Origin of the sequence: Modestobacter italicus (assembly GCF_000306785.1) — a bacterium.
GTDB lineage: Bacteria > Actinomycetota > Actinomycetes > Mycobacteriales > Geodermatophilaceae > Modestobacter > Modestobacter italicus.
Genome location: NC_017955.1, coordinates 4,320,435 through 4,377,661, shown reverse-complemented (window position 1 = coordinate 4,377,661; position 57,227 = coordinate 4,320,435). Strand labels below are relative to the sequence as shown.

Sequence of the window (57,227 nt, the reverse complement as noted above, 5' to 3'; positions counted from 1 at the left end):
CTACCGTCCCCGGCCCGCTGCCGGGCTCCCCGCAGCCGGTCGTCGCCCCGGACGTCGTCCCGCCCGCCGAGGCGCCCGGCGCCGGAGAGCCCGCGCCGACCGCCGTCCTGCCGACGCCGGCGGGCAGCCGGGCGACCACCCGCGCGACCACCCCGGCCACCACGCCGGCCGAGGCCCCGGTGCTGCCGCCCGCGCCCGCGGCCACGGCCCCGGCCGTCCCGCCGGCGAGCACCCCCGCGCGGGTCACCGTCGCGCGCCCTCGGCCGGTGAGCGGCCCCCGGCCGGCGCCCCCGGCGCCGACGACGACCCCGGCGCCGACCAGCACCCCGACCACCGCGCCCCCGACCCAGCCCACCCCGACACCCACCCCGACGCCGACACCGACCCCGACCGAGACCGCCACGCCGACGCCCACCGAGACCCCGGTCCCGACCGACGAACCGGGCTGCCCGACCCCCGACGCGGGCAGCACCCCGGAGAGCTGCGACGAGGGCACCGGCGATCCCGGTGCGCCGGTCGTCACCGCGGACCCGTCGACCACGCTGCTGAGCGCCGGGGTCGGCTGACCCCCGCCGCGGGAGGCAGGTCACTCCCCGCGACCCGGCCGCGGGCCGCCGGGAGTGGGACCATGGACGACGCCATGACTGCCCTGCCCCTCGTCTTCGACGCCCCGCGCCGCACCAAGCCGCCCCGCCACCTCGCCGACCTCACCCGGGACGAGGCGCGTGCGGCGGTCACCGAGCTCGGCCAGCCGGCGTTCCGCGCCGACCAGCTCGCCCGGCACTTCTACGCCGGCGTCACCGACCCGGCGCAGATGACCGACGTCCCGGCTGCCGTCCGGGAGGACCTCGCGGCCGCGCTGCTGCCCGGCCTGCTGACCCCGGTGCGGCACCAGTCCGCCGACGGGGGGCGCACCCGCAAGACGCTGTGGCGGCTGCACGACGGTGCCCTGGTCGAGAGCGTGCTGATGCGCTACCCCGAGCGCGCCACGGTCTGCATCTCCAGCCAGGCCGGCTGCGGCATGGCCTGCCCGTTCTGCGCGACCGGGCAGAGCGGGCTGACCCGCAACCTGTCCGCCGCCGAGATCATCGGCCAGGCGGTCGCGGCCGCCGCCGCGATGGCGAACGGCGAGATCCCCGGCGGTCCGGGCCGGTTGTCCAACGTCGTCTTCATGGGCATGGGCGAGCCGCTGGCGAACTACGCCCGGGTCCGCAAGACGCTCGACGCGCTGCTCACCCCCGCCCCGCACGGGCTGGGGCTGGCGCAGCGGTCGGTCACGGTGTCGACCGTCGGGTTGGTCCCGGCCATCCGCAAGCTCACCGAGGAGGGGCTCAACGTCACCCTCGCGGTGAGCCTGCACGCCCCCGACGACGAGCTGCGCGACACCCTGGTGCCGATCAACACCCGCTGGAACGTCGGTGAGGTTCTCGAGGCGGCCGACGCCTACGCCCGCCGGACCGGCCGGCGGTACTCCATCGAGTACGCGCTGATCCGCGACGTCAACGACCAGCCGTTCCGCGCCGACCTGCTGGGCCGGCTGCTGGCCAAGCGGCTGGCGCACGTCAACCTCATCCCGCTCAACCCGACCCCGGGCAGCCAGTGGGACGCCAGCCCGCTGCCCGCGCAGCGGGAGTTCGTCGCCCGGCTGCGGGCGGCCGGGGTGCCGACCACGGTGCGCGACACCCGCGGCTCGGACATCGACGGCGCCTGCGGGCAGCTCGCCGCCGCCGACCAGGTCGACGGCGTGCCCAGCGTCGCCGTCCCGGTGCCGGCCGTCGAGGAGGGTGTGGCCCTCGGCGCCGAGTCGGACCAGGGATGACCGGCCCCGGCGAGCAGCTGGAACGGGCCGAGGCCCATCCGCACACGCACTCCGACGTGGCCGGCGGCTGGCTGCGCGCCGCGGTCTTCGGGGCGATGGACGGGCTGGTCACCAACACGGCGCTGGTCGCCGGGGTCGGTGGCGCCGGGGCCGGCTCGCACGCGGTCGTCCTCTCCGGCGTCGCCGGGCTCGCCGCCGGTGCCATCTCGATGGCGCTGGGCGAGTACACCTCGGTGAGCACCCAGAACGAGCAGCTGGACCTCGAGGTCGCCAAGGAGCGCCGCGAGCTGGCCGTGAACCCGGTGGGGGAGCAGGCCGAGCTCGCCCAGCTGTGGCGGGACCGCGGGCTGGACCCGCAGCTGGCCGACGCGGTGGCCGAGCAGCTGTCCCGCGACCCGGAGCAGGCGCTGCGGGTGCACGCGCTCAACGAGCTGGGGCTCGACCCCGAGGACAAGCCCTCGCCGATGACGGCGGCGGTCTCCTCGTTCCTGTGCTTCGCGGTGGGGGCGCTGATCCCGCTGCTGCCCTACCTCCTCGGTGCCCCGCAGCTGTGGCTGGCGTTGCTCTGCGGTGGCGCCGGGCTGGTCGCGGCCGGTGCGCTCTCGGCCCGGTTCACCCCGCGGCCGTGGTGGTCGGCGGGCCTGCGGCAGCTGCTGTTCGGCGCGATCGCCGCCGGGGCGACCTACCTCATCGGCGCCGCGATCGGCAGCGGCGCCGGCTAACGGCTGCAGGACAGCCCGGCTGCCTCGACCGCCGATGCGGTCTCGGCGGTCGGGGAGCGGACGACGGTGCCGCCGCGCGGCGGGCCGACGGGGAGCACCTCCACCGGGCCGACGTGCTCGGTGGCGAGCGCGGCCAGTTCGCGGGAGGACGTGCCGCTGTCGACGGTCAGCGCCCCCGAGGCCGCCCAGGCGACGTGCTGGGCCCGCCACGGCCGCCACGCCGCGGACCGGGCGGCGGAGGCCAGCGCGGACAGCACGGTGCCCGCCGCCGTCGCGCGGCCGTCCGGGTCCACCGGCGCCGGCGTCCAGGCGCCGTCGACCAGGGCCTCGGGGTGGCGGGAACGCACCATCGCCAGCGCCGTCGCGCCGTCCACGTGCTGCCGGCCGGCCGTGTCGAGCAGGAGCCCGGCCGCCGGGTCGCGCACGGGGGCCGGCACGTCGACGGTCAGGCCACCGGCGGCGTCCACGACCGCCGCGAAGCCGGCCAGGTCCACCGTGACCAGGTGGTCGGTGGGGATGCCGAGGGTGCACAGGGCGTCGACGGTCGTCTGGGGGCCGCTCAGCCAGGTGAGGGCCAGCCGGTCGGGCCGGCCCCCGGTCCGGACCGCGACGTCGCGCGGGACGGAGAGGACCTGCAGCCCCTGGTCGGTCTCGCGCAGCACCAGCACGACGTCCGCCCGGCTGCCCGGGACGAGGTCCGCGGTGCCGAAGTCGCTCGCCGAGGCGCCGGCGGGCAGGTCGGCGCGGGAGTCCAGCCCGAGCACCACCCAGGTCGACCCGGTGCCGGCCGGCAGGTCGACGTCGAGCCGGTCGATGCGGTGGGTCAGCACCGTGAGGTCGGCGCCCAGCAGGAGGGCCAGGGAGACCAGCAGGCCGGCGCCCGCACGCAGCAGGCGCCGGCGGGTGACCGATGCAGGACGCGGCGAACGCCGGTCAGGGGGTCCCTGACCGGCGTCCGCCGTGCTGCTGGAGGTCATGCTCAGGCCTGCGCCGCCTCCGGGCTGCGGCGACGGCGGGTGACCAGCAGGGCGCCGGCGCCGGCCGCCACCAGGACGCTGCCGCCGATGAGCGGCATCGCGATGCTGGCACCGGTGTAGGCCAGGGCCTTGCCGTCGGCGGTGAGGACCAGGGCCTCCTCGAAGTAGGTGCCGGCGTTGCCCTCGAAGACCAGGGTGTGGGTGCCCAGCGGGGTGCCCGCGGGGACCGTGAACTCGACCGTCACGACACCGTTGGCGTCGGCGGTGAAGACACCCAGCTCGACCGGGGCCGAGTGCAGGACGACGGTGACCTTCTCGCCGGGCTTGAAGCCCTTGAGGACCTTGACGACCTTCTGGCCGGGCGCTGCGGCGCTGCCGGTGGTCGTGCCGGTGGAGGTGTTGGACACGCCCGGCGTGTTCGGCTTGGCGCCCGGGGTGAAGACGGGGGCGGGGGTGCTGGTCGCGACCGGGGTGGTGGTCGGCGCGGCCGGGGTGCCGGCCGGCGCCGGGGCCGTCACGTCGGTGAACAGCTCGTCGTACTCGAAGTCGGCCGAGCCGTCGTAGGAGACGCAGTCGGCCCAGACGGGGTAGGTGTCCGGCTGCGCGGTCGCGGCGAACTGCACCTGCACCGACCAGGAGCCGTCGGGGGCGGTCTCGACGACCCCGTCCACGGCCTCCTCCACGTCGTTGCTGTAGACCCAGACCTGGGTCGGGTTGAGCTCGGTGCCGACGCAGCCGGTGCCGGAGACGGTGAAGGGGGTGCCGGCGACGACCGTGCCGGGCGCGGTCACGGTCGGCACGACGGCGGCGGAGGCGACCGGGGCGAGGAACAGGCCGGCGGCGGCCGTGCCGAGGGTGAGGCCGGTCGCGACGACGGCGCGAGGGCGGGACATGCGGCTCATCTGGTCCTCCGTGGAGTGGGCGGCTCGGGCGTCCCGGCCTGCTGTGCGATGTCTATCGGCTCAGCACCGTCCGTCCTCAACTGCTGCACAGCGACACGGCAGAAGATGACCACAGGACTGCACACTCGCCTCATCCGTCACACCGCGCCCACGGGCACCTTGGCGAGATTCGTCGAGATCGGGGGGAAAGCTGGCAGATCTGGGGCCGGCCCCGCGCGGCACGGCCGACGGGCGTCGTGCAGATCTGTCCAGCGACCTCGGACCTCAGCTGCGCTGCCGACCCGGGAACGCGACGAGGCCCGCTCCCCGGCTGGGGAGCGGGCCTCGTCGAAGGTCGGTGGACCGGTTACCGCGAACGCCAGGCGTTCTTCCGGCGGAAGTGGTCCCGGATGAGCGCGATGACGATGATCAGCGCGGCCCCGACCAGGTACAGGTCCTCGATCCGGCCCTCGTGGTTGCCGAAGAGCATGACCAGCAGCAGGGCGATCATCACGACGCCGGCGATCCGGCCGGCCTTGCCGGTCTCGCCGTGCCAGCCCCAGTCCTCGGGGCGCTCGTGGGTGATGGGCGTCTCGCCCGCCCGGACGATGCCCTCCTCACGGTTGGACTGCTCGATCACCCTGGCGCTGGTCTGGTTGCCCTGGCCGCGGCCGCTCGCGTCGCTCACCGGCCCATGATGACAGGCCCGCGCGCACGGCACAGCGCGACCCGGCCGTCCGCCCCCCGGTGGTCGCCTGGGAGAGGATGTGCCGGTGAGCGAGCCGCGCGAGGTCACCGTGCTGGGGTCGACCGGGTCCATCGGGCGGCAGGCGATCGCCGTCGCCCGGCAGAACCCGGGGCGGCTGCAGGTCACCGGGCTGGCGGCCGGGGGCGGTGACGTCGCGCTGCTGGCCGAGCAGGCGCTGAGCCTCGGCGTCCGGACGGTCGCGGTCGCCCGCGCCACCGCCGCGCAGGACCTGCAGCTGGCGTTCTACGCCGCCGCCCAGCAGCGCGGCTGGGCGCAGGGCCACTACACGCTCCCGGAGATCCTGGCCGGCCCGCGGGCCGCCGAGGAGCTCGCCGCCCGGCCGGCCGACGTCGTGCTCAACGGGATCACCGGCTCGATCGGGCTGGGGCCGACCCTCTCGGCGCTGCGCGCCGGGCGCACCGTCGCGCTGGCCAACAAGGAGTCCCTGGTCGCCGGCGGTGAGCTGGTGAAGCAGGCCGCCGCGCCCGGCCAGCTGGTCCCGGTCGACTCCGAGCACTCCGCGCTGGCCCAGTGCCTGCGCGGCGGCGCGCGCGGCGAGGTCGCCCGGCTGGTGCTCACCGCCAGCGGCGGACCGTTCCGCGGCCGCTCCGCCGCCGAGCTGGCCGGGGTCACCCGCGAGCAGGCGCTGGCCCACCCCACCTGGGACATGGGACCGGTGGTCACCATCAACTCCGCGACCCTGGTCAACAAGGGCCTGGAGCTGATCGAGGCCCACCTGCTCTTCGACGTCCCCTACGCCGACATCGACGTGGTGGTGCACCCGCAGTCGATCGTGCACTCCATGGTGACCTTCGCCGACGGCGCCACCATCGCCCAGGCCAGCCCGCCGGACATGCGGCTGCCCATCGCGCTGGCGCTGGCCTGGCCCGACCGCCTGCCGGACGTGCAGCCGGCGCTGGACTGGTCGCAGGCGAGCACCTGGGAGTTCATGCCGCTGGACTCCGAGGTGTTCCCCGCGGTGCGGCTCGCCCGGCAGGCGGGTGAGGCGGGCGGCGTCGTCCCGGCCCTGTTCAACGCGGCCAACGAGGAGGCGGTCGCCGCATTCGCCGCCGGACACCTCGCGTTCACAGCCATCGTGCAGGTCATCGCGCGTACCTTGGACGCCGCGCCGGACCTCGGCGCACCCACCTGCGTCGAGGACGTGCTGGCCGCTGAGAAGTGGGCCCGGGAGCACGCCCGCGTCGCCATCGCCGGAGGCTGAGCTGAGCGGGTTCCTCCTGACGGTCCTCGGGATCGTCGCCTTCGCCGTCGGACTGCTGTTCAGCATCGGCTTCCACGAGTTCGGCCACTTCTTCTGGGCCCGCAGGTTCGGGATGCGGGTGCCGCAGTTCTTCGTCGGCTTCGGGCCGACGGTGTTCTCCCGTCGTTCCGGGGAGACCGAGTTCGGCATCAAGGCCGTGCCGCTGGGCGGCTACATCCGGATCGTCGGGATGATCCCGCCGGCGGAGGAGGGCGAGAGCAAGCGCGCCACCCGGATGCGCAGCTTCATCGCCGAGGTCCGCGGTCAGGCCCTCAACGACGTGCTGCCCACCGACGGCGACCGGGTCTTCTACCGCAAGCCCTGGTGGCAGCGGGTCATCGTGATGTTCGCCGGGCCCTTCCACAACCTGGTCCTCGCGGTCGTGTTCTTCGGCATCGTCCTGGTCGGCTTCGGCATCCCGGGGACGACGACGACGATCGCGTCGATCCCCGAGTGCGTGCTGCCGGCCACCTCGAGCTCCACGACCTGCCCCGCCGACGCGGCTCCCTCACCCGCGGCCGCAGCCGGGCTGCGGGCCGGCGACACGATCGTCGCGGTCGACGGCCGACCGGTGCCCCAGGTCGCCGACACCGGCCGGGGCGACGAGGTGACCGGGTGGTCGCAGGTGCAGAGCGCGATTCGGGCCAGCACCGGCACCCCGGTCGTGCTCACCGTCGAGCGGGACTCCGACGGCGCCGGCCAGCGGGTCGACCTGACCGTCACCCCGATCGCCAACCCGGTCCGGGTCGACTCCGACGGCGACGGGGAGGCCGACGGCGTCGAGACGGTCGGCTTCATCGGGGTCAGCCCCGCCCAGACCTACGTGCAGCAGCCGGTCACCGCCGTCCCCGGTTTCCTGGGCGACATGCTCGTCCGGTCGGTGGACAAGCTGGTGGAGATCCCGGAGCGGGTGCCCCAGCTGTTCCGGGCGACGTTCATGGGCGAGGAGCGCGACCCGCTGGGGCCGATCGGCGTGGTCGGCGTGAGCCGCATCTCCGGTGAGGTGTTCGCCCTCGACGACTTCACCACCACGGAGAAGATCAGCACCTTCTTCTCGCTGCTGGCCGGGATGAACCTGGTGCTCTTCCTGTTCAACCTCCTGCCGATCTACCCGCTGGACGGCGGGCACGTCGCCGGGGCGCTGTACGAGAAGGCGCGGTCGGTCGTGGCCCGGCTCCGCGGCCGGCCCGACCCCGGCCCGTTCGACATCGCCCGGCTGATGCCGGTCGCCTACGTCGTCGCCGGGTTGTTCCTGGTGCTCAGCGGCATGCTGTTCATCGCCGACATCGTCAACCCGATCACCCTGCAGTAGTGGGAGACTGATCCATCGTGACCGTCGCTCTCGGTATGCCCGCCTCTCCGCCGCCCGTCCTCGCCCCCCGCCGCAAGACCCGCCAGCTGGACGTCGGTGGGGTCGGGGTCGGCAGCGACTCCCCGGTGAGCGTGCAGTCGATGTGCACCACCAAGACCGCCGACATCAACGCCACGCTGCAGCAGATCGCCGAGCTGACCGCGTCCGGCTGCCAGATCGTGCGGGTCGCGGTGCCCGACACCGACGACGCCGAGGCGCTGCCGATCATCGCGAAGAAGTCGCAGATCCCGGTGATCGCCGACATCCACTTCCAGCCGCGCTACGTCTTCGCCGCCATCGACGCCGGCTGCGCCGCCGTCCGGGTCAACCCGGGCAACATCAAGAAGTTCGACGACAAGGTCGGCGAGATCGCCAAGGCCGCCAAGGACGCCGGCACGCCCATCCGGATCGGCGTCAACGCCGGCTCCCTGGACCGCCGGCTGCTCGCCAAGTACGGCAAGGCCACCCCCGAGGCGCTGGTCGAGTCCGCGCTGTGGGAGTGCTCGCTGTTCGAGGAGCACGACTTCCGCGACATCAAGATCTCGGTCAAGCACAACGACCCGGTGGTCATGGTGCGGGCCTACGAGCTGCTCGCCGAGCAGTGCGACTACCCGCTGCACCTCGGCGTCACCGAGGCCGGGCCCTCCTTCCAGGGCACCATCAAGTCCGCCGTCGCCTTCGGCGCGCTGCTGTCCCGCGGCATCGGAGACACCATCCGGGTGTCGCTGTCCGCGCCGCCGGTGGAGGAGGTGAAGGTCGGCAACCAGATCCTCGAGTCGCTGAACCTCCGCCAGCGCGGCCTGGAGATCGTCAGCTGCCCCTCGTGCGGCCGCGCCCAGGTCGACGTCTACAAGCTGGCGAACGAGGTGACCGCCGGCCTGGAGGGCATGGAGGTCCCGCTGCGGGTGGCCGTCATGGGCTGCGTCGTCAACGGCCCCGGCGAGGCCCGGGAGGCCGACCTCGGGGTCGCCTCCGGCAACGGCAAGGGGCAGATCTTCGTCAAGGGCGAGGTCGTCAAGACCGTCCCCGAGTCGCTGATCGTCGAGACGCTGATCGAGGAGGCCATGCGCATCGCGGCCGACCAGGTCGCCGCCGGCACGCCCTCGGGCGCCCCGGTCGTCACCGTCTCCTGACCCGGCCCGGACAGGTCGAGGCGACTCGGGAGCAGGCGTGCTGCGATCGGTCCAGGCCCGGGTCCTGGACGCCGACGACGAGGCGGCGGTCCGGGACCTGCTGGCGCTCGACCCGGTGGGCACCTGCATGCTCGCCGGCCGCATCGAGACCCACGGCACCGCCGTGGCGACCCTGGGTGCACCGCTGTGGGGCCTGTGGTCCGGGAGCCGGCTGGACGCCGTCTGCCTGGCCGGCGCCAACCTGATCCCGTTCGCCCGGCCCGGCGCCGAGCGGGCGGCCGCCGGGGCCTTCGCCGACCGGGCCCGCCGGGCCGGGCGCCGCTGCTCGACGATCGTCGGGCCGGCGGCCGCGGTGCTGCCGCTGTGGGAGCTGCTCGCCCCGGTGTGGGGCCCGGCCCGGGAGGTGCGCGCCCGCCAGCCGCTGCTGGCGATCGAGGGGCCACCCGCCGTGCCGGTCGAGCCGCGGGTCCGGCCGGTGGTGCCCGGCGAGCTGGACACCCTGCTGCCGGCCGCGGTCGCGATGTTCACCGAGGAGGTCGGCGTCAGCCCCACCCGGGTCGACGGCGGTGCGGCCTACCGGGCGCGGGTCGCGGAGCTGGTGCGGGCCGGTCAGTCGCTGGCCTGGATCGAGGACGGTCAGGTGCTGTTCAAGGCCGACGTCGGGGCGGTCTCCCGCGCGGCGTGCCAGCTGCAGGGCGTCTGGGTGGCGCCGCAGTTCCGCGGCCAGGGGATCGGCCAGCGGGGGACGGCGGCGGTGGTCGAGTACGCCCGGACGGCGATCGCGCCGGTCGTGAGCCTGTACGTCAACGACTACAACCGCGCCGCCCGGGCCGCCTACGACCGGGTCGGCTTCCGCCAGGTCGGCACGTACTCCTCGGTGTTGTTCTGAACCTGTGAGCCGTGGGGCTGCTGCGGCGCGGAGTTCCGGATCGCCGTCGGGCATCTGCGAGGGTGGCAGGGTGCGCAGCAACGCGGGGTCGCAGGGGTGGGGCAGGGTCGTCCGCCGGGGGACGACGGTGGGCGGGATCGCGGTGCTGCTGCTCGCGCCGGTGCTGGCCGGCTGCTCCTCGGACCCGACCGACGACGTCCGTGCCGCCGCCGAGGCCTTCCTCGACGACTGGACCGCCGGCAAGACGGACGCGGCGGCCGCGCTGACCACCGACGCGGCGGCCACGACGACGCTGCTCGAGCAGACCGCCACCGACCTCCCGGACGCCACCCTCGCCGCCGACCTGGGCGACGTCACGGTGGACGACGACACCGCCACCGTCGCCTGGCGCGCCACCTGGGACCTCGCCGCGTCCCCGGACTGGAGCTACCCGGCCAGCCTGTCCCTGACCGAGGCCGACGACGGCTGGCAGGTCGTCGCGGCGCCCACCCTCGTGCACCCGGAGCTGGGGGAGGGGCAGCACCTGGTGCTGAGCCGGTCGCTGGCCGAGCGGGCGCCGATCACCGACGCCACCGGGGCACCGCTGTTCACCGAGACCGAGGTGGTCAACGTCGGGGTGGACAAGGCCCAGGTCACCGACCTGCCCGCGCTGGCCGCCGGCCTGGCCGCGGCGACCGGCGTCTCCGCCGAGGAGATCACCGCCGACGTCACCGCCGCCCCGGAGGGCCAGTTCGTCCCGGTCATCACGCTGCGCCGGCCGGACTTCGAGGCGATCCGGGCCCAGGTGTTCGACCTGCCCGGCGCGGTCTTCCCGTCCAGCACCCGGCTGCTGGCGCCCAGCTCCCGCTTCGGGCTCGCGCTGCTCGGCCGGGTCGGCGACGCCACCCAGGAGGTCATCGACGAGACCACCGGCGAGGACGGGCAGCCGCTGTACGCCGCCGGGGACGACCTCGGGCTCTCCGGGCTGCAGCGCGCCTACCAGGCCCAGCTCGCCGGGACGCCGGGCTTCACGGTCAGCGTGGCGAGCTCCGACGAGACCCTCGACGACGCCGGCGAGGTGGTCGACACCGTCGACCCGGTGCCCGGCACCCCGGTGCAGACGCCGCTGGTGCCCGCCCTGCAGAACGCCGCGGACGCCGCCGTCGCCGGCCAGCCGCTGGCCACCCACCTGGTCGTCGTCCGGCCGGGCACCGGGGAGGTGCTGGCGGTCAGCTCGAACGAGGCGGCCAACCCGGCCAACGCGCTGTCCGGCCAGTTCCCGCCCGGGTCGAGCATGAAGACGATGACCGCGACGGCGCTGCTGAGCGCCGGCGCGCTCACCCCCGCCTCCCCGGTGCCCTGCCCCGGGACGACGACGGTCGAGGGCCGTGAGTTCGAGAACGAGGACCAGTTCGACCTGGGCACCGTGCCGTTCACCGAGGCCTTCGCCCAGTCCTGCAACACCACCTTCATCCAGCAGGGGCTGGCGCTGCCCGACGACGCGCTGGCGCAGGCGGCGGCCTTCTACGGCGTCGGCAGCGACTGGCAGCTGCCGGTGGGCATCTTCAGCGGCGACGTGCCGGCGGACGCGACGGGCACCACGAAGGCCGCCGACCAGATCGGCCAGGGGCAGGTGCTGATGAGCCCGGCGCAGATGGCGCTGGTCGCCGCCGGCATCGCCAGCGGCACCCCGGCCGCACCGGTCGAGGTCGTGGGCGCCGCACCGGCCGGCACCGCGCCGACCGGGCCCCCCGCCGCCGTGCTGGATCAGCTCCGGCCGATGATGCGCCAGGTGGTGCTCACCGGCACGGCCACCGCGCTCACCGACCGCGGCGACGTCTACGGCAAGACCGGCACCGCGGAGTTCGGGGACAAGACCCCGCCGGACTCGCACGGCTGGTTCGTCGGCTACCAGCGGGGCGGTCCGCAGGGGGACATCGCCTTCGCCGTCCTGGTCGAGGCCGGGCAGTCCAGCAGCGTGGCCGTCGGTGTCGCCGACGCCTTCCTCGGCGCCCTCTGAGGCCCCCGTTCAGGGGCCCGCGCCGAGCTCGCGAGGCGTGGGGGGAACGGGGGTCCTTCCTCAGGTGTCGGGGAGGCCGGGGAAGGCGGTGGTCGGTGGCCAGCCGGCCGCGGTGCGCCAGCCCACCGCGCGCAGCTCCGCCGCAGACAGCGCCGCGACCGCGAGCTCCCGGGTGCTCCGCTCGGTGGCCTGGTCCAGCACCCAGGTCCACGCCTGCGCGGTGCCGTCCTCGAGGGTGACCGCCAGGGCGGCGGCGTCCGCGGCGGACGCCACCGGTGCGGGCAGCGTGTACCCGGCCGCGGCCGGCACCGGCTCGACCCGCCGCGAGGTCAGCAGCGCAGCCACGATGTCCCGGAGGTCGCGGTGCGCCTCCTCGGCCTCGACCACCGGGGCCCGGCCCTCGACCGGCGTGGCCGCACCGACCACGCCGTAGCCCCAGACGGCCGTGTGCGCGGCCGCCAGCGCCTCCTGCAGGGCGGCGTCCTCCGCCGCGGTGGGTGTGGGTTCCTGGTCAGCCATGTCCGTCCCGTCCGTGCGCCGCTCGACCGGTCATGCCGCCAGCTGGGTGGCCTGGCCGCGCAGCCCCGCCGCGATGCTGCCCAGCAGCGCCGCCCGGCCGCCGGTGAAGTCCGGGCAGGCGCCGGCGTGCGCGTCGGCGGCCGCGGTCACCTCGGCCTGCAGGTACGCCCGGGCCCCGGCCGGGTCGAGCGCCGGCCCGGCCGACGACGGCGCGGCGCTGCTCGCCGCGGCCCCGGGTGCCGCGGCGCGCAGCCGGTCCAGCTGCGCCCGGGCCTGGTCGGCGAGGGGCGAGACGGCGGCGGCCAGGTCCGGGGCGGCGGCGGCCGCGCGCGCGTAGGCGGCCACGACGGCCTCCTGCACCTGGACCTGCGCGGCCAGCTGGTCGACCTGCGCAGGGGTCACCGCATCGGCGTCGTCCGCGGTGCTGCTGGTACACCCGGTCGCGGCCAGCGCGGTGCCGGCGAGCGCCGCCAGCAGCAGGCTGCGCCGGGAGAACGGCCGGTGCAGAGCGGTCGCTCCCGGCGGCGGAGCGAGGGGATCGGACGGCGGTTCGGACATCCCCGCCATCCTCGCAGCCCGGCCGCCGGACGCCGGCAGCACGCACCGGCGAGCCCGGGCCTTCCGCGGGCGGGTGGGACCAGCGGGGCGGGCGGTAGCCTGACGGTCCACCCGCAGCACGCCGGGGCCCGGCACGACCACGGGCACGACCGGCCGACCACCGGGCCACCGCGGCAGCGGGGCGGCCGACCAGCACGTGGGCGGAACACAACAGGACCCCAGGAGGCAGCCGATGACCACGCGAGGTGCAGGCGCCCCCGGTCAGGCCGCTGACGCGATGACCGCCCGGCTCACCGGCTGGGTGGAGCCGGCCGTCGCCGCCGCCGGCTACGACCTCGAGGAGCTCGTCGTCCGTCCGGCCGGTCAGCGCTCGGTGGTGCGGGTCGTCGTGGACCGCGACTCCGGCGTCAGCCTGGACGACGTCGCCGAGCTCAGCCGCTCGCTGTCGGAGCTGCTCGACGCGCAGGACGAGGCGCTGGGCCGCTCGCCCTACGTGCTGGAGGTGACCAGCCCCGGGGTCGACCGGCCGTTGACGCTCCCCCGGCACTGGCGGCGCAACGTCGGCCGGCTGGTCACCGTCACGGCCGGCCCCGACGGCCGGCGCGAGGAGCTCACCGCCCGGGTGCTGCGGGTGCAGGACGACGGCGTGGTGCTGGCCGTGGAGAAGGGCGGCACGAAGAAGGGGCAGGTGCGCAAGGCGGCCGGGGAGCGCACCGTGGGCTGGGCGGAGCTGGGCGAGGCACGGGTGCAGGTGGAGTTCACCCGGCCGGCCGGTCACCGTGACGCAGCGCTGGTGCACGTGCCCGACGAGGACGAGACCGACGAGACCGACGAGATCGACGACGGCGAGGACGACACCGACGTCGACCCCGAGGACATGGACGACGACGAGCACGACCCGGCCGGGGTCCCGGTGGCCGACGCGAGCGGGGGGTCCGGGCGACCGGCCCCGCACCGCGCGCCCCGGGACCCCCGGCCGCGACGAGGAGGCAGCAAGTGAACATCGACGTGACCGCCCTGAAGGCGGTCGAGCGGGAGAAGGGCATCCCGGCCGACACGGTGCTGCAGGCGATCGAGTCCGCCCTGGTGACCGCCTACCGGCACGCGGACGGCGCCGCGCAGCACGTGCGGGTGCAGATCGACCGCAAGAGCGGTGAGGTGGCCGTGCTGGCCCAGGAGCTGGGGCCCGATGGCGAGGTCGTCCACGAGTGGGACGACACCCCGACCGACTTCGGCCGGATCGCGGCCAGCACCGCCAAGCAGGTGATCGTGCAGCGGCTGCGGGACGCGGAGAACGAGCAGACCTTCGGCGAGTACGCCGGCAAGGAGGGCGACATCGTCAGCGGCATCGTGCAGGCGCACGACCGCCGCAACAACCAGGGCCTGGTGCTGGTCGACATCGGCAAGGTGGAGGCCACGCTGCCGGCCGCCGAGCAGGTGCCCGGCGAGGACTACCGACACGGCAGCCGGCTCAAGGCCTACGTCGTGTCGGTGGCCCGGACCTTTCGCGGCCCGCAGGTGACGCTGTCGCGCACCCACCCGAACCTGGTCCGCAAGCTGTTCGCGCTGGAGGCCCCCGAGGTCGCCGACGGCAGCGTGGAGATCGTCTCGGTCGCCCGCGAGGCGGGGCACCGCTCGAAGATCGCCGTCCGCACGTCGGTGCCGGGGCTGAACGCCAAGGGCTCCTGCATCGGGCCGATGGGCCAGCGGGTCCGGAACGTGATGAGCGAGCTGCACGGCGAGAAGATCGACATCGTCGACTGGTCCGACGACGACGCCACCTTCGTCGCCTCGGCGCTCTCCCCGGCCCGGGTCACCAGCGCCCGGGTCGTGGACCCCGCCGCGCGCGCGGTGCAGGTCGTCGTCCCCGACTACCAGCTCTCGCTGGCGATCGGCAAGGAGGGGCAGAACGCCCGGCTGGCCGCCCGGCTCACCGGCTGCCGCATCGACATCCGCAGCGACGCCCAGCCCGCCGACGACCAGACGGTCTCCCCGGGCGTGGGCCGCTCGCCGCTGCGCCCCAACCCGGGGCTGGAGCGGACCGGCGTCCGCGGGCCGCAGGGGGGTCGCCGACCGCCTGTCCGGCGGGCGGAACACCCCGGGCCCGCGGCGCGCTAGACTCAGCGATGGCCGACACGTCGATCCCGGTCCGCACCTGTGTGGGGTGCCGCCGACGTGCACCGGTCACCGAGCTGTTGCGTGTCGTCGTCCGCGACGGGGGGCTGACCCCCGATTCGCGGCGGCGGCTCCCCGGCCGGGGGGCTTCGTTGCACCCCACCGCGGAGTGCCTGCACGCAGCAGTCCGGCGCCGGGCCTTCCCGCGCGCGCTGCGGTGCAGCACGTCGCTGGAGACCGGTCCGCTGGAGGCCCACCTCGCGCAGCAGGTCAGCTGACCTGGTGCCGCGGGCCCCGGCGGGCGACCCACGGCAGCACCACCGACGGACCGGCACCCGGCCGGTCCGCACGTCGAGAGCAGGACGTCCTCGGATGAGCCACCTGTGAAGTCGTCACGATGACCATGTACCACTGACCTAGGGGTCGAGCGGGCCAGCCGCCGGCCTCACCAAGAGGAGACCCGTGCCAGGCAAGGCCCGCGTACACGAGCTCGCGAAAGAGCTCGGTATCGACAGCAAGACAGTGCTCGCCAAGCTCAAGGAGCAGGGCGAGTTCGTGAAGTCCGCGTCCTCCACCGTCGAGGCCCCCGTGGCCCGTCGGCTCCGTGAGGCATACGGCTCGGGCTCCGGCAACGGTGCCCCGGCCCCCCGTCCCGGCCCGCGTCCGTCGGCTCCGGGCCCCCGTCCGGTCGCCCCGCAGGCCCAGACCCCGGCTCCGGCGGCTCCCGCCCCGGTGGCCGCGGCCCCGGCTGCACCGGCGACCCCGGCCCCGCAGGCCCCCGCGGCCTCGGCCCCGGCTGCCTCGGCGCCCGCCGCGGCTGCTCCGGCGACCTCGGCCCCGTCGGGTCCGCGGCCCGGCCCGCGGCCTGCTCCGCGGCCCGCGGCCAGCACCCCTGCGCCGCAGGCACCGGCCCAGCCGGCTCCGGTGCAGCAGACCCCGGCCGCCCCGGCGCAGCCTGCGGCCCGTCCGGCCGCACCGGGCCCCCGTCCGGGTGGCGCGCCCTCCGGCGTCCCCGGTTCCGGCGGTGCCACCCCCGGTGGCGCGCGTCCGGCCCCGGGCCCGCGTCCCGGTCCCCGTCCGGCCCCGCGGCCGGGCAACAACCCCTTCAGCAGCGCGCCGCGCCCGGCCGCTGCCGGCCCGCGTCCCGGCGGCGCCCCCGGCCAGTCCGCTGGTCCCGGCGGCCCGCGTCCGGGCCCGTCCGGGCCGCGTCCCGGCCCCGGTGCCGGTGGCCCGCGTCCGGCGTCCGGTCCGGGTGGACCGCGTCCGGCCGCAGGTCCGGGTGGGCCCCGGCCCAATCCGGGCATGATGCCGCAGCGTCCGAGCCCCGGCATGATGCCGCCGCGGCCCGCCGGCCGTCCTGGTGGCGGTCCCGGTGGCCCCGGCGGTGCCGGTGGTCGTGGCCGTCCGGGTGGTCCCGGCGGTGGCGGCGGCGGTGGCTTCCGTCCCGGTGGCGGCGGTCCCGGTGGTCCCGGTGGCGGCGGCGGTGCCCCGGCCGGTGGTTTCCGGCCCGGTGGCGGCGGTGGCGGTCGTGGCCGTGGCCGCGGTGGCTCGGGTGCCGGCACCGCGGGTGCCTTCGGGCGTCCGGGTGGTCGCGGTCCGGTCCGCGGGCGCAAGAGCAAGAAGCAGCGGCGTCAGGAGTTCGACTCCATGGCGGCGCCGTCGATGGGCGGCGTCAGCCTGCCCCGCGGCAACGGGCAGACCGTCCGGCTGCCCCGCGGTGCCTCGCTGACCGACCTCGCCGAGCGGATCAACGCCGAGCCGGCCGCGCTGGTCACCGCCCTGTTCCACCTGGGCGAGATGATCACCGCGACGCAGTCGGTCAACGACGAGACGCTGCAGCTGCTCGGTGCCGAGATCGGCTGGGTCATCCAGGTCGTCAGCCCCGAGGACGAGGACCGCGAGCTCCTCGAGACCTTCGACCTCACCTTCGGTGACGAGGAGGGCGGGGCCGAGGAGGACTGGGACATCCGTCCGCCGGTCGTCACCGTCATGGGTCACGTCGACCACGGGAAGACCAAGCTCCTGGACGCCCTGCGGCACGCCAACGTGGCGGCCAAGGAGGCCGGTGGCATCACCCAGCACATCGGCGCCTACCAGATCGTCACCGAGCTGGAGGGCAACGAGCGCCCGGTCACCTTCATCGACACCCCGGGTCACGAGTCGTTCACCGCGATGCGTGCCCGTGGCGCGAAGGTCACCGACATCGTCGTCCTGGTCGTGGCCGCCGACGACGGCGTCATGCCGCAGACGGTCGAGGCGCTCAACCACGCCCAGGCCGCCGAGGTGCCGATCGTGGTCGCGGTGAACAAGATCGACAAGGAGGGGGCCAACCCCGCCAAGATCCGTCAGCAGCTCACCGAGTACGGGCTGGTGGCCGAGGAGTACGGCGGCGACACGATGTTCGTCGACGTCTCCGCGACCACCCGTCAGGGCCTCGACGACCTGCTCTCGGCGATCCTGCTCACCGCCGACGCCTCGCTGGACCTGCGCGCCAACATCGGCCAGGACCCCCAGGGTGTCGTCATCGAGGGCAAGCTGGACAAGGGCCGGGGCCCCGTCGCCACGGTGCTGGTCCAGCGCGGCACGCTGCGCCAGGGCGACTCGATCGTGGCCGGCGACGCCTACGGTCGCGTCCGGTCGCTGCTCGACGAGCACGGCAACAAGCTCAAGGAGGCCCTGCCGGCCCGTCCGGTCCAGGTCGTCGGCCTGACCTCCGTGCCGCGCGCCGGTGACACCTTCCTCGTCGTCGAGGAGGACCGGATCGCCCGGCAGATCGCCGACCGCCGCCAGGCCCGGATCCGCAACGCGCAGAACGCGTCGATGCGGAAGCGGATCAGCCTGGAGGACCTCGACGCGGCGCTCAAGGAGACCCGTCAGCTCAACCTGATCATCAAGGGCGACAACTCGGGCACCGTCGAGGCGCTCGAAGAGGCGCTGATGAAGATCGAGGTGAGCGACGACATCTCGCTGCGGGTCATCCACCGCGGCGTCGGTGGGATCACCAAGAGCGACATCGACCTGGCGTTGGCCGACGACGTCATCGTCCTGGGCTTCAACGTCCGGGCCGAGGGCCAGGCGACCGAGCTGGCTGCCCGCGAGGGGGTGGACGTCCGGTACTACACGGTCATCTACCAGGCCATCGAGGAGATCGAGTCCGCGCTCAAGGGCATGCTCAAGCCCGAGTTCGAAGAGGTGCAGCTGGGCACCGCGGAGGTCCGCGAGGTCTTCCGCGTCCCGAAGATCGGCAACGTCGCCGGTTCGCTGGTGCGCAGCGGCACGATCGTCCGCAACTCCAAGGCCCGCCTGGTCCGTGACGGCGCCGTGGTCGCGGACAACCTGACCGTCGAGTCGCTGCGTCGCTTCAAGGACGACGCGACCGAGGTCCGGGAGGGCTACGAGTGTGGTATCGGTCTGGGGTCGTTCAACGACATCAAGATCGATGACGTGATCCAGACCTTCGAGCTGCGTGAGAAGCCGCGCGCCTGAGGGTGAGTGACACGGTCCCTGCAGGAGAGCCTCTCGGCCTTCCTGCAGGGGCCCGCCGCGAGCCTGCGAGTGGCGGGGGGCAGGAGGGTCCTCATATTCACCGGGACACTGACTGCTGACCTGCTGCTGGGCGACGTGCACTCGCTCAAGGAGAAGCGCGCCGTGGTCAAGCCCATCGTGGCCGAGCTGCGGCGCCGCTTCACCGTGGCCGCCGCCGAGGTGGGCGACCCCGACCTGCACCGCCGTGCGCAGGTCGGGGTCGCCGCCGTGGCGGGCCAGGCCGGCCAGGTGACCGACGTCCTGGACGCCTGCGAGCGGTTGCTGGCCGAACGCCCGGAGGTGACGCTGCTGTCCACGCACCGTCAGCTCTTCAGCGACACCGACTAATCGAAGGACCCCCTCGCCCCCCACCCCACGCTCCGCGCGGGTCGGGGCCCTGCGAGGGGGCCACCCCGTTCCGAGGAGGACCGATGGCTGACCCGGCCCGGGCGCGGCGACTGGCGGTGCGCATCCGCCAGATCGTGAGCGCGACGATCGAGATGCAGATCAAGGACCCCCGCCTCGGGATGGTCACCATCACCGACGCCCGCGTCACCAGCGACCTGCGCGAGGCGACGGTCTTCTACACCGTCTACGGCGACGCCACCCAGGTGGAGGACTCCGCCCGGGCGCTGGCCAGCGCCACCGGCGTGCTGCGCTCCACGGTGGGCAAGCAGACCGGCATCAAGTTCGTGCCCTCGCTGACCTTCGTCGCCGACATCGTCCCGGACACCGCCCGGGAGCTCGAGGAGGCGCTGGAGCGCGTCCGGCACGCCGACGCCGAGCTCGCCCGGGCCCGCGAGGGCGCGCAGTACGCCGGCGACGCCGACCCCTACCGCAAGCCGGCGGTCGCCGAGGACGACGAGGACGACGACCTGGACGACGACGAGCTCGCCGCGGACCCGGACGCCGGGCGCACCGACGACTTCTCCGACGGCCGGCCCTCCGCCGCCCAGCGGAGCGCGTCGTGACCGAGGCCGTCGACCCGGACCCGTTCGACCCGGCCGGCGCTCCCGGGGGCACGACCCTCGGCGGGCGTGCGGAGCCCGCGGACGGCGACCCGACCGCCGGGGGCAAGCGCGGCGACATCGGCACCACCGAGAGCATCGCCGCCGACGAGCCCGACGACGGGTCCAGCTACCCGGTCGGCGGTGGCACGGTCGCCGAGGAGTCGGACGCCGCGCCGGTCGCCGACCCCGGGCCCGACGGCACCTCGTGAGCGCACCCGCCACCGTCCCCACCGGCACCGCAGCCGCGGTCGAGGTGCTCGCCCGGGCGGCGGACCGCGGCGCGACCGTCGTCCTGTCCGGGCACGTGCAGCCCGACGCCGACGCCCTGGGCAGCACCCTGGCGCTGGCGGAGGGCCTGCGCCGTCGGGGCGCCCGGGTGGTGACGACGTTCCCCGAGCCGTTCGTCCTGCCCGACTCGCTCGGCTGGCTGCCCGGCGCCGACGAGCTGGTGCCCCCGGCCCGGGTGCCGGCTGAGGTCGACGTCTTCGTCAGCCTCGACGCGGCGTCCCCCGGTCGGCTGGGCGGCCTGGCCGCGCTGCTGGACACCGCCGGGCGGTCGGTGGTCGTCGACCACCACGCCAGCAACCCCGGCTTCGGCGAGGTGCGGCTGGTCGACCCGGCCGCCGCGGCGACCGTGGTGCTGGTCGCCGCGCTGCTCGAGGGCCTCGACGTCGCGCTGGACGAGCGCCTGGCCACCTGCCTGTACGCCGGGCTGACCGCCGACACCGGGTCCTTCCGGTTCGGCAACACCTCGCCGGGCACCCACGAGCTGGCCGCCCGGCTGCTGCGCACCGGGATCGACCACGCCGCCATCAGCCGCCGGCTGTTCGACACCGCGCCGTTCGGCTGGCTGGGCCTGCTGTCGGCAGTGACCGGCCGCGCGGCCCTCGAGCCCGAGGTCGGTGCCGGGCTCGTCTGGACCTGGTCGACGGCGGCCGAGGCGCGGGCGCACGGCCTGGCCCCGGACCAGCTCGAGGCGCTCGTGGACGTCGTCCGGGCCACCGCCGAGGCCGACGTGGCCTGCGTGGTCAAGGGCCAGGACGACGGCTCGTGGGTCGTGTCGCTGCGTTCCCGCGGCGCCACCGACCTGACCCGGGTGGCCATGGCGCTGGGCGGCGGCGGCCACCGTGCCGCGGCCGGCTACAGCTCGCCGCTGGACCTCGAGGGGACGCTCGAGCAGCTCCGCGCCCAGCTGCGGGCCGCACGCCCCTCGTGACCCCGCCGTCCTCGCGACGGCCGGGCGGCCCGGGGCCGTCCATCCCGGCGCTGGCGGCTCCTGCGCTGGTCGTGCTGGCCGCCGAGCCGCTCTACCTGCTGGTCGACACCGCCGTGGTGGGCCACCTGGACGGCGTCAGCCTGGCCGGTCTGGCCGTCGGTGGTGGGCTGCTGGCCTACGTCGCGGCGCTGCTCAACTTCCTCGCCTACGGCACCACCGCCCGGGCCGCGCGCCGCACCGGTGCCGGCGACCGGGCCGGGGCCGTCGCGGAGGGCGTGCAGGCGACCTGGCTGGCCCTGGCCCTCGGCGTCGCTCTGGCCCTGCTGTTCCAGCTGCTCGCCGGCCCGCTGACCCGGTTGCTCGCCGGGGGTGCAGGCCCGGTCGCCGACGCGGGGGAGGAGTGGCTGCGGGTCGCCAGCCCGGGGCTGCCGCTGCTGCTGGTGGCGCTGGCCGGCAACGGCTGGCTGCGCGGGGTGGCCGAGCTGCGCCGGCCGATGGGCTACGTGCTCGCCGGCAGCGGGGTGGGGCTCGTGCTCTGCCCGCTGCTGGTGCACCCGGCCGGCCTGGGTCTGGTCGGCTCCGCGCTGGCCAACCTGGCCGGTCAGGCGGTCGCGGCGGCGCTGTTCGCCCGGGCGCTGGCCCGGGAGCTGGCCGGCTTCGGGGTCTCCTGGCGCCCCCGGCCGGCTGCGCTCCGGGCGCAGCTCGTGCTCGGCCGCGACCTGCTGGTGCGCGCCGCCGTGCTGCAGCTGGCGTTCGCCGCCGCCGCCGCGGTCGTCGCCCGGTCCAGCACCGCCGAGCTCGGCGCGCACCAGGTGGCGCTCCAGCTGTGGCTCTTCCTCGCCCTGGTGCTGGACGCCTACGCGATCGCCGCCCAGACCCTCGTGGGCACGGCCCTGGGCGCCGGCCGGCCCGCCGACGCCCGGCACACCGCCGCCCGGGTGGTCCGCTGGGGGCTGGGCACCGGCGTGCTGGTCGCCGTCCTGCTGCTGGCGCTGCGGCCGGTGGTGCCGCCGCTGTTCACCGACGACCCCGCCGTGCTCGCCCAGGCCGACGTCGTCTGGTGGTTCCTCGCGCTGATGCAGCCGCTCGCCGGGGTGGTGTTCGCCCTGGACGGCGTGCTGATGGGCGCCGGGGACGCCGCCTACCTGCGCACCGTGACCCTCGCCTCGGCCCTGCTCGGCTTCCTGCCGCTCTCGCTGCTGTCGGGCTGGCTGGACTGGGGGCTCCCCGGGGTCTGGACCGGGCTCACCCTGTTCATCGTCCTGCGGCTGGTGGCGGTCGGCCGCCGGGTGCGGGGGAGCGCCTGGCTGGGTGAGACGGTGAGCCCGTGAGCCCCAAGCGCCCCGACGCCGACGTCCCGCCGTCCCTGCTGCTCGTCGACAAGCCGGCCGGCATGACCTCGCACGACGTGGTCGCCGTCGCCCGCCGGGTGCTGTCGGTGCGCAAGGTCGGGCACGCCGGCACCCTCGACCCGATGGCCACCGGGCTGCTCGTCCTCGGTGTCGGGGCGGCCACCCGACTGCTCGGGCACCTCTCCGGCTCCGACAAGACCTACGACGCCACGGTGCGGCTCGGGCAGTCGACGGTCACCGACGACGCCGAGGGCGAGGTCACCGCGACGACGTCCGCCGCGGGGGTCGGCGAGGACGACGTCCGCGCCGCGCTGGCCGCCCAGGTCGGCGCGCTGCAGCAGGTGCCCTCCTCGGTCAGCGCGGTCAAGGTCGGCGGCCGGCGCTCCTACGACCGGGTCCGCGCCGGCGAGGAGTTCGAGCTGGCGGCCCGCTCGGTCACCGTGCACCGGATCGACGTCCACCGCGTCGGGCGGCCGACCCCGGAGCTGCTCGACGTCGACGTCACGGTCGCCTGCAGCACCGGCACCTACATCCGCGCGATCGCCCGGGACGTCGGGGCCGCACTCGGCGTCGGAGGGCACCTGACCGCGCTGCGCCGGACCTCCTCGGGCCCCTTCTCGATCGACCGGGCCCGGCCGGTGGAGGACGCCGCCGCGGCCCTGGCCGGGCCCGGCCCGGGTCCCGGGGTGCTCGCGCTGGCCGACGCCGCCCGCGCCGTCTTCCCGGCGCGGGAGCTCAGCGCCGAGGAGGCGGTCGCCGTCGGCCACGGCCAGCGGGTGCCGGCCACCGGTGCCGCGGGGCTGCACGCCGCGCTCGCCCCCGACGGCCGGCTGGTCGCCCTGGTCGAGGACGCCGGTCAGGTCGCCCGGGTCGCGGTCGGCTTCCCGCCGCGCTGAGCCGGGTGGCACCCTCGGCCCCGTGAGCCTCGACGATCGCCTCGCCGTGCTGGACGCCGAGCTGTCCGCCGTGCCGGGGGTGCTGGTCGCGTTCTCCGGCGGGGTGGACTCCGGCGTCGTGCTCGCCGCCGCGGTGCGCGCGCTGGGCGCGGACCGGGTGGTGGCCGCCACCGCCGTCTCGCCGAGCCTGCCGGCCACCGAGCGCGCCGCTGCCCACGAGTTCGCGGTGCGGCTGGGCGTCCGGCACGAGCAGCCGGCCACCGACGAGCTGTCCCGCCCGGGCTACGTGGCCAACGCGGGGGACCGCTGCGCGTTCTGCAAGGCCGAGCTGGTCGACGTGCTCACCCCGCTGGCCGCCGAGCTGGGCATCGCCGACGTCGTCACCGGCACCAACGCCGACGACCTGCGCGCCGGGTTCCGCCCCGGCATCCGGGCCGCGGCCGAGCGCGGCGCGTGGGCTCCGCTGGCCCGCGCCGGGATGACCAAGGACGACGTCCGGGCCGCCGCCCGCCGCTGGGAGCTGCCGCTGGCCGACAAGCCGGCCGCCGCGTGCCTGGCCAGCCGGATCGCCTACGGGGTGCCCGTCTCCGCGGCCCGGCTGGCCCGGGTGGAGGCGGCCGAGCGCGCGCTCCGGGAGGCGCTCGGCGCCGCCGGGCTGCCGGTGCGGGACCTCCGGGTCCGGGACATGGGCGAGGACGTCGCCCGGGTCGAGGTGGACGCTGCCCTGGTCCCCGCCGTCGGACCGGAGCTGCTGGCCGCCGTCGACGGCTTCGCCCGGGTGGAGCTGGACCCGCGCGGCTTCCGGTCCGGGGCGATGAACGAGCTGCTGCCCGACCCCGTCCGCTACCGCTGAGCCGACCGCACGATCCGGGCCGCGGCGACGCCGGCGCCGAACCCGTTGTCGATGTTGACGACGAGCACGCCCGGCGCGCAGGCGGTGAGCATGGTCAGCAGCGCTGCCAGCCCCTCGAAGGCGGCGCCGTAGCCGACCGACGTCGGGACGGCGACCACCAGCCGGTCGGTCAGGCCGGCGACGACGCTGGGCAGCGCGCCGTCCATGCCGGCCACCACGACCACCGCGTCGGCCGCCGCGAGGTCCGGCGCGACCGCCAGCACGCGGTGCACGCCGGCGACCCCGACGTCGTCCACCCGCCGGCAGCCCACCCCGCTGGCGGCCAGCGTGGCGGCGACCTCGGCGGCCACCGCGCCGTCCGACGTCCCGGCGGTGAGCACCAGCACCTCGCCGAGCGGCGGTGGGGGAGTGCCCACCCAGGCCACCCGGGCCACCGGGTCGACGTGCGCGTCGGGCCACCGGTCGAGCACCGCGGCGGCGGTCTCCGGGTCGACGCGGGTGGCGCAGGCCAGCGGCAGCCCGGCGTCGAGCAGCCCGGCCAGGCAGCCGACCGTCTCGGCGGGGGTCTTGCCGCCGGCGAAGACCACCTCGGGGGTCCCGGTGCGGGCGGCACGGTCCACGTCCAACCGGGCGTAGCCCAGGTCGGCGGTGCGCGGCTGGTCGGTCACGGGCACCAGTCTCGCCCACCCGCCGTGTCGGCCCCGCCGGAGTTGGGCAGGATGCGGGCATGAGCGTCGTGAAGATCAACGTCGTGACCGTGCCGGAGGACAAGCGCGCCCGCTTCGAGGAGCGCTTCCGAGGCCGGGCGGGTGCCGTGGAGACCACCCCGGGCTTCGAGTGGTTCGAGCTGCTCCGCCCGGTCGAGGGCACCGACTCCTACCTCGTCTACACCCGCTGGGTGGACGAGGAGGCCTACCAGGCCTGGCAGAACGGGCAGGACTTCGACCGGGCCCACGAGGGCGGTGGCGACACCCTCGCCCCGGCCGCCGAGCGGTCGCAGAACCACCTGTGGAGCTACGACGTCGTGGAGTCCGCCGCCCCCAAGGGCAGCTGAACCGAGCCCGCCCGCAGCGCCGCCGCCCAGGCGGCGTCGCGGGCGGCCGGGGCGGCCGCCGTCGTCGTGCGCACGAACTCGCCGACCACGCCGGCGAACCGGCCCGGGTCCTCCACCTGCGGGAAGTGCCCGGCGCCGTCGAACACCACCAGCCGGCTGCCCGGCAGCTGCGCGTGCAGCGCCTCGCCGTGCGCCACCGGGATGACCGGGTCCCGGCCGCCCCACACCAGCAGCAGCGGCAGCGCCGCGGTCAGGTACAGCCGGTCGGTGGCGCTCACCCGCTGGCCACCGACGTCGATCACCGACCGCGCGGTGAGCACGAACGCCGTCCGCGCCTCCGCGTCGGCCAGGGTCGCCAGGCCCGCGACGACCTGCGCCAGCGCCGGCGGGGTGACCCGCTGCAGCGGGCGCAGCAGCCGCGCGGCCGCGCGGGCGGCGTAGGGGTTGAACACCGCGGGCAGCACCCACTCGGCGCCGGGCAGGGCGACCGCCCGCAGCGCCGGGCTCACGTTCCGGCCCAGGCCGCCGGAGTCGACGAGCACGAGCCGCTCGACCGAGGCCGGGAACTGGTAGGCCAGCTGCATCGCCACCCCGCCGCCCAGGCTGTGCCCGACGACGGTGGCCGACTCCACGCCCAGGACGACGAGCAGGTCGCGGGCGAGCGTGGCCAGCGCCCCGAGGCTGTAGTCACCGCTGGGCTTCTCCGAGGCGCCGTGGCCCAGCAGGTCCGGGGCGACCACCCGGTGGGTGCGGGCCAGCTCGTCCAGCGCCGGGCCGAAGCTCGCCCCGGACCCGAGCAGGCCGTGCACCAGGAGCAGCACCGGCCCCGTCGTCCCGCCGATCCGGCAGGAGACCCGGTGACCGTGCAGCACCAGCACCTCCGTGCGCACCTCGTGCCCGGTCCACCGCACCGGCTCCCACCCGGCGCCGGCCGGCTCGCTGCTGTCGGGCTCCATCCCCGCAGGCTAGGTGGGTGCCCGGGGTGTGCGGCTGGTCACGGATCTGCGGACCGCCCCGCTCGTGCCGGGTCGCCGACGTGCCGGTCTAGGGTGGCGGTGCGGGCCGGACGACCGCCGACCGCTCCAGCACGAGCCCAGCAGGTGGGAGCCATGACCGACACGCTCAGCCCCAGCCGTACCTCCTCCCGGGAGTTCACCGAGGGCGTGCCGCTGGTCGTGGAGGACGTGCCGCGCCGCTCCGCCACCGAGCGCGCCCAGCAGCTGGAGGACCCGGGCTTCGGCCGGTACTTCACCGACTCGATGTTCATCGCCCGGTACCGGGTCGGCGAGGGCTGGGTCGACGCCCGGCTGACGCCCTACGCCCCGCTGCAGATGGACCCGAGCGCGGCCGCGCTGCACTACGCGCAGTCGATCTTCGAGGGGCTCAAGGCCTACGCCCAGCCCGACGGCAGCGTCGCCACCTTCCGGCCGGAGTCCAACGCAGCCCGCTTCGCGCGCAGCGCCGCCCGGCTGGCCATGCCCGCGGTGCCCGACCAGGCTTTCATCACCGCCGTCGACGCCCTCGTCGACGCCGACCGGGACTGGGTGCCCACCGGCCCGGACCAGACGCTCTACATCCGGCCCTACATGCTGGCGATCGAGCCGTTCCTCGGGGTCCGCCCCGCGCACGAGTACCTGTTCATCGTCATCGCCAGCCCCGCCGGTGCGTACTTCCCCCGCGGCGTGCACCCGGTGTCGGTCTACCTCTCCGAGGACTACATCCGGGCCGCCCCCGGCGGCACCGGCGACGTGAAGTGCGCCGGCAACTACGCCGCCAGCCTGCTGGCCCAGGAACAGGCGATCGCCGCCGGCTGCGACCAGGTCGTCTGGCTCGACGCGGTGGAGAAGCGCTACGTCGAGGAGATGGGCGGGATGAACCTGTTCTTCGTCCTCGGCTCCGGCGCCGACGCCGAGCTCGTCACCCCAGAGCTCACCGGCACCCTGCTGCCGGGCATCACCCGGGAGTCGCTGATCACCGTGGCCCGCGAGCTGGGACACCGGGTCACCGAGCGGAAGTTCAGCGTCGAGGAGTGGCGGGCCGGGGTCGCCGACGGCACCGTCACCGAGACCTTCGCCTGCGGCACCGCGGCGGTCATCACGCCGGTCGGGGAGGTCAAGGCCCGCACGGGCGACTTCACCGTCGGCAACGGCGAGCCGGGCCCGCTGACCATGCAGCTGCGGGCGCACCTGCTCGACGTCCAGCACGGCCGGGTGGCCGACACCCACGGCTGGCTGCACCGCGTCGCGCCCGCCTCCTGATCCGCCGACCAGGGCAGCGGGGGAGACGAGCGGCGTGCTGCGCTGGCGCGGGCTGGGGGACACCCCCCGGGACCTGGGACGCACGGTGGTCACCATCGGCATGTACGACGGCGTCCACCGCGGGCACCAGCACCTGATCCGCACCGCGGTCGCCCGCGGCCGGGCGCTGGGGCGCCCGGTGGTGCTGATGACCTTCGACCCGCACCCCTCGGAGGTCGTCCGGCCCGGCTCGCACCCGGCGATCCTCACCTCGGCCGACCGCAAGGCCGAGCTGGTCGCCGACCTCGGCGTCGACGGCATGTGCGTGCTGCCGTTCACCCAGGAGTTCAGCCGGCTCAGCCCGGAGGAGTTCACCCACACCGTGCTGGTCGAGCACCTGTACGCGACCCAGGTCGTGGTCGGCCGCAACTTCACCTACGGCCACCGGGCCGCCGGCACCGTGGAGACGCTGGCCGCCGACGGCCGCCGGTTCGGCTTCGGCGTCGAGGGCGTCGACCTCACCGTCGTCGGCTCGGCGCCGGACCTGTCCGGGGACGGCGAGGTCACCATCTCCTCGACCTACATCCGCGCCTGCGTGGCCGCCGGGGACATGGCCTCCGCGGCGCTGGCGCTGGGCCGTCCGCACCGGGTCGACGGCGTGGTCGTGCGCGGCGACCGGCGTGGCCGCGAGCTGGGCTACCCGACCGCGAACGTGGAGAGCCCGGCGCACACCGCCGTCCCGGCCGACGGGGTCTACGCCGGCCGGCTCGTGCTGCGCGACCTGCGCGGCGCCAGCCGCAGCAGCCACCCGGCGGCCATCTCGGTGGGCAGCAACCCGACGTTCGCCGGGGCCCGGCGCACCGTGGAGGCGCACCTGCTCGACTTCGAGGGCGACCTCTACGGCGAGCACGTCGGCGTGGAGTTCGTCGAGCGGCTGCGCCCGATGCTCACCTTCTCCGGCGTCCCGGAGCTGCTGGTGGCCATGGGCGACGACGTCGCCCGGACCCGCGCCGTCCTCGGGATGCCCTGACCCCGCTCGGGGGAGAGCCGGACGGTCCTGGCGGCCGCGTGTGTAACCTGGGGAGTGACGTCGGGAGACCGACGTGTGTGCATGCTGCCCCCGTGACACAGACCGGGGGCCACACGTGACCTGCCCTGGAGGCACCATGGCGCTGGAGAGCGCGACGAAGAAGCAGATCATGACCGAGTACGCGACGGTCGAGAACGACACCGGTTCCCCCGAGGTGCAGGTCGCGATGCTGACCCGACGGATCAGCGACCTGACCGAGCACCTCAAGCAGCACAAGCACGACCACCACAGCCGGCGGGGCCTGCTCCTGCTGGTCGGCCGCCGGCGGCGGCTGCTGAACTACCTGGCCAAGACCGACATCAACCGGTACCGCTCGCTCATCGAGCGGCTCGGCCTGCGCCGCTAGCACCACCGAGGGGACCGCTCCGGCACGCCGGGACGGTCCCCTCTCTCGTCCGGCACCCGCCGGAGGAGACCACCGGCCCCCACGCCGGCCGCCCCGCGAGGGCCGGTCCTCGGTAGTGGCCCCCGGGACGCAGCGAGCCTGAGAAGCAGGAACCCGCGACACCCGAGGGCTTCGATCGAAGACCGGTCGCCCCGGACACCGCCGGCGCAGAGCCGCGAAGAGGACGTCGCCGTATGCGACGTAGGAAGAGGACACGATGTCCGCACCCACGACAGAGACCGACTTCGACGCCGAGGACGGCGTCTTCACCGCCTCCGCGGTGATCGACAACGGGGCCCTCGGCTCCCGCACCGTCACCTTCGAGACCGGCCGCCTCGCCAAGCAGGCCGCCGGTTCCGTCGTCGCCACGATGGGCGACACCACGCTGCTGTCGGCCACCACGGCCGGCCGCCAGCCCAAGGACCAGTTCGACTTCTTCCCGCTGACGGTGGACGTCGAAGAGCGCATGTACGCCATCGGCAAGATCCCCGGCTCGTTCTTCCGCCGCGAGGGCCGCCCCTCCGAGGACGCGATCCTCACCTGCCGGCTGATCGACCGCCCGCTGCGCCCGACCTTCGCCAAGGGCCTGCGCAACGAGGTCCAGGTCGTCATCACCGTGCTGTCCCTGGACCCCGACCACGTCTACGACGTGCTCGCGATCAACGCCGCGTCGGCGTCCACCCAGCTCTCCGGCCTGCCGTTCTCCGGCCCGGTCGGCGGCACCCGGGTGGCCCTGATCAACGGCCAGTGGGTCGGCTTCCCGACCCACGCCGAGCTCGAGGACGCCGTCTTCGACATGGTCGTGGCCGGCCGGGTCCTGCCCGACGGCGACGTCGCGATCATGATGGTCGAGGCCGAGGCCACCGAGAAGACCATCGAGCTCGTCGCCGGTGGGGCCACCGCCCCGACCGAGGAGGTCGTGGCCCAGGGCCTCGAGGCCGCCAAGCCGTTCATCAAGGCGCTGTGCCAGGCGCAGGCCGAGCTGGCCGGCAAGGCCGCCAAGCCCGAGGCGCACTTCCCCCGCTTCCTGGACTACCAGGACGACGTCTACGCCGCGGTCGAGGCCCACGCCTCCGAGAAGCTCGCCGCCGCCCAGGCGATCGCCGGCAAGCAGGAGCGCGAGGAGGCCACCGACGCGCTCAAGGACGAGGTCAAGGCCGCCCTCGCCGGCCAGTTCGAGGGCCGCGAGAAGGAGATCTCCGGGGCCTTCCGCGCCGTCACCAAGAAGGTCGTCCGGCAGCGCATCCTGCGCGACAAGGTCCGCATCGACGGCCGCGGCCTCACCGACATCCGGCCGCTGTCGGCCGAGGTCGAGGTCCTGCCGCGGGTGCACGGCTCGGCGCTGTTCGAGCGCGGCGAGACCCAGATCATGGGCGTCACCACGCTGAACATGCTCCGCATGGAGCAGCAGCTGGACACGCTGAACCCGATCACGCGCAAGCGCTACATGCACAACTACAACTTCCCGCCGTACTCCACCGGTGAGACCGGTCGGGTGGGCTCGCCCAAGCGCCGCGAGATCGGCCACGGCGCGCTGGCCGAGCGGGCGCTGCTGCCGGTGCTGCCGGACCGCGAGGAGTTCCCCTACGCGATCCGCCAGGTCTCCGAGGCGCTGGGCTCCAACGGCTCCACCTCGATGGGCTCGGTCTGCGCCTCGACGCTGGCGCTGCTCAACGCCGGTGTGCCGCTGAAGGCGCCGGTCGCCGGCATCGCCATGGGCCTGGTCTCCGACGAGGTCGACGGGAAGACCGAGTACGTCGCGCTGACCGACATCCTCGGCGCCGAGGACGCCTTCGGTGACATGGACTTCAAGGTCGCCGGCACCAAGGACTTCGTCACGGCCCTCCAGCTGGACACGAAGCTCGACGGCATCCCCTCCGACGTCCTCGCGGGTGCGCTGACCCAGGCCCGCGCGGCCCGGCTGCACATCCTCGACGTCATGCTCGAGGCGATCGACGGCCCGGACGAGATGAGCCCCTTCGCCCCGCGGGTGACCACGGTGCGCATCCCGGTCGACAAGATCGGCGCGGTGATCGGCCCCAAGGGCCAGATGATCAACGCGATCCAGGACGAGACCGGCGCCGACATCACCATCGAGGACGACGGCACGATCTACGTCGGCGCCTCGGACGGCCCCTCGGCCCAGGCGGCCGTGGACCGGATCAACGCCATCGCCAACCCGACGCTGCCCAAGGTCGGCGAGCGGTTCCTCGGCACCGTGGTCAAGACGACGGCCTTCGGTGCCTTCGTCTCGCTGCTGCCGGGCCGCGACGGCCTGGTGCACATCAGCAAGCTGGGCAACGGCAAGCGGATCGCCAAGGTCGAGGACGTCGCGAACGTCGGCGACAAGCTGCAGGTGGAGATCACCGACATCGACGCCCGGGGCAAGATCAGCCTGGTGCCGGTCGTCGAGGGCGACGCCGCAGCGACCGACGCGGCGCCGGCCGAGGCCGCGGCTCCCGCGGAGGCGTGACACGAGGACGGACCACCTGACCGGGGCCGGGGTGGGCGCTGCGGCGCCCGCCCCGGCCTCGGTCGGTACCACTGAGGTGCTCGACGTCGACGAGTTCGGCGGACGCGTGGAGCGCACCGAGCTGCCCGGCGGCCTGCGCGTCATCACCGAGACCATGCCGGGGGTCCTCTCGGCGACCCTGGGCATCTGGGTCGGAGTCGGCTCCCGGGACGAGAGCCCGGCGCTGGGCGGTTCCTCGCACTTCCTCGAGCACCTGCTCTTCAAGGGGACGCGCAGCCGCACGGCACTGGAGATCGCCACCGCGATGGACGCCGTCGGCGGTGAGATGAACGCCTTCACCGCCAAGGAGCACACCTGCTACTACGCGAACGTGCTCGCCAGCGACCTGCCGCTCGCGGTGGAACTGCTCGGTGACCTGGTCACCGACGCGCTGAACACCGCACCGGACCTGGAGTCCGAGCGCACGGTGGTGCTCGAGGAGATCGCCATGCGCGACGACGAGCCCGCCGACGCGGTGCACGACCTGCACGCCGAGACCCTCTTCGGGGACACCCCGCTGGGGCGTTCGGTGCTGGGCACGGTGGAGTCGATCGAGTCCCTCACCCGGGACGACGTCGACGGCTGGTACCGGGAGCGGTACGCCGTGCCCTCGATCGTCGTCTCGGCCGCCGGCCGGGTCGACCACGCCCAGGTCCTGGACCTGGTGACCGCGGCCTTCGGCGACCGGCTCGCCGGAGGAGCGCGACCGGACCCGCTGCGGCTCGGCGACGACGTGGTCCTGACCGCGCCCGCCCGGCCCACCGGGCTGATCCACCGGCGTACCGAGCAGACCCACCTGCTGCTGGGCAGCCTGGGGATGGGGCGCCTGGACGACCGCCGGTACGCCGCGGCGGTCCTCGACGCCGCGGTCGGCGGGGGGATGAGCTCGCGGCTGTTCCAGGAGATCCGGGAGAAGCGCGGCCTGGTCTACAGCGTCGGGTCGTCCCTGACCCACTACGCCGGGACCGGCAGCTTCTCGGTCTACGCCGGGTGCTCACCCAAGCGCGTGCCCGAGGTGCTGCGGTTGGTCCGCGCCGAGCTCGGTGCGGTGGCCGCGGAGGGGCTGACGTCCGAGGAGGTGTCCCGCGCGGTGGGTCAGCTCAAGGGCGGCCTGGTCCTGGGGCTGGAGGACACCGGGTCCCGGATGAGCCGGCTCGGCAAGAGCGAGCTGTCCTTCGGGGAGTACCTGTCGGTGCACGAGGTCCTCGACCGGCTCGCCGCGGTGGACGAGGAGCAGGTGCGCGCGGTCGCCGCCGACCTGCTCACCCGGCCGACCTGCCTGGCCGTCGTGGGTCCCTACCGTGACCGCGACCTCGACCGGCTCCTCGCCTGAGCCGGTGACCGTTCCGTTCCGGGAGCACGGCGCGCTGGCCCGCGGGGTGTTCGCCGTCGCCGTGCTCGTCTCCCTGGCCGTGCTGTTCGCCCCGCCCGGGGACGTGCCGTCCAGCCCTCCGGGGGTGGACAAGGTGGTCCACTTCGCGCTCTTCGCCGTCCTGGCGTGCACCGGCCGCTGGGCCGGCGTCCGCCAGGGTCCGCTCGCCGCCCTGCTGGTCCTCTACGCCGCGGGCAGCGAGTTGCTGCAGGGGACGTCGCTCGTCGACCGCGACGCCTCGATCGGTGACCTCGTCGCCGACTCGGCCGGCGTCGTGGTCGGCCTGCTGTTGTGGCGCCTGGTCGCGGCACGTCGCACCCGCACCTCCGGCTGAACCGTCGGTGGACGGTCGGCCGCCTTGCGTCCGGACCTCCCGTTGGTGAGCATCGCGGGGTGACGACCTCGCCGGACGACGCCCCGCCCACCCCGACCCCCGCCGAAGCCCCGCTGATCTCGGTCGGTGTGCTGGGGGCTCGCGGCCGGATGGGCACCGAGGTGTGCCGCGCCGTCGACGAGGCCGAGGACCTGGAGCTCGTCGCGATGGTCGACGAGCGGGACTGGCTGTTCAACGTGGCCGACGCCGGCGCGCAGGTCGTCGTCGACTTCACCCGGCCGGACTCGGTGATGGAGAACATCCGCTTCTGCATCGACCAGAACATCCACTGCGTCGTCGGGACGACGGGCTTCGACGAGCAACGACTGGCCACCATCGCAGAGTGGCTCCGGCCCAAGCCCGAGGTGGGCGTGCTCATCGCCCCCAACTTCGGCATCGGTGCCGTGCTGCTCATGCGCTTCGCCGCCGAGGCGGCCCGCTTCTTCCCCTCCGTGGAGATCGTCGAGCTGCACCACCCGGCCAAGGTCGACGCCCCGTCGGGCACGGCCGCCCGCACCGCCCGGCTCGTCGCCGCGGCCCGCCGTGCGGCCGGCGTCCCGGCCGCCCCCGACGCCACCCGGGAGTCCGACTCCCTGCCTGGAGCCCGCGGCGCCGACGTCGAGGGGATCCCCGTGCACGCGGTCCGGCTCACCGGACTGGTGGCGCACCAGGAGGTGCTCATGGGTTCCTCGGGGGAGACCCTGACCTTGCGGCACGACTCCTACGACCGGGCCTCGTTCATGCCCGGGGTGCTGCTCGCGGTCCGGGAGATCGGCAACCGCCCCGGGTTGACCGTCGGGATCGAGTCGCTGCTCGGCCTCTGAGGGCCTCCTGCTGTGACTCGTGGGGCTGGTGAGGCGTCCCGACACCGCCTGGACACGTGAGCTGGGTCGCAGGATCGAAGGCCTCGACGGCTCGCGACCTGGGGTTTCGTGCTCCGAAGGGCACCTCAGCGACGAAAGTGGGGCGCGCGCGGACCCCTCGGGTTTGACGAGCCCCGCAGGGCCGCGTAACTTCTTCTTTGCGCCGAGCGAGACCGGGCCGAAAGGGCCGGGAGCCGCAAGGTCAGACCCCCGGGTGTGACAGCGAGCCGTGCACGGCGTAACGTGGGACAAGCCGCCGGAGACGACGACCTTCCAAGGTCTGGTTCCCCGCGCGTCCGCTCCTTGAGAACTCAACAGCGTGCCGAAAGTCAGTGCCAAGTATCAATACCCCCTGGCCTGGCCACTTCTTTGTGGTTCGGGTCTTGGGTTCCTTTGGTTGATTGAACGAGAGTGCCAACTCTCGGTCTCAGCTGCGATCAAATCATCTACGGAGAGTTTGATCCTGGCTCAGGACGAACGCTGGCGGCGTGCTTAACACATGCAAGTCGAGCGAGGCCCTCCTTCGGGGGGTGCCCTAGCGGCGAACGGGTGAGTAACACGTGGGCAACCTGCCCTCAGCTCTGGGATAACTCCAAGAAATTGGTGCTAATACCGGATGTGACCGCTGACCGCATGGTCTGGTGGTGGAAAGATTCATCGGCTGAGGATGGGCCCGCGGCCTATCAGCTTGTTGGTGGGGTAATGGCCTACCAAGGCGACGACGGGTAGCCGGCCTGAGAGGGTGACCGGCCACACTGGGACTGAGACACGGCCCAGACTCCTACGGGAGGCAGCAGTGGGGAATATTGCGCAATGGGCGAAAGCCTGACGCAGCGACGCCGCGTGAGGGATGACGGCCTTCGGGTTGTAAACCTCTTTCAGTAGGGACGAAGCGCAAGTGACGGTACCTACAGAAGAAGCACCGGCCAACTACGTGCCAGCAGCCGCGGTAATACGTAGGGTGCAAGCGTTGTCCGGAATTATTGGGCGTAAAGAGCTCGTAGGCGGTCTGTCACGTCGGCTGTGAAAACCCGAGGCTCAACCTCGGGCCTGCAGTCGATACGGGCAAACTAGAGTACTGCAGGGGAGACTGGAATTCCTGGTGTAGCGGTGAAATGCGCAGATATCAGGAGGAACACCGGTGGCGAAGGCGGGTCTCTGGGCAGTAACTGACGCTGAGGAGCGAAAGCGTGGGGAGCGAACAGGATTAGATACCCTGGTAGTCCACGCCGTAAACGTTGGGCGCTAGGTGTGGGGGCCATTCCACGGTCTCCGTGCCGCAGCTAACGCATTAAGCGCCCCGCCTGGGGAGTACGGCCGCAAGGCTAAAACTCAAAGGAATTGACGGGGGCCCGCACAAGCGGCGGAGCATGTTGCTTAATTCGATGCAACGCGAAGAACCTTACCTAGGCTTGACATGCACGGAAATCTCGTAGAGATACGGGGTGCCTTTGGCGTCGTGCACAGGTGGTGCATGGTTGTCGTCAGCTCGTGTCGTGAGATGTTGGGTTAAGTCCCGCAACGAGCGCAACCCTCGTTCTATGTTGCCAGCACGTGATGGTGGGGACTCATAGGAGACTGCCGGGGTCAACTCGGAGGAAGGTGGGGATGACGTCAAATCATCATGCCCCTTATGTCTAGGGCTGCAAACATGCTACAATGGCCGGTACAAAGGGCTGCGATACCGCGAGGTGGAGCGAATCCCAAAAAGCCGGTCTCAGTTCGGATTGGGGTCTGCAACTCGACCCCATGAAGTTGGAGTCGCTAGTAATCGCAGATCAGCAACGCTGCGGTGAATACGTTCCCGGGCCTTGTACACACCGCCCGTCACGTCACGAAAGTCGGTAACGCCCGAAGCCGGTGGCCCAACCCTTGTGGAGGGAGCCGTCGAAGGCGGGATCGGCGATTGGGACGAAGTCGTAACAAGGTAGCCGTACCGGAAGGTGCGGCTGGATCACCTCCTTTCTAAGGAGCACTGGCCGCCACACTCGTTGTGGTGGTCCAGAGCCGCGCACCGACCGTGAAGCCTGCCCAATCTCGGGTGGGCTCGGGTGTTGGTGGCGGAGCTCGAGGGTGGAACACTGACCAGTTCGGTCGCCGGCTCAGCCTGGTGCCTAGTACGGCTCTTCCTTTGGGGAGGGCGTGGAACGGGATCGGGCAGGGATCGGGGATCGTAGGCACGCTGTTGGGTCCTGAGGGAACGGGCCGGCCCTGCGGGGTTGGGTGTTTCTTCTGCGAGAGATCGTTCTGGTGTCGTACCGCCCGGGTTGCCGGGGCTGGCGGTGTCGGGTGGACGGTCATCTTCCGTACGTTGAGAACTGCACAGTGGACGCGAGCATCTAGCAAGTTTGTAGGTATGTATCTGGATACCCGCGCCGATCCGCGAGCCCCTGGTGGGTTGGTGGGTGGGCGTGGGTGTTTGTGTGGCCAAGTTGTTAAGGGCACACGGTGGATGCCTGGGCACCAGGAGCCGATGAAGGACGTAGGAGGCTGCGATAAGCCTCGGGGAGCTGTCAACCGAGCGTTGATCCGAGGATTTCCGAATGGGGGAACCCCGCACCAGTCATGTGGTGTGACCCGCGCCTGAACACATAGGGCGTGTGGAGGGAACGTGGGGAAGTGAAACATCTCAGTACCCACAGGAAGAGAAAACAACCGTGATTCCGTGAGTAGTGGCGAGCGAAAGCGGATGAGGCTAAACCGATCGCATGTCAAGCCGGCAGGCGTTGTGTGGTCGGGGTCGTGGGACGATCCAGTGTTCTCTGCCGAGGGCACAGGGAGTCAGAAAAGACTGTGTTAGTGGAAGGCCTCTGGAAGGGGTCGCCGTAGAGGGTGAGAGCCCCGTACACGAAAACTCAGTCTCTCCCGGGTCTGTTCCCAAGTAGCACCGAGCCCGTGAAATTCGGTGTGAATCTGGCGGGACCACCCGCTAAGCCTAAATACTCCCTGGTGACCGATAGCGGACAAGTACCGTGAGGGAAAGGTGAAAAGTACCCCGGGAGGGGAGTGAAATAGTACCTGAAACCGTGTGCCTACAAGCCGTGAGAGCCTTATGCGCGTTTACGCGTGGGGGTGATTGCGTGCCTTTTGAAGAATGAGCCTGCGAGTTAGCGGTACGTGGCGAGGTTAACCCGTGTGGGGTAGCCGTAGCGAAAGCGAGTCCGAACAGGGCGATCAGTCGCGTGCTCTAGACCCGAAGCCGAGTGATCTACCCATGGCCAGGTTGAAGCGCGGGTAAGACCGCGTGGAGGACCGAACCCACTTCAGTTGAAAATGGAGGGGATGAGCTGTGGGTAGGGGTGAAAGGCCAATCAAACTCGGTGATAGCTGGTTCTCCCCGAAATGCATTTAGGTGCAGCGTCACGTGTTTCTTGCCGGAGGTAGAGCACTGGATGGTCTAGGGGCCCCACAAGGTTACTGAAATCAACCAAACTCCGAATGCCGGTAAGTGAGAGCGTGGCAGTGAGACTGCGGGCGATAAGGTTCGTAGTCGAGAGGGAAACAGCCCAGATCATCAGCTAAGGCCCCTAAGCGTGTGCTAAGTGGAAAAGGATGTGGGATCGCAGTGACAACCAGGAGGTTGGCTTAGAAGCAGCCACCCTTGAAAGAGTGCGTAATAGCTCACTGGTCAAGTGGTTCCGCGCCGACAATGTAGCGGGGCTCAAGCACACCGCCGAAGCTGTGGCATTCACACGAACCCGTCTCTGACCTTGAGTCAGTGGCCAGGTGTGTGGATGGGTAGGGGAGCGTCGTGTGGCGGTGGAAGCGGCGGAGTGATCCAGCCGTGGACGCCACACGAGTGAGAATGCAGGCATGAGTAGCGAAAGGGGAGTGAGAAACTCCCCCGCCGGATGACCAAGGGTTCCTGGGCCAGGCTAATCCGCCCAGGGTGAGTCGGGACCTAAGGCGAGGCCGACAGGCGTAGTCGATGGACAACGGGTTGATATTCCCGTACCCGCGAAAGAACGCCCATGCTGAACCCAGCGATGCTGACCGCCTGAAGCCGGTGACTGACCTTCGGGTCTGATCTGGTGGAACGCGGGACCCGGACTGGTAGTAGGCAAGCGATGGGGTGACGCAGGAAGGTAGTCCTACCGGTGAGTGGTAGTACCGGTGCAAGGGTGTGGCCCGTCGTGTAGGTAAATCCGCACGGCATCAGGGTGAGGCCTGACGCATAGCCGAATGAGGCGAATTGGATGATCCTATGCTGCCGAGAAAAGCCTCTAGCGAGTTCTTAGCGGCCCGTACCCCAAACCAACTCAGGTGGTCAGGTAGAGAATACCAAGGCGATCGAGCGAACTGTGGTTAAGGAACTCGGCAAAATGCCCCCGTAACTTCGGGAGAAGGGGGGCCATTCACCGTCAACGCACGTGCTGCGGGTAGCGGTGGGTGGTCGCAGAGACCAGTGAGAAGCGACTGTTTACTAAAAACACAGGTCCGTGCGAAGTCGAAAGACGATGTATACGGACTGACGCCTGCCCGGTGCTGGAACGTTAAGGGGACGGGTTAGTGCACCTCGGTGCGCGAAGCTCAGAACTCAAGCGCCAGTAAACGGCGGTGGTAACTATAACCATCCTAAGGTAGCGAAATTCCTTGTCGGGTAAGTTCCGACCTGCACGAATGGCGTAACGACTTCTCAGCTGTCTCAACCACAGGCTCGGCGAAATTGCACTACGAGTAAAGATGCTCGTTACGCGCGGCAGGACGGAAAGACCCCGGGACCTTCACTATAGCTTGATATTGGTGTTCGGTTCGGCTTGTGTAGGATAGGTGGGAGACTGTGAAGCGGGCACGCCAGTGTTCGTGGAGTCGCCGTTGAAATACCACTCTGGTCGAATTGGATGTCTAACCTCGGTCCGTGATCCGGATCAGGAACAGTGTCAGGTGGGTAGTTTAACTGGGGCGGTTGCCTCCCAAAATGTAACGGAGGCGCCCAAAGGTTCCCTCAGCCTGGTTGGCAATCAGGTGTCGAGTGCAAGTGCACAAGGGAGCTTGACTGCGAGACCGACGGGTCGAGCAGGAGCGAAAGCTGGGACTAGTGACCCGGCACCGGCATGTGGAAGCGGTGTCGCTCAACGGATAAAAGGTACCCCGGGGATAACAGGCTGATCTTCCCCAAGAGTCCATATCGACGGGATGGTTTGGCACCTCGATGTCGGCTCGTCGCATCCTGGGGCTGGAGTAGGTCCCAAGGGTTGGGCTGTTCGCCCATTAAAGCGGTACGCGAGCTGGGTTTAGAACGTCGTGAGACAGTTCGGTCCCTATCCGCCGTGCGCGTAAGAGACTTGAGAAGAGCTGTCCCTAGTACGAGAGGACCGGGACGGACGAACCTCTGGTGTGCCAGTTGTTCCGCCAGGAGCACTGCTGGTTGGCTACGTTCGGCAGGGATAACCGCTGAAAGCATCTAAGCGGGAAGCTCGCTTCAAGATGAGGTCTCTCACCGGGTCAACCGGGTAAGGCCCCCGCCCAGACCAGCGGGTTGATAGGCCGGAGGTGGAAGCGCAGTAATGCGTGGAGCTGACCGGTACTAATAGGCCGAGGGCTTGACCACACATACATCCAGCAACATTGCTCGTCTTGCTCAGATTGTCTCGCGTCCACTGTGCAGCTCTGAAGGTACGGAAACCCCCACCTGTCGGGTGGGTGCGGTTCCCCCACTCAGGGCACCAGCCGATCCCCGCGCGGGGAGGGCTGGTGTCGGGGTGGGTACATCTTCACAGTGTTACGGCGGTCATGGCGAAAGGGAAACGCCCGGTCTCATTCCGAACCCGGAAGCTAAGCCTTTCAGCGCCGATGGTACTGCCCGGGGGACCGGGTGGGAGAGTAGGACGCCGCCGGACATAACTCCCAGAAACGGGGTCACAGCATCAGCTGTGGCCCCGTTTCTGCATGCCCAGGCACTGATCCCGCGCAAGCGCGGCAGCGCACCAGGGGCGCCGATCGCCGGCCACGGCAACGGCCACGCGGCGTGGTTTATCGCGCGAAAGCACCAGCAGCCCAGTGCGGCTTGAAGCGCACGCGCTCTCGCGCCGGGAAGCACGTGCGGTGCGGTGCCGTGTGTCGCAGCGACCGTGCTTTAGCGCGATAAAGCACATGCGCTGGGGATCGCTGCGGTGCCCCGCGACGTAGGGGCTGTAATTAAGCGCCGCAAAGCGCATGCGGTGCGGTGGAGCATTTGCTCTCGCGCCATGGAGCACGGCCTGGGCCCAGTTGTCGGCTGGATGCGTCAGGACGGAACTGGCGGGGTCAGCGGCGGCGGTCGGGTGGGGCGGTGGTCGCACCGACGTTGTCGGCGAGCCACTGGTTGAGGCCGGCGCAGTGACGCCAGGCGTCCCGCACGCGTTCGAGCGCCTGCCGGGTCTGCAGCCAGTCGGCCGGCTCCCAGGTCTGCGATGCGTGCAGTGACCTGTGCCGGAGCAGAGCCACCCGTGGGTGGTCAGCGGGGTAGCCGCGCGGCGTCCGCACGAGCTGGTCGCCGTCGATGGAGAAGTCCCGCCCGCGCAGCGAGGCCACCTCCGCCTCCAACCGGGGGCCCTGGACGTCGTCCGCGACCGCACGCCGATAGCGCTCGACCTGGTCGGGCTGCAGCCGCCAGCACCCGCCGGAGACCCGGAGCCCGTCGGCGGAGACCTGCACGTACACCGAGCCCACACCGCGGCCGTCCAGGTGGAGCACCGCCCCCTGGTGGGTCTTGTACGGCGTCTTGTCGTGGCTGAACCGGACGTCCCGGTAGGGGCGGAACAGCTTGGGCGTGCCGAACTCCGGTGCCAGCTCGTCGGCTAGCTCCTGCATCGGCCGCCGGACGTGCTCGTCGTAGGCCTGCCGGTGCTCGGTCCAGTAGGTCTTGCTGTTGTCCGCCTCCAGGCCCTCGTAGAAGACCAGTCCCTCGTCGGGGAAACCGGAGAACGTCACTGCACTCCTCGCTCGTCGATCGCCTCGGGCTGCACGTCCTCGAGCAGGGTCTCCCAGCGGTGCTGGCGCAGGGTCGAGGTCCCGGTGTCCAGGGTGCGCACCCACCCGTCGGTCGCCCAGCCGGCGCCGGTCAGGAACCGCCCCGTGACGTCGTCCGCCTCGGGCAGCCACAGCTGCAGCCGGCGGACACCCGCCGCGACGGCCAGGTCGGTGACGGCGGCGAGCAAGCGGCTGCCGTGCCCGCGCCGGCCCCACCGAGGTTCCACCAGCAGCGCGGTGACCTCGTTCGTCGGACCGTCGGGCAGTGGGCGCTCGCCCTCGGTCAGCTCGGCGGGGCCGAAGGCGGCGAAGCCGGTCACCTCGGCACCGTCCAGCGCGACCAGCACGCCGTGCCCCGGGGTGGGCGGGGTGACGACGGCGGCCTGCCACGCGGCGACGGCGCCGGCCTCGTCCCAGTCGTCGAGGACCTCGGCCGGCAGCAGCGCGCGGTACGCCGTCCGCCAGGTCACCAGCTGGACCCGCGCGATCGCCTCGGCGTCCTCGGGCCGCGCCAGCCGGACCGACACCTCGGCCCGGCCAGGGAGACCGGGGCGGGGAGGGAGTGTCACCGGGGCAGCGTAGGTGTCCGGTTCCGGTGGTGGGACGGTCGTACCCTCACGGCAGGATCGCGGCCGTGACGTCATCCGGAGAGCGCCTGCCCGCGGGGCTCGCACGCCGCATCGCCCTGGCCGCGCAGGGCTTCGCCGACCCGCGGCCGGGTGGCGACGTCGGCACCCGGCAGCTGCGGCGCACGGTCGAGCGGCTCGGCGTCGTGCAGATCGACTCGGTCAACGTGCTGTCCCGGTCGCACTACCTGCCGTACTTCAGCCGGCTGGGCCCGTACCCGCGGACGGCGCTGGACGCGCTGTCCAACCGGCGGCACGACCTCTTCGAGTACTGGGCGCACGAGGCGTCCTTCCTGCCGGTCCGGCTGCAGCCGCAGCTGCGCTGGCGGATGGCCGCCGCCGAGGAACACGCCTGGGGCAACATGGTCCGGCTGCAGCGCGAGCGGCCCGGCTACGTGCGCGAGGTCCTCGACCGGGTGCGGGAGGGCGGACCGATCCGGGCCAGCCAGCTGATCGAGCCGCGCCCTGACCGGCCCGGGTCGATGTGGAACTGGCACGCCGGCAAGGTCGCGCTCGAGTGGCTCTTCTTCACCGGGGCCCTCACCGCGCGGGCCCGCACCGCCGGGTTCGAGCGGGTGTACGACCTCACCGAGCGCGTCCTGCCGCCCGAGGTGGTGCAGGCGCCAACCCCCGACCGGGCCGACGCCGTCCGTGCGCTCGTGGCCACCGCCGCCCGCGCGCTGGGGGTGGCGACCGAGACAGACCTTCGGGACTACTTCCGGCTGCCCGTGGTCGACGCCCGGACGGCGATCGCCGAACTGGTCGAGGGCGGCCTGCTCCGACCGGTCCAGGTCGAGGGCTGGGACCGGCCGGCCTGGCTGGACCCGGACGCCCGCCGACCCCGGTGGGTCCGCGCCCGGGCCCTGCTCACCCCGTTCGACTCGCTGGTCTGGGAACGGCCGCGGGTCGAGCGCATCTTCGGGTTCCGCTACCGGCTGGAGATCTACACCCCGGCCGCGAAGCGGGTGCACGGCTACTACGTGCTGCCCTTCCTCCTCGGTGACCGGCTGGTCGGCCGGGTCGACCTGAAGGCCGACCGGCAGGCCGGTGTGCTGCGGGTGCAGTCCGCCCATGCCGAGCCCGGCATCGACGTCCCGGAGGTGGCCGAGGCCCTGGCGGCCGAGCTGCGGTTGATGGCCGACTGGATGGAGCTCGAGCAGGTGGCGGTCACCGGCGCCGGTGACCTCGCGCCGGCGCTCACCGGTGCCGTCGCCGCGACCGGCGACCCCGGCCCCCTGCTGACCGCGGTCGGTCAGCCCGCGGACGGCGGCGCAGCCGGCTGACCGGCAGCCCGGCGCAGCCGCAGGTCCCCGGAGACCGACTGCAGGGTGACCGACAGCTGGGCGCCGCCGGCGTCCGGTGCGTCCTCGGCCAGCTCCGACCGCAGCCGCCCCGACACGGTCTGCACGTCCAGCCAGATGCGCAGGCCGGGCGCGACGCCGACGGTGGCGTCACCGGAGACCGTGGTCAGCCGGACCGTGCCGCTGGTCGCAGTCTCGATCCGCACGTCCCCGGACGCGGTCCGCGCGGTGACGTCCGTGGCGGCCGTGCCGACGAGCAGGTCGCCGGAGGCGGTGCGGAGCTGCACCGGCCCGCCGGCGTCGGCGATCCGCACGTCGCCGGAGGCGTTGCCCACGTCCGCCGGCCCGTCCACCCGCCCGGCCCGGACGTCCCCGCTGGCCGACCGGGCCTGCAGCGACGTGCAGTGCTCGACGTCCAGGTCGCCGCTCGAGCTCGTCAGCGTGGCCGCGCCCAGCCGACCGCGCAGCGTGCCGGTGGCCGAGGAGCCGGTGACGGTCACGTCGGTGCCCGGCGGCACGGTGACCGAGAGGGCGAACGCGGGGGCCCGGAGCAGCCGGCGGTCGGGCGCGGCGAGCCGGAGGTGGGCGCGGGTGACGATGAGGTCCAGCCGGTCGATCAGCTCCTCGGCGGTGCTGTTGAGCGCCTGGACCTCGACGACGACCTCCTCGGCGGCCGGGTCGGCGTCGACGGTCGTCGAGCCGACGGCGTTCCGCACCTCGAGCGAGCGGAGGACGTCGGAGAGCGGGATGCGGTGGGTGCGGACGGTCACGAGGAGCTCCTCGGTCAGCTCCGGGCGAAGCCGGAGTAGCGGCGGGGACCGCGCCCGGAGCGCGGTGGGTCGGTGGGTTCGCGGAGGCCGGCGGCGACGGCGCGCACCAGCCAGGCGTTGAGCGAGATGCCGGCGGCAGCAGCGGCCGCCTCGGCGCGGGACTTGACCGACTCCGGCAGGCGGAGGCTGATCCGGGCCACCGACCCGTCGTCGTCGACGTCGCCCTCGCCGGCCGGGTCCTCGGCGGGCTCGGCGGGCTCGGGGTCGGGCGCGGGCACGATGACGACCTCGGGGTCGCGGCCGCGGAGCCGGATGTCGACCTGGCCGCCGTCCCAGGCCGCGGTGATCTCGGCGGCCATCGCCGACAGCGCGTCGGTCACCGCCAGCCGGACGGCGGGCTCGATCGTGTCGCCCAGCAGCCGGGCCGTCTCCCGGGTCTGCTCGGTGCCGGCGGCGGCCGCGGTGGTCAGGGAACGGCGCAGCGCGTCGACGTAGTCGGTCAGGTCCATGGACGCCATCGTGACGTCACCCCCGGGATCCACGGCGGCGGGGCGGCCCGGCGCGCCGGGCCGGCCGGGGTGTGCGGCCGGGGGGACGACGGCTGGCTCACAGCGACCGCCCGCCCAGCCAGCGGGGGCGGCGCCGCGGCGTGCGGGCCGTGCGGAGGTGCGGTCGCGGCTCCGCGGGGAACCGCGGGGCCATCGCCTGCTGCAGGTCGCGGATGTTGTTCACGTGCTCCATGACGTCAGCATGACACCACCTTGACGTCATGTCGAGCGTCACAGTGATGTCGCGACGCGATGGCACGGGAGGGGCGGTTGGGGACCGTGCGACCGGGCGCCGTCGAGCCGGTCGAGCCGCCCACCCCGTCGACGTAGGCTCGTCGCCGTGCCCGCCATCGCCCCGCTGAAGGTGCAGGTCGTCGCGCAGACCTCGTTCACCCCGCCGGCCGACGTCCCGTGGGAGACCGACGCGGACGGCGGGCAGGCCCTCGCGGAGTTCGCCGGGCGCGCCTGCTACCAGTCCTGGGACAAGCCCAACCCGTCGACCGCGACCAACCAGGGCTACCTGCGGCACGTCCTGGAGGTCGGCCACCTGTCGGTGCTCGAGCACGGCACGGTGAGCATGTACCTCTCCGGCGTCTCCCGGTCGCTGACCCACGAGCTGATCCGGCACCGGCACTTCTCCTACAGCCAGCTGTCCCAGCGCTACGTGCCCGAGCGGGACGCCGCGGTGGTCGAGCCGGCGGTGATCGCCGAGGACCCCGAGCTGCACGAGCGGTTCCTGGCCGCGACCGACGCGGCGATCGCCGCCTACGAGGAGCTGCTCGAGGGGCTGGAGAAGCGGTTCGCCGACGTCCCCAACGCCACGCTCCGGCGCAAGCAGGCCCGGCAGGCCGCCCGTGCGGTGCTGCCGAACGCGACCGAGACCCGGATCGTCGTCACCGGCAACTACCGGGCCTGGCGGCACTTCGTGGCCATGCGGGCCAGCGAGCACGCCGACGTGGAGATCCGCGAGCTCGCCGTGGCCTGCCTGCGGGAGCTGCAGCGGGTCGCCCCGCACGTGTTCGACGACTTCCGGATCAGCGACCTGGCCGACGGGACCGCGGTCGCCGCGAGCCCGCTCGTCGCCGAGGGCTGATCCCCCCAACCCACCCCCCACCACGCGACGAGGAGTCGACATGCCCGAGGTCGCCGTCCAGCAGCAGGTCGACACGCAGTACGAGGACCTGCTCCGCCGGGTGCTCGAGACCGGCAGCCCCAAGTCCGACCGCACCGGCACCGGCACGCTGAGCCTGTTCGGGGAGCGGCTGCGCTACGACCTGTCCGCGGCCTTCCCGCTGGTGACGACGAAGTCGGTGCACTTCCGGTCGATCGCCTACGAGCTGCTGTGGTTCCTCCGCGGGGAGGGCAACGTCGGCTGGCTCCGGGAGCACGGCGTGACGATCTGGGACGAGTGGGCCGCCGAGGACGGCAGCCTGGGACCGGTCTACGGCGTCCAGTGGCGGTCGTGGCCCACGCCGGACGGCGGCTCGATCGACCAGCTCGCCGGCATCCTGGACACGCTGCGCCGCGACCCCGACTCGCGGCGGATGGTGGTGTCCGCCTGGAACGTGGCCGCGCTGCCGGAGATGGCGCTCGCGCCCTGCCACGCGCTGTTCCAGTTCCACGTCGCCGACGGCCGGCTGTCCTGCCAGCTCTACCAGCGCAGCGCCGACCTCTTCCTCGGCGTCCCGTTCAACATCGCCAGCTACGCGCTGCTGACCCAGATGGTCGCCCAGCAGGTCGGGCTGGAGCCCGGCGACTTCATCTGGGTCGGCGGGGACTGCCACATCTACACCAACCACCTCCCGCAGGTGCGCGAGCAGCTCTCCCGCGAGGTGCTGCCCTTCCCGCAGCTGACCATCGACCCGGCCCCGTCGCTGTTCGAGCACGACTACGCCGACCTGCACCTCGTCGACTACCGGCACCACCCCGGCATCCGGGGTGCGGTGGCCGTCTGATGCTGCGGCTGGTCTGGGCGCAGGCCGCCGGCGGTGTCATCGGTGCCGACGGCGCCCTGCCCTGGCACCTGCCCGAGGACCTGCGGCTGTTCCGCGCGCTGACCCTGGGCTCGACGGTGGTGATGGGCCGGCGCACCTGGGAGTCGCTGCCGCCGCGGGTGCGGCCGCTGCCCGGCCGGCGCAACGTCGTCCTCAGCTCGACCCTCGACCCCGCCGACGCCGGGGTCGAGGTGGCCCGGTCGGTCGACGACGTCCTGGCGCTGGACGGCGACGTCTGGGTCATCGGCGGCGGGGAGGTCTACGCGGCGCTGCTCCCGCACGCCGACGAGGTCGTGGTCACCGAGGTCGACGCGCAGCTGCCCGGGGACACCTGGGCGCCGGCCCTCGACGCGGGGTGGCTGCCCGGCGCGCGGGTCCCGGCGGCCGGCTGGGCCCGGTCCGGGGCCGGGCTCCGGTTCCGGGTGACGCACCACCACCGCGGGTCGGCGGCGCCCGGTCCGGTGCCCGGCGTGCTCGCCGACCACCTGGCGGCGTGGACCCGCGCCGGGCAGTCCGGTGGTGTCGGTGCGGGCCGGTAGATTCCTGGCATGACCACCGACCCCGCCCGACCGTTCGGGCGCGTCCTGACGGCGATGGTCACCCCGCTCGCCGAGGACGGCACGATCGACCTGGCCGGGGCGCAGGAGCTCGCCGCGCACCTGGTCGACCGCCGGGCGCACGACGGCCTGGTCGTCTTCGGGACGACGGGGGAGTCGCCGACCATCAGCGACAGCGAGCAGCACGCCGTGCTGGAGGCGGTGCTCGACGCCGTCGGCGACCGGGCCACCGTGGTCGCCGGCGTCGGCACCAACGACACCGCGCACTCGATCGAGAAGGCGCAGTCCGCCGCCCGCCTCGGCGTGCACGGCCTGATGGTCGTCACGCCGTACTACAACAAGCCCCCGCAGGCCGGGTTGCTCGCGCACTTCAGGGCGGTCGCGGACTCCACCGACCTGCCGGTGATGCTGTACGACATCCCGCCGCGCTCCGTCGTCCCGATCGAGGTCGAGACGCTGGTCCGCGCCGCGGAGCACCCGAACATCGTCGCGGTCAAGGACGCCAAGGGCGACCTCGGCGCCGTGGCCTGGACCAAGGCGCGCACCGACCTCGCCTACTACTCCGGCGAGGACATGCTGAACCTGCCGCTGCTCGCGCTCGGCGCGGTCGGCGTGGTCAGCGTGGTCGGGCACCTCGTCGGGCCGCGGCTGGCCGAGCTGGTCGCCGCGGTGGAGTCCGGCGACCTGGTCAAGGGGCGCGCCGTGAACGAGGCACTCCTCCCGGTCTACACCGGGATCTTCCGCACCCAGGGCGTCATCCTGGTCAAGGCGGCGCTGCGCGCACTGGGGCTGCCTGCCGGCCCGGTCCGCCCGCCGCTCGTCGACGCCACCCCCGAACAGCTGGAGCAACTGCGCATGGACCTCGCCGCCGGAGGCGTCACCCTGTGACCACCTCCTCCCTGACCGTGCAGCCGCACCTCGACCTCAAGGCCCCGCCGCCGCTGCCGAAGGGCGGCCTGCGGGTGATGGCCCTCGGCGGGCTCGGCGAGATCGGCCGCAACATGGCCGTGCTGGAGTTCGACGGCCAGCTGATGGTCATCGACTGCGGGGTGCTCTTCCCCGAGGCCGAGCAGCCCGGCATCGACCTGATCCTGCCCGACTTCGGGGTCATCGAGCACCGGCTGCAGGACATCACCGCCGTCGTCCTCACCCACGGGCACGAGGACCACATCGGGGCGGTGCCCTACCTGCTGCGGCTGCGCGCCGACATCCCGCTGGTCGGGTCCCGGTTCACCCTCGCGCTGGTCAAGGCCAAGCTGCGCGAGCACCGGATCGACCCGGTGCTGGTCGAGGTGGCCGCCGGCGACGACCACCTGGCCGGTCCGTTCCACTGCGAGTTCATCAGCGTCAACCACTCGATCCCCGACGCGCTGGCCGTGGCCGTGCACACCCCGGCGGGGACGCTGGTGCACACCGGCGACTTCAAGATGGACCAGCTGCCGCTGGACGGCGTGCTCACCGACCTGGGCGCCTTCGCGCGGCTGGGCGTCGAGGGCATCGACCTGCTGCTGGCCGACTCGACCAACGCCGAGGTGCCCGGGTTCGTCACCTCCGAGCGCAACATCGGCCCGGTGCTGGACTCGGTCTTCGAGCGGGCCAGCCAGCGGCTGATCGTCTCCAGCTTCGCCAGCCACGTGCACCGCATCCAGCAGGTGCTCGACTGCGCGGTCAAGCACAAGCGCAAGGTGGCCCTGGTGGGCCGCTCGATGGTCCGCAACATGGGCGTCGCCCAGGACCTCGGCCTGCTCCGGGTCGCCCCGGGGCTGATGGTCAAGCTCGACGAGGCGACCGCGATGCCGCCGGAGCAGGTGGTGCTGATCAGCACCGGCTCGCAGGGCGAGCCGCTGTCCGCGCTGGGCCGGATGGCCCGCGGCGACCACCACCAGGTGACCATCGAGGCCGGCGACACGATCATCCTGGCGTCCTCGCTGGTGCCCGGGAACGAGACCGCCGTCTACAAGGTGATCAACGGGCTGGCCCGGCTGGGCGCCACGGTGATCCACAAGGAGACGGCGATGGTGCACGTCTCCGGGCACGCCCCCGCCGGTGAGCTGCGGACCCTGATCAACGTGGCCAAGCCGCGGTACCTCATGCCGGTGCACGGCGAGTGGCGGCACCTGCGGGCGCACGCCGCGCTGGCCGAGCAGACCGGGATGACCGCCGACCGGATCCTGCTCGCCGAGGACGGCGTCGTCGTCGACCTGGTCGACGGCAAGGCCACCATCGTCGGCAGCGTCCCGATCGGCAACGTCTACGTCGACGGGCTCAACGTCGGCGACGTCGGCGAGGAGTCGCTGCAGGCCCGGCGGATCCTCGGCGACGAGGGGTTCGTCGCGCTCACCGTGGTCATCGAGCCCTCGACGCGCACCATCGTCCGGCCGGTGCACCTGTCCACCCGGGGCTTCTCCGACGACCCGAGCGCCTTCACCGAGGTGCTCGCGCTGGTCGAGAAGGAGCTCAAGCGGGCGATGGAGGACGAGCAGGTCGACGCCCACCGGCTGTCCCAGGTGATCCGCCGGACGGTCGGCAAGTGGGTGTCGGACAAGTACCGCCGCCGCCCGATGATCATCCCGACCGTCCTCGAGGTCTGAGCCGGGGGCCGGCCGGGCCCCGTGGTCCCGGCCGGCCCACGACTCAGAGGTCCGAGCGGAGCACCACCGCACCGGCCGAGTCGACGACCTCGAAGCCGGCGGCGTCCTGCCGGAGCACCGAGGAGTTCATGTTGCAGTTCAGCGGCTGGGCGCCCACCCCGACGAACTCCCCGGCGGCCACCTCGCGGCCCGCGTCGTCGCGCACCGTCAGCCGGTAGACCTCCCCGGCGGCGAAGCCGGAGCCGGACAGCTTCACCTCGACGCCCCAGGTGTGCGGGACGACGGCGGCGGTGGCGGTCACGCCCGCCCGGTCCACCTGGACGGCGACCGCCTCCAGCGGGGGCTGGGGCGGGACCGGCCGGGCCAGCCACCCCACCCCGAAGGCCGCGGCCGCGATGGCCACCGCGGCGACCGCGACCTGCAGCCGGGTCCGGCGGGCCCGGCGGGCGGCGAGGTCGGCCGGCCGCGGGCCCTCGGCGGCGATCCGGGCCAGCACGGCCTCGCCGAGCCCCGGCGGCGGGCCGGGGACGTCGTCGAGCCGGTCGGGGTCGACGTCGGCCAGCCGCCCGACCAGCGGTGCCAGCTCGGCCAACTCCGCCCGGCAGGAGGCGCAGCCGTCGAGGTGGGCGCCGACGGCGGCGCGCTCGGCGGGGGTGCCGTGGCCCAGCGCGTACACGCCCAGCTGCTCCCGCAGCCTCCGGTGGGCGTCCTGCGGCAGGTCGGTCACGGCTCCACTCCCATCTCCTCCATCGCGAGGCGCAAGGCCTTCAACCCGTAGAACACCCGGCTGCGCAGGGTCCCGACGGGGATCCCGAGCTCGGCGGCGACCTCGGCATGGGGCCGGCCGCGCAGGTGCGTCTGCACGATCGCGGCGCGGTGCTCGGCACCGATCCGGCGGAGCGCCTCCTCCACCACCCAGGCGTCCACCAGCCGCTCGTCGGTGCTCGGCCCCGGGTCCGCCGGGAGGTCGGTGCCGTCGGTCAGCTCGCGCTGCCACGGCCGGACGGCGAACCGCCGCGCCTCGTCCACCACCACGTTGCGGGCGATGGCGAACAACCAGGTGCGCAGGCTGGCCAGCTGCGGGTCGAAGGAGTCCGACGCCCGCCAGGCGCGCAGGAAGACCTCCTGGACGACGTCCTGCGCCGCCCCGCCGTCACCGAGCTGGCGCAGCGCGAAGCGGTACAGCTCGGGGCCGTGGGCGGCGTAGGCCGCGCGGACGTCGAGCTGCTCGGTCGGGGCCGGCCCTCGCTGACGCGCCATCACCGCTCCTCCCCCCGCCCTCGGGACGCCTCCGGGCGGACGTCGTCCGAGGGCATACGTCGCCGACGGCCGATCCGTTCACCGCCGGCAGAGGTGGATCCCGGGACGGGACGTCAGCGGACGACCTCGATCGGGGTGATGCCCTCCTCGGTGGGCAGCTGGAAGCCGAGCACCTGGGCGTAGAAGGAGAGCTCGCCGTCCAGGGCGGCCCGGATGTTCTCCGCCTTCCGGAAGCCGTGCTGCTCGCCGGCGAACAGCACGTAGGCGTGCGGGACGCCCTTCTCCCGCAGCGCGGCGACCATCATCTCCGCCTGCTCGGGCGGCACCACCCGGTCCTCGTCGCCCTGGAACACCGCCAGCGGGGTGTCGAGGGCGTCGGTGTGGTGGATGGGGGAGCGGGCGGCGTAGACGTCGGCGCCGGAGGGCCACGGCGCGATCAGCCCGTCGAGGTACCGGGACTCGAAGGAGTGCGTGTCCGCGGCGAGCGCGGCCAGGTCCGCGACGCCGTAGTGGCTGGCGCCGGCGGCGAAGACGCCCGGCCGGAAGGTGAGCGCCGCCAGCGTCGTGTAGCCACCGGCCGATCCGCCCCGGATCGCCAGCCGGGCGGGGTCGACCCGGCCCTGCTCGGCCAGCCACCGTGCGCAGGCCACCACGTCGTCCAGGTCGGTGATGCCCCAGCGGCCCTGCAGCGCGTCCCGGAAGCGCCGGCCGTAGCCGGTGGAGCCGCGGTAGTCGACGTCGGCGACGGCGAAGCCGCGGGAGGTCCAGTACTGGACGCCGAGGTCCAGCACCGACCGGGCGGCGGAGGTGGGGCCGCCGTGCACGAGCACCAGCAGCGGGGGGAGCTCGTCGTCGGGTCCGACCACCTGCGGGTTGGTCGGCGGGTAGACCAGCGCGTGCGCCTCGCCGACCCCGCAGTCCCGCGGGTCGGTGGGGAAGGTGACGTGCTCCGGGCGGGAGAACCAGGCCGGGTCCACGCCCAGCTCCCGGGCCGGCCGGAGCACCTCCGCGGCGCCGTCCAGCGCCACTCGCAGCACCACCGGCTCGGAGGCCGGCCCGCCCGCCACGCAGACCACCGCGTCCCCGGCCGCGCGCAGCTGCCCGAACGACGCGTGCTCCGAGGGCAGCTCGCGCACCTCGCCGTCCGTGCCCACCACGGCGAGCCGGTCGGCGCCGTCCCGGCCGTAGGCGACCACCGCCCGGCCGTCGGGCAGCAGCGCGAAGCGGCTCTGCCCGAACACCCACTGCGGGCCGGCGATGTCGCTGCCCGCGTCGAGCACGAGCTCCACCTCGCCGTGCGGCCGGCGGCGGTGCAGCGACCAGACGTCCGTGCGGTCGTCGAGCCACCACAGCGAGAGGTCGGCACCCCACACCGGCTGGACGACCGACTGCCCGGGGCCGCCGGCCAGCACGTGGTCGGTGCCGTCGGCGGCCCGGACCACGAGCTGCGCGGTGTCCCAGGGCATGTTCGGGTGGTCCCACTGCAGCCAGGCCAGCGTCACGCCGTCCGGCGCCCGCCGCGGGTCGGAGACGAAGTCCGGCCCGCTCACCAGCACCTCGACCGCGCCGTCGGCGGCTACCCGGACCACCTCGTGGACAACCTCGGCGGCCAGGCCCGAGGCGGTGTGCGTCTCCCGGACGGCCAGCACGCCGTCGCCGTCGGCGGACAGGTCGGCGAACCGGACACCGGCCGGGACCTCCGGCTCGGGGGTGACGGCGACCGGCTCGGTGCTGCCCGGGTCCACCCGGTACAGCCGCTGGTCGGCGTAGTGGGTGAACCAGACGGTGCCCCCGGCGACGGTCCACGCCGCGCCGCCGTACTCGTGCACCCGGGTGCGGGCGTTCCACGGCGGGGGGAGGAGGTCGGTGGTGGTCCCGTCGGGGCCGCGCCGCACCAGCACCGTGCGACCACCCTCGCTGGGCCGGCCCTCGGCCCACCAGACGTCGTCCCCGTCGACGACCACCTCGCCGAGCCGGGCCGCGGCGCGCACGACCAGCTCGGAGGTGATCGGCGTCGGCCAGCTGCCGTGGGGGAGGGTGCGCGGGGAGTCGGTCACGGACCAGACCGTAATTGCCCTGACCAGCCTGGGTCCCGGCTGAGTCCGCGCCGGACACGCGGCACCAGATGGGCCGCGGGAGCACCCGACCGGATTACCGTCTGACGCATGCCTGCTCGCGCGTCGACGTCGAACCGGGCGCCGGCGCGTGGGAGCGGCTCCACGCGCCCCCGCTCCGGCAGCACCGCAGCCAAGAAGCGCCCCCCGGCCAAGCGCGGCTCCACCGCCGCCCGGCGACCGGCCCCGAAGCGGACCCAGAGCACCCTCGCCGGCAGCCTGTGGCGCGGTGCCACCGGCACGTGGGGCCTGCTGGCCCGCGGCGCCGGCGCGGTCGCCCGGTCGGTCGCCCGGCCCGAGGAGGCCGAGCCGCTGGCCGCCGAGCACCGGCGGGACGGGGTCGGTCTCGCCGTCCTCGGCCTGGCCATCGTGCTCGGCGCCGCGACCTGGACCGACGGGATCGGCCCGGTCGGCGCCGGGCTGGCCGACGCCGTCCGGTGGGCGATCGGCGGGCTCACCGCCGCGCTGCCGGTCGTGCTGTTCCTGGTCGCGCTGCGGCTGCTCCGCCACCCGCCGCACCCCGAGGCCCGCGGCCGGCTGGTCATCGGCTGGACCAGCGTGGTCGCCGCGGTCGTCGGCATCGCCCACGTCACCGGCCCCGACGTCAGCCCGGACGACCGGACCGGCGCCGGCGGCCTGCTCGGCTGGGCGGTCGGCAGCCCGCTGACCGCGGGCCTGGGCAGCGTCGTCACGGTGCTGCTGCTGGTCCTGCTGGCCTTCTTCGGGCTGCTCGTCGTCACCGCCACCCCGGTGCACCAGGTGCCCGAACGGCTCCGCGAGTGGGCCGACCGGCAACTCGGCCGGGACGACGAGGACGACGACGACCTCGAGTTCTACGACGACGAGGACGAGGAGCCCGCGCCGAAGGCCCGGCGCGGCCGGAAGTCGGCCGCCTCCGAGGTGCAGGACACCCTGGACACCGGCGTCATCGACCACGCCGCCTACGCCGAGGCCCCGCAGGCGGTCGCGCACGAGCCGGCCGCCGAGGCCGTCCCGGTGGCCGCCGCCCCGGCCCGCCGGGCGCCGATGCCGGTCGACCGGACCGCCCCGCCGGAGGACCTGCCGCCCATCGAGGAGCCCGAGCAGCTCCGCATCGAGCCGGTCGAGGGCACCTACACGCTGCCCTCGGTGAGCGTGCTGCGCCCGGGCACCCCGCCGCGCGCCAAGTCCAAGGCCAACGACGTCGCCATCGAGGCGATCACCGGCGTGCTCGAGCAGTTCAACATCGACGCCGCCGTCACCAGCTACACCCGCGGCCCGACGGTCACCCGCTACGAGATCGAGCTGGGCAACGCGGTCAAGGTCGAGAAGATCACCGCGCTGACCAAGAACCTCGCCTACGCGGTGGCCAACGACAACATCCGCATCCTCGCCCCGATCCCGGGCAAGTCGGCGGTGGGCGTCGAGGTGCCCAACACCGACCGGGAGACGGTCAGCCTCGGCGACGTCATGCGCTCGCAGGTGGCCAAGCAGGACCCGCACCCGATGCTGGTCGGGCTGGGCAAGGACATCGAGGGCGGCTTCGTCTGCGCCAACCTGGCGAAGATGCCGCACCTGCTCGTCGCCGGCGCCACCGGCGCCGGCAAGTCCAGCTGCATCAACTCGCTGCTGACGTCGCTGCTGCTGCGGGCCACCCCGGACCAGCTGCGGATGATCCTGGTCGACCCGAAGATGGTCGAGCTCACGCCCTACGACGGCATCCCGCACCTGATCACGCCGATCATCACCGACCCCAAGAAGGCCGCCACCGCGCTGGCCTGGCTGGTCGAGGAGATGGAGCAGCGCTACCAGGACATGCGGGCCACCGGTGTGCGGCACATCGACGACTTCAACCGCAAGGTGGAGCGCGGCGAGATCACCGCCCCGCCCGGCAGCGAGCGCGTCTACCAGCCCTACCCGTACATCCTCACGATCGTCGACGAGCTCGCCGACCTGATGATGGTCGCCCCGCGGGACGTCGAGGAGTCGATCGTCCGGATCACCCAGAAGGCCCGCGCGGCCGGCATCCACCTGGTGCTGGCCACCCAGCGGCCCTCGGTCGACGTCGTCACCGGCCTGATCAAGGCCAACGTCCCCTCGCGGCTGGCGTTCTCCACCTCCAGCCTCACCGACAGCCGGGTCATCCTCGACCAGCCCGGCGCGGAGAAGCTGATCGGCATGGGCGACGCCCTGTTCCTGCCGATCGGTGCGGGCAAGCCGATCCGGGTCCAGGGCGCCTACGTCTCCGACGCGGAGATCGAGGCGGTCGTCGAGTTCACCAAGCGGCAGGCCGAGCCCGAGTACCGCGAAGAGGTCTTCACCGCCGCCGCCGGTGAGAAGAAGGAGATCGACGAGGACATCGGCAGCGACCTGGAGCTGCTCGTCCAGGCCGTCGAGCTCGTCGTCACCAGCCAGTTCGGGTCCACCTCGATGCTGCAGCGCAAGCTGCGGGTCGGCTTCGCCAAGGCCGGCCGGCTGATGGACCTCATGGAGAGCCGCGGCATCGTCGGGCCGTCGGAGGGCTCCAAGGCCCGGGACGTGCTGATCAAGCCCGACGAGCTGGAGTCGGTCATGTTCACCCTCCGCGGGGGGCAGCTGTGAGCGAGGACCTGGCTGGTGCGCCCCCCGGCCGGGGGGCGGACGGCGCTTAGGATGAGCCGGTGCCAGCTCTGCCCCTCCCCCTGACGTCCCTCGAAGGGCAGCCCCCCGCCGCCGCGCCCCGCCGCGTGGCGGTGGTGACCCTCGGCTGCGCCCGCAACGAGGTCGACTCGGAGGAGCTCGCCGGCCGGCTGGCCGGCGACGGCTACCAGCTGGTCGAGGACGCCGACGACGCCGACGCGGTGCTGGTCAACACCTGCGGGTTCATCGAGACCGCGAAGAAGGACTCCGTCGACGCGATCCTCGCCGCGACCGACTCCGGTGCCGAGGTCATCGCCGTGGGCTGCATGGCCGAGCGCTACGGCGCCGAGCTCGCCGGTGCGCTGCCCGAGGCCACGGTGCTCGGCTTCGACGACTACACCGCGATCGGCGACCGGCTCGACGACGTCCTCAGCGGCCGCCCGCTCGTGCCGCACACCCCGCGCGACCGGCGCACCCTGCTGCCGATCAGCCCGGTGGAGCGCACCGCGGCCGTCGCGACCGACGACGCCCCGGCGATCCCCGGGCACGACTGGCTCAAGCGCAAGCGGCTGGCCGTCGGCCCCTCGGCGGCGCTGAAGATCGCCTCAGGCTGCGACCGACGCTGCTCGTTCTGCGCCATCCCCGCCTTCCGCGGCGCCTTCGTCTCCCGGCCGGCGGGCGAGGTGCTCGGCGAGGCCCACTGGCTGGCCGGCCAGGGCGTCACCGAGATCGTGCTGGTCAGCGAGAACTCCACCTCCTACGGCAAGGACGCCGGCGACCTGCGCTCGCTGGAGAAGCTGCTGCCCCAGCTGGCCGCGGTGCCGGGCATCGCCCGGGTCCGGGTGGCCTACCTGCAGCCGGCGGAGCTCCGGCCGGGGCTGCTGGAGGTCATCGCCGCGACACCGGGCATCGCGCCCTACTTCGACCTGTCCTTCCAGCACTCCTCGCCGGGCCTGCTGCGCCGGATGCGCCGCTTCGGCGGCACCGACGACTTCCTCGGGATCATCGAGCGGGCCCGCGCGCTCGCCCCCGGGGCCGGCTTCCGCACCAACGTCATCCTCGGGTTCCCGGGGGAGACGGAGGACGACGTCGCCGAGCTCGAGCGCTTCCTCGTCGCCGGCCGGCTCGACGCCGTCGGGGTGTTCGGCTACTCCGACGAGGAGGGCACCGAGGCGCTCGGCCTGCCCGGCAAGCTCGACCAGCACGAGATCGACGCCCGGGTCCGGCGGATCACCGACCTGGTCGAGGAGCTCACCGCCCAGCGCGCGGAGGCCCGCATCGGCACCACGGTCGAGGTGCTGCTCACCGAGGACCTCGCCGAGGCCGAGGGGGCCGGCACCTGGGCCGGGCACGCCGCCCACCAGGACCCGGACGCCGACGGCACCACCACGGTCGCCGGGGTGCCCGCCGGTACGGTGGCCGGGCAGCTGGTGACGGCGACGGTCGTGGACACCGAGGGCGTGGACCTGCTGGCCCGCGCCGTCGTGCCGGCGCTCGCGGCAGCCGGGGTCTGACGGACGTGCGCGCGCCGGCGAGCCCACCGGAGGGGACCGGATGAGCGCCGTGGTGCCCGAGGGCTCGGCGGACCCGGCGGCGACACCCCCGCAGTCGGTGCGGCTGGTCAACCTGCCCAACGCGCTGACCCTCTTCCGGCTCGCGGTCGTGCCCCTGTTCGCCCTGCTGCTGCTCTCCGACGGCGGCATGGACGACGGGCGGCGGGTCTGGGCCACGCTGTTCTTCGCCGGCGCCATCATCACCGACCGCTACGACGGCATGATCGCCCGCCGGACCAACCAGGTGACCGAGTTCGGGAAGCTCGCCGACCCGATCGCCGACAAGGCGCTCACCGGCACGGCGCTGCTGGGGCTGTCGATCCTCGGCCTGCTGCCCTGGTGGGTCACCGTGGTGATCCTGGTCCGCGAGGTCGGGGTCACCCTGCTGCGGTTCTGGGTCATCCGGCACGGGGTGATCGCCGCCAGCCGCGGCGGCAAGGCCAAGACCGTGCTGCAGGCGCTGGCCATCGGGCTCTACATCCTGCCGCTCACCGGCGTGCTGGCCTCGCTGCGCTGGTGGGTCATGGCGGCCGCCCTGGTGCTCACCGTCGTCACCGGCATCGACTACGTCTACCGGGCACTCACCCTGCGGCGCACCAGCGCGCGGGCCCTGAAGGCCGCTGAGGCCCGTCGAGCGGCGGCCGGCGGTGACAG

51 protein-coding genes, 3 rRNA genes and 1 pseudogene (2 of these 55 cut by a window edge) are annotated in these 57,227 nt (G+C 73.3%); 40 read left to right on the top strand and 15 right to left on the bottom strand.

Annotated features, from left to right (window positions below):
- The 3 genes from MODMU_RS28730 to MODMU_RS20725 form a co-directional block, all read left to right on the top strand.
- Nucleotides 1-566, top strand: partial view of a hypothetical protein gene (locus tag MODMU_RS28730; protein ID WP_014742343.1) — the 3' end only. Its footprint begins 670 nt before the window's first position; the window shows 566 of its 1,236 coding nt (coding positions 671-1,236); its start codon lies beyond the left edge, outside the window; it ends in the stop codon at nt 564-566.
- 74 nt (nt 567-640) lie between these two features.
- Entirely contained in the window at nt 641-1,819 is a 1,179-nt protein-coding gene (gene rlmN / locus MODMU_RS20730; protein ID WP_041797348.1) for a dual-specificity RNA methyltransferase RlmN, read from the top strand.
- Nucleotides 1,816-2,541: a VIT1/CCC1 transporter family protein gene (locus tag MODMU_RS20725; protein WP_014742341.1), complete on the top strand. Its 726-nt coding sequence runs from the start codon at nt 1,816-1,818 to the stop codon at nt 2,539-2,541. Before rlmN ends, MODMU_RS20725 begins: the two co-directional genes overlap by 4 nt.
- Here the strand turns inward: MODMU_RS20725 and MODMU_RS20720 are convergent.
- The 3 genes from MODMU_RS20720 to MODMU_RS20710 all read right to left on the bottom strand — a co-directional run bounded on the left by MODMU_RS20720 (nt 2,538) and on the right by MODMU_RS20710 (nt 5,087).
- The gene (locus MODMU_RS20720; protein WP_014742340.1) at nt 2,538-3,518 is read right to left on the bottom strand and encodes an LCP family protein; all 981 of its coding nucleotides are present in this window, start codon (nt 3,516-3,518) and stop codon (nt 2,538-2,540) included. The two genes, MODMU_RS20725 and MODMU_RS20720, sit on opposite strands and share 4 nt — an antisense overlap.
- 2 nt (nt 3,519-3,520) lie before the next feature.
- Nucleotides 3,521-4,420 (bottom strand): LPXTG-motif cell wall anchor, encoded by a 900-nt coding sequence (locus tag MODMU_RS20715; RefSeq protein WP_014742339.1) that lies wholly within the window; start codon nt 4,418-4,420, stop codon nt 3,521-3,523.
- A gap of 346 nt (nt 4,421-4,766) precedes the next feature.
- Complete coding sequence (locus tag MODMU_RS20710) at nt 4,767-5,087, bottom strand: DUF2631 domain-containing protein (protein ID WP_014742338.1); 321 nt, start codon at nt 5,085-5,087, stop codon at nt 4,767-4,769.
- Between the two features lie 85 nt (nt 5,088-5,172).
- Here MODMU_RS20710 and dxr point away from each other — a divergent pair, with 85 nt between their 5' ends.
- From dxr to MODMU_RS20685, 5 genes are all read left to right on the top strand, one after another.
- The gene (gene dxr / locus MODMU_RS20705) at nt 5,173-6,369 is read left to right on the top strand and encodes a 1-deoxy-D-xylulose-5-phosphate reductoisomerase (RefSeq protein WP_014742337.1); all 1,197 of its coding nucleotides are present in this window, start codon (nt 5,173-5,175) and stop codon (nt 6,367-6,369) included.
- Between the two features lies 1 nt (nt 6,370).
- Nucleotides 6,371-7,720, top strand: a complete 1,350-nt coding sequence (locus tag MODMU_RS20700) for a M50 family metallopeptidase (RefSeq protein WP_041797344.1) — start codon at nt 6,371-6,373, stop codon at nt 7,718-7,720.
- A gap of 35 nt (nt 7,721-7,755) precedes the next feature.
- A complete protein-coding gene (gene ispG, locus MODMU_RS20695; RefSeq protein WP_014742335.1) occupies nt 7,756-8,892 on the top strand; it encodes a flavodoxin-dependent (E)-4-hydroxy-3-methylbut-2-enyl-diphosphate synthase in 1,137 nt (378 codons plus the stop codon).
- Nucleotides 8,893-8,929: 37 nt separating this feature from the next.
- On the top strand, nt 8,930-9,781 hold the full coding sequence (locus MODMU_RS20690) for a GNAT family N-acetyltransferase (RefSeq protein WP_014742334.1): 852 nt from the start codon (nt 8,930-8,932) through the stop codon (nt 9,779-9,781).
- A 70-nt stretch (nt 9,782-9,851) separates the two neighbouring features.
- The gene (locus MODMU_RS20685) at nt 9,852-11,780 is read left to right on the top strand and encodes a penicillin-binding transpeptidase domain-containing protein (protein ID WP_231851691.1); all 1,929 of its coding nucleotides are present in this window, start codon (nt 9,852-9,854) and stop codon (nt 11,778-11,780) included.
- Between the two features lie 60 nt (nt 11,781-11,840).
- Here the strand turns inward: MODMU_RS20685 and MODMU_RS20680 are convergent, their stop codons facing one another.
- Nucleotides 11,841-12,299 (bottom strand): ferritin-like domain-containing protein, encoded by a 459-nt coding sequence (locus MODMU_RS20680; RefSeq protein ID WP_014742332.1) that lies wholly within the window; start codon nt 12,297-12,299, stop codon nt 11,841-11,843.
- A 30-nt stretch (nt 12,300-12,329) separates the two neighbouring features.
- Nucleotides 12,330-12,857, bottom strand: a complete 528-nt coding sequence (locus MODMU_RS20675) for a hypothetical protein (protein ID WP_014742331.1) — start codon at nt 12,855-12,857, stop codon at nt 12,330-12,332.
- 232 nt (nt 12,858-13,089) lie between these two features.
- Here MODMU_RS20675 and rimP point away from each other — a divergent pair, with 232 nt between their 5' ends.
- From rimP to larE, 12 genes and pseudogenes are all read left to right on the top strand, one after another.
- Nucleotides 13,090-13,857, top strand: coding sequence for a ribosome maturation factor RimP (rimP, locus tag MODMU_RS20670; RefSeq protein WP_166503567.1), 768 nt, complete (start codon nt 13,090-13,092; stop codon nt 13,855-13,857).
- Complete coding sequence (nusA, locus tag MODMU_RS20665; RefSeq protein ID WP_014742329.1) at nt 13,854-14,975, top strand: transcription termination factor NusA; 1,122 nt, start codon at nt 13,854-13,856, stop codon at nt 14,973-14,975. The genes rimP and nusA overlap by 4 nt, the downstream gene beginning before the upstream one ends.
- Before the next feature lie 8 nt (nt 14,976-14,983).
- Nucleotides 14,984-15,250, top strand: coding sequence for a YlxR family protein (locus tag MODMU_RS20660; RefSeq protein WP_014742328.1), 267 nt, complete (start codon nt 14,984-14,986; stop codon nt 15,248-15,250).
- A gap of 184 nt (nt 15,251-15,434) precedes the next feature.
- Nucleotides 15,435-15,578 (top strand): annotated as a pseudogene (locus MODMU_RS30160) (translation initiation factor IF-2 N-terminal domain-containing protein); the annotation flags it as partial.
- Nucleotides 15,579-16,619: 1,041 nt separating this feature from the next.
- Nucleotides 16,620-18,458, top strand: a complete 1,839-nt coding sequence (infB, locus tag MODMU_RS29790) for a translation initiation factor IF-2 (protein ID WP_014742327.1) — start codon at nt 16,620-16,622, stop codon at nt 18,456-18,458.
- 6 nt (nt 18,459-18,464) lie between these two features.
- Nucleotides 18,465-18,845 carry a DUF503 domain-containing protein gene (locus MODMU_RS20645; RefSeq protein WP_014742326.1) on the top strand — a complete coding sequence of 127 codons (381 nt, stop codon included), beginning with the start codon at nt 18,465-18,467 and terminating at the stop codon, nt 18,843-18,845.
- An 83-nt stretch (nt 18,846-18,928) separates the two neighbouring features.
- Nucleotides 18,929-19,468, top strand: coding sequence for a 30S ribosome-binding factor RbfA (gene rbfA / locus MODMU_RS20640; protein WP_014742325.1), 540 nt, complete (start codon nt 18,929-18,931; stop codon nt 19,466-19,468).
- Entirely contained in the window at nt 19,465-19,716 is a 252-nt protein-coding gene (locus MODMU_RS20635) for a hypothetical protein (protein WP_014742324.1), read from the top strand. The genes rbfA and MODMU_RS20635 overlap by 4 nt, the downstream gene beginning before the upstream one ends.
- On the top strand, nt 19,713-20,723 hold the full coding sequence (locus MODMU_RS20630) for a DHH family phosphoesterase (RefSeq protein ID WP_014742323.1): 1,011 nt from the start codon (nt 19,713-19,715) through the stop codon (nt 20,721-20,723). The genes MODMU_RS20635 and MODMU_RS20630 overlap by 4 nt, the downstream gene beginning before the upstream one ends.
- A complete protein-coding gene (locus tag MODMU_RS20625) occupies nt 20,720-22,054 on the top strand; it encodes an MATE family efflux transporter (protein ID WP_014742322.1) in 1,335 nt (444 codons plus the stop codon). Before MODMU_RS20630 ends, MODMU_RS20625 begins: the two co-directional genes overlap by 4 nt.
- A complete protein-coding gene (truB, locus tag MODMU_RS20620) occupies nt 22,051-22,971 on the top strand; it encodes a tRNA pseudouridine(55) synthase TruB (protein ID WP_014742321.1) in 921 nt (306 codons plus the stop codon). The genes MODMU_RS20625 and truB overlap by 4 nt, the downstream gene beginning before the upstream one ends.
- A 22-nt stretch (nt 22,972-22,993) precedes the next feature.
- A complete protein-coding gene (larE, locus tag MODMU_RS20615) occupies nt 22,994-23,824 on the top strand; it encodes an ATP-dependent sacrificial sulfur transferase LarE (protein ID WP_014742320.1) in 831 nt (276 codons plus the stop codon).
- On the opposite strand, the gene larB is transcribed toward larE, so the two are convergent.
- Nucleotides 23,815-24,492 carry a nickel pincer cofactor biosynthesis protein LarB gene (larB, locus tag MODMU_RS20610; RefSeq protein WP_014742319.1) on the bottom strand — a complete coding sequence of 226 codons (678 nt, stop codon included), beginning with the start codon at nt 24,490-24,492 and terminating at the stop codon, nt 23,815-23,817. The genes larE and larB overlap by 10 nt on opposite strands.
- 59 nt (nt 24,493-24,551) lie before the next feature.
- Between larB and MODMU_RS20605 the strand changes: the two genes are divergently transcribed.
- Nucleotides 24,552-24,878, top strand: coding sequence for an antibiotic biosynthesis monooxygenase family protein (locus tag MODMU_RS20605; protein WP_014742318.1), 327 nt, complete (start codon nt 24,552-24,554; stop codon nt 24,876-24,878).
- Here MODMU_RS20605 and MODMU_RS20600 read toward each other — a convergent pair.
- Complete coding sequence (locus tag MODMU_RS20600; RefSeq protein ID WP_014742317.1) at nt 24,839-25,834, bottom strand: alpha/beta fold hydrolase; 996 nt, start codon at nt 25,832-25,834, stop codon at nt 24,839-24,841. The genes MODMU_RS20605 and MODMU_RS20600 overlap by 40 nt on opposite strands.
- A 153-nt stretch (nt 25,835-25,987) precedes the next feature.
- Between MODMU_RS20600 and MODMU_RS20595 the strand changes: the two genes are divergently transcribed.
- The 10 genes from MODMU_RS20595 (at nt 25,988) to rrf (ending at nt 39,550) form a co-directional block, all read left to right on the top strand.
- On the top strand, nt 25,988-27,136 hold the full coding sequence (locus tag MODMU_RS20595; protein WP_014742316.1) for a branched-chain amino acid aminotransferase: 1,149 nt from the start codon (nt 25,988-25,990) through the stop codon (nt 27,134-27,136).
- A 34-nt stretch (nt 27,137-27,170) separates the two neighbouring features.
- The gene (locus MODMU_RS20590; RefSeq protein WP_014742315.1) at nt 27,171-28,145 is read left to right on the top strand and encodes a bifunctional riboflavin kinase/FAD synthetase; all 975 of its coding nucleotides are present in this window, start codon (nt 27,171-27,173) and stop codon (nt 28,143-28,145) included.
- Between the two features lie 136 nt (nt 28,146-28,281).
- The gene (gene rpsO, locus MODMU_RS20585; RefSeq protein WP_014742314.1) at nt 28,282-28,551 is read left to right on the top strand and encodes a 30S ribosomal protein S15; all 270 of its coding nucleotides are present in this window, start codon (nt 28,282-28,284) and stop codon (nt 28,549-28,551) included.
- Between the two features lie 256 nt (nt 28,552-28,807).
- Complete coding sequence (locus MODMU_RS20580; RefSeq protein ID WP_014742313.1) at nt 28,808-31,063, top strand: polyribonucleotide nucleotidyltransferase; 2,256 nt, start codon at nt 28,808-28,810, stop codon at nt 31,061-31,063.
- Between the two features lie 76 nt (nt 31,064-31,139).
- Complete coding sequence (locus tag MODMU_RS20575; protein ID WP_014742312.1) at nt 31,140-32,435, top strand: M16 family metallopeptidase; 1,296 nt, start codon at nt 31,140-31,142, stop codon at nt 32,433-32,435.
- A 4-nt stretch (nt 32,436-32,439) separates the two neighbouring features.
- Nucleotides 32,440-32,808: a VanZ family protein gene (locus MODMU_RS20570; RefSeq protein ID WP_014742311.1), complete on the top strand. Its 369-nt coding sequence runs from the start codon at nt 32,440-32,442 to the stop codon at nt 32,806-32,808.
- Nucleotides 32,809-32,867: 59 nt separating this feature from the next.
- Entirely contained in the window at nt 32,868-33,671 is an 804-nt protein-coding gene (dapB, locus tag MODMU_RS20565; RefSeq protein ID WP_014742310.1) for a 4-hydroxy-tetrahydrodipicolinate reductase, read from the top strand.
- 484 nt (nt 33,672-34,155) lie between these two features.
- Nucleotides 34,156-35,675 (top strand): 16S ribosomal RNA (locus tag MODMU_RS20560).
- A 460-nt stretch (nt 35,676-36,135) separates the two neighbouring features.
- Nucleotides 36,136-39,261, top strand: a 23S ribosomal RNA gene (locus MODMU_RS20555).
- Nucleotides 39,262-39,433: 172 nt separating this feature from the next.
- A 5S ribosomal RNA gene (gene rrf / locus MODMU_RS20550) occupies nt 39,434-39,550 on the top strand.
- The 16S, 23S and 5S rRNA genes sit together here, the layout of an rRNA operon.
- A gap of 406 nt (nt 39,551-39,956) precedes the next feature.
- Here the strand turns inward: rrf and MODMU_RS20545 are convergent.
- Nucleotides 39,957-40,622, bottom strand: a complete 666-nt coding sequence (locus MODMU_RS20545; RefSeq protein WP_014742308.1) for a DUF2461 domain-containing protein — start codon at nt 40,620-40,622, stop codon at nt 39,957-39,959.
- Nucleotides 40,619-41,230 (bottom strand): GNAT family N-acetyltransferase, encoded by a 612-nt coding sequence (locus MODMU_RS20540; protein ID WP_014742307.1) that lies wholly within the window; start codon nt 41,228-41,230, stop codon nt 40,619-40,621. Before MODMU_RS20540 ends, MODMU_RS20545 begins: the two co-directional genes overlap by 4 nt.
- Before the next feature lie 65 nt (nt 41,231-41,295).
- Between MODMU_RS20540 and MODMU_RS20535 the strand changes: the two genes are divergently transcribed.
- On the top strand, nt 41,296-42,570 hold the full coding sequence (locus MODMU_RS20535; RefSeq protein WP_014742306.1) for a winged helix-turn-helix domain-containing protein: 1,275 nt from the start codon (nt 41,296-41,298) through the stop codon (nt 42,568-42,570).
- Here the strand turns inward: MODMU_RS20535 and MODMU_RS20530 are convergent.
- From MODMU_RS20530 to MODMU_RS30155, 3 genes are all read right to left on the bottom strand, one after another.
- The gene (locus tag MODMU_RS20530) at nt 42,540-43,358 is read right to left on the bottom strand and encodes a DUF4097 family beta strand repeat-containing protein (RefSeq protein WP_014742305.1); all 819 of its coding nucleotides are present in this window, start codon (nt 43,356-43,358) and stop codon (nt 42,540-42,542) included. The two genes, MODMU_RS20535 and MODMU_RS20530, sit on opposite strands and share 31 nt — an antisense overlap.
- 14 nt (nt 43,359-43,372) lie before the next feature.
- Nucleotides 43,373-43,867: a toxin-antitoxin system HicB family antitoxin gene (locus tag MODMU_RS20525; protein ID WP_014742304.1), complete on the bottom strand. Its 495-nt coding sequence runs from the start codon at nt 43,865-43,867 to the stop codon at nt 43,373-43,375.
- Nucleotides 43,868-43,964: 97 nt separating this feature from the next.
- The gene (locus MODMU_RS30155; RefSeq protein ID WP_269454043.1) at nt 43,965-44,099 is read right to left on the bottom strand and encodes a hypothetical protein; all 135 of its coding nucleotides are present in this window, start codon (nt 44,097-44,099) and stop codon (nt 43,965-43,967) included.
- 147 nt (nt 44,100-44,246) lie between these two features.
- Between MODMU_RS30155 and thyX the strand changes: the two genes are divergently transcribed.
- From thyX to MODMU_RS20500, 5 genes are read left to right on the top strand one after another with little or no spacing between them, the layout of a single operon-like run.
- The gene (gene thyX, locus MODMU_RS20520; RefSeq protein WP_014742303.1) at nt 44,247-44,999 is read left to right on the top strand and encodes an FAD-dependent thymidylate synthase; all 753 of its coding nucleotides are present in this window, start codon (nt 44,247-44,249) and stop codon (nt 44,997-44,999) included.
- A 40-nt stretch (nt 45,000-45,039) separates the two neighbouring features.
- A complete protein-coding gene (locus tag MODMU_RS20515) occupies nt 45,040-45,861 on the top strand; it encodes a thymidylate synthase (protein WP_014742302.1) in 822 nt (273 codons plus the stop codon).
- Nucleotides 45,861-46,439: a dihydrofolate reductase gene (locus MODMU_RS20510; RefSeq protein ID WP_014742301.1), complete on the top strand. Its 579-nt coding sequence runs from the start codon at nt 45,861-45,863 to the stop codon at nt 46,437-46,439. The genes MODMU_RS20515 and MODMU_RS20510 overlap by 1 nt, the downstream gene beginning before the upstream one ends.
- 9 nt (nt 46,440-46,448) lie before the next feature.
- A complete protein-coding gene (gene dapA, locus MODMU_RS20505; protein ID WP_014742300.1) occupies nt 46,449-47,345 on the top strand; it encodes a 4-hydroxy-tetrahydrodipicolinate synthase in 897 nt (298 codons plus the stop codon).
- Nucleotides 47,342-49,048, top strand: a complete 1,707-nt coding sequence (locus MODMU_RS20500) for a ribonuclease J (RefSeq protein ID WP_014742299.1) — start codon at nt 47,342-47,344, stop codon at nt 49,046-49,048. Before dapA ends, MODMU_RS20500 begins: the two co-directional genes overlap by 4 nt.
- Before the next feature lie 43 nt (nt 49,049-49,091).
- On the opposite strand, the gene MODMU_RS20495 is transcribed toward MODMU_RS20500, so the two are convergent.
- The 3 genes from MODMU_RS20495 to MODMU_RS20485 all read right to left on the bottom strand — a co-directional run bounded on the left by MODMU_RS20495 (nt 49,092) and on the right by MODMU_RS20485 (nt 52,365).
- Nucleotides 49,092-49,775, bottom strand: a complete 684-nt coding sequence (locus tag MODMU_RS20495) for an anti-sigma factor family protein (RefSeq protein ID WP_014742298.1) — start codon at nt 49,773-49,775, stop codon at nt 49,092-49,094.
- A complete protein-coding gene (locus MODMU_RS20490) occupies nt 49,772-50,308 on the bottom strand; it encodes a sigma-70 family RNA polymerase sigma factor (RefSeq protein ID WP_041795493.1) in 537 nt (178 codons plus the stop codon). The genes MODMU_RS20495 and MODMU_RS20490 overlap by 4 nt, the downstream gene beginning before the upstream one ends.
- A 113-nt stretch (nt 50,309-50,421) precedes the next feature.
- Complete coding sequence (locus MODMU_RS20485) at nt 50,422-52,365, bottom strand: S9 family peptidase (RefSeq protein WP_014742296.1); 1,944 nt, start codon at nt 52,363-52,365, stop codon at nt 50,422-50,424.
- Nucleotides 52,366-52,473: 108 nt separating this feature from the next.
- Here MODMU_RS20485 and MODMU_RS20480 point away from each other — a divergent pair, with 108 nt between their 5' ends.
- The 3 genes in view from MODMU_RS20480 to pgsA are tightly spaced (at most 59 nt apart) and all read left to right on the top strand, a layout consistent with a single transcriptional unit that may run on beyond the window.
- On the top strand, nt 52,474-55,002 hold the full coding sequence (locus MODMU_RS20480) for an FtsK/SpoIIIE family DNA translocase (protein ID WP_014742294.1): 2,529 nt from the start codon (nt 52,474-52,476) through the stop codon (nt 55,000-55,002).
- A 59-nt stretch (nt 55,003-55,061) separates the two neighbouring features.
- Nucleotides 55,062-56,534, top strand: coding sequence for a MiaB/RimO family radical SAM methylthiotransferase (locus tag MODMU_RS20475; RefSeq protein ID WP_014742293.1), 1,473 nt, complete (start codon nt 55,062-55,064; stop codon nt 56,532-56,534).
- Nucleotides 56,535-56,574: 40 nt separating this feature from the next.
- On the top strand, nt 56,575-57,227 hold the 5' portion of the coding sequence (pgsA, locus tag MODMU_RS20470; protein ID WP_014742292.1) for a CDP-diacylglycerol--glycerol-3-phosphate 3-phosphatidyltransferase. Its footprint extends 37 nt past the window's final position; only the first 653 of its 690 coding nucleotides appear in the window; its start codon is at nt 56,575-56,577; its stop codon lies off the right edge, out of view.

What these genes read in the sequence shown, in the direction of transcription:
- MODMU_RS20580 (WP_014742313.1), top strand. Translation starts at nt 28,808, where the DNA reads ATGTCCGCACCCACGACAGAGACCGACTTCGACGCCGAGGACGGCGTC.
- rimP (WP_166503567.1), top strand. Translation starts at nt 13,090, where the DNA reads ATGACCACGCGAGGTGCAGGCGCCCCCGGTCAGGCCGCTGACGCGATG.
- dapA (WP_014742300.1), top strand. Translation starts at nt 46,449, where the DNA reads ATGACCACCGACCCCGCCCGACCGTTCGGGCGCGTCCTGACGGCGATG.
- MODMU_RS20680 (WP_014742332.1), bottom strand. Translation starts at nt 12,299, where the DNA reads ATGGCTGACCAGGAACCCACACCCACCGCGGCGGAGGACGCCGCCCTG.
- MODMU_RS20675 (WP_014742331.1), bottom strand. Translation starts at nt 12,857, where the DNA reads ATGTCCGAACCGCCGTCCGATCCCCTCGCTCCGCCGCCGGGAGCGACC.
- ispG (WP_014742335.1), top strand. Translation starts at nt 7,756, where the DNA reads ATGCCCGCCTCTCCGCCGCCCGTCCTCGCCCCCCGCCGCAAGACCCGC.
- MODMU_RS20600 (WP_014742317.1), bottom strand. Translation starts at nt 25,834, where the DNA reads ATGGAGCCCGACAGCAGCGAGCCGGCCGGCGCCGGGTGGGAGCCGGTG.
- MODMU_RS20480 (WP_014742294.1), top strand. Translation starts at nt 52,474, where the DNA reads ATGCCTGCTCGCGCGTCGACGTCGAACCGGGCGCCGGCGCGTGGGAGC.
- infB (WP_014742327.1), top strand. Translation starts at nt 16,620, where the DNA reads ATGGCGGCGCCGTCGATGGGCGGCGTCAGCCTGCCCCGCGGCAACGGG.
- rlmN (WP_041797348.1), top strand. Translation starts at nt 641, where the DNA reads ATGACTGCCCTGCCCCTCGTCTTCGACGCCCCGCGCCGCACCAAGCCG.
- MODMU_RS20515 (WP_014742302.1), top strand. Translation starts at nt 45,040, where the DNA reads ATGCCCGAGGTCGCCGTCCAGCAGCAGGTCGACACGCAGTACGAGGAC.
- rpsO (WP_014742314.1), top strand. Translation starts at nt 28,282, where the DNA reads ATGGCGCTGGAGAGCGCGACGAAGAAGCAGATCATGACCGAGTACGCG.
- MODMU_RS20510 (WP_014742301.1), top strand. Translation starts at nt 45,861, where the DNA reads ATGCTGCGGCTGGTCTGGGCGCAGGCCGCCGGCGGTGTCATCGGTGCC.
- rbfA (WP_014742325.1), top strand. Translation starts at nt 18,929, where the DNA reads ATGGCTGACCCGGCCCGGGCGCGGCGACTGGCGGTGCGCATCCGCCAG.
- MODMU_RS20715 (WP_014742339.1), bottom strand. Translation starts at nt 4,420, where the DNA reads ATGAGCCGCATGTCCCGCCCTCGCGCCGTCGTCGCGACCGGCCTCACC.
- MODMU_RS30155 (WP_269454043.1), bottom strand. Translation starts at nt 44,099, where the DNA reads ATGGAGCACGTGAACAACATCCGCGACCTGCAGCAGGCGATGGCCCCG.
- MODMU_RS20660 (WP_014742328.1), top strand. Translation starts at nt 14,984, where the DNA reads ATGGCCGACACGTCGATCCCGGTCCGCACCTGTGTGGGGTGCCGCCGA.
- MODMU_RS20595 (WP_014742316.1), top strand. Translation starts at nt 25,988, where the DNA reads ATGACCGACACGCTCAGCCCCAGCCGTACCTCCTCCCGGGAGTTCACC.
- MODMU_RS20725 (WP_014742341.1), top strand. Translation starts at nt 1,816, where the DNA reads ATGACCGGCCCCGGCGAGCAGCTGGAACGGGCCGAGGCCCATCCGCAC.
- MODMU_RS20525 (WP_014742304.1), bottom strand. Translation starts at nt 43,867, where the DNA reads ATGGACCTGACCGACTACGTCGACGCGCTGCGCCGTTCCCTGACCACC.
- MODMU_RS20490 (WP_041795493.1), bottom strand. Translation starts at nt 50,308, where the DNA reads ATGGCGCGTCAGCGAGGGCCGGCCCCGACCGAGCAGCTCGACGTCCGC.
- MODMU_RS20720 (WP_014742340.1), bottom strand. Translation starts at nt 3,518, where the DNA reads ATGACCTCCAGCAGCACGGCGGACGCCGGTCAGGGACCCCCTGACCGG.
- MODMU_RS20605 (WP_014742318.1), top strand. Translation starts at nt 24,552, where the DNA reads ATGAGCGTCGTGAAGATCAACGTCGTGACCGTGCCGGAGGACAAGCGC.